36 protein-coding genes and 1 pseudogene are annotated in these 47,662 nt (G+C 42.0%); 17 read left to right on the top strand and 20 right to left on the bottom strand.

The window, feature by feature from the left end:
* The 3 genes and pseudogenes from A3775_RS19515 to purU form a co-directional block, all read left to right on the top strand.
* Nucleotides 1-354 (top strand): annotated as a pseudogene (locus A3775_RS19515) (ABC transporter); the annotation flags it as partial.
* An 83-nt stretch (nt 355-437) separates the two neighbouring features.
* A complete protein-coding gene (locus tag A3775_RS19510) occupies nt 438-1,076 on the top strand; it encodes a DUF4340 domain-containing protein (protein WP_066378605.1) in 639 nt (212 codons plus the stop codon).
* An 82-nt stretch (nt 1,077-1,158) separates the two neighbouring features.
* Nucleotides 1,159-2,013, top strand: a complete 855-nt coding sequence (purU, locus tag A3775_RS19505; protein ID WP_066426382.1) for a formyltetrahydrofolate deformylase — start codon at nt 1,159-1,161, stop codon at nt 2,011-2,013.
* 179 nt (nt 2,014-2,192) lie between these two features.
* Here the strand turns inward: purU and A3775_RS19500 are convergent, their stop codons facing one another.
* Nucleotides 2,193-3,398 carry a DUF4336 domain-containing protein gene (locus tag A3775_RS19500; RefSeq protein ID WP_066426380.1) on the bottom strand — a complete coding sequence of 402 codons (1,206 nt, stop codon included), beginning with the start codon at nt 3,396-3,398 and terminating at the stop codon, nt 2,193-2,195.
* Nucleotides 3,399-3,593: 195 nt separating this feature from the next.
* Here A3775_RS19500 and A3775_RS19495 point away from each other — a divergent pair, with 195 nt between their 5' ends.
* The gene (locus A3775_RS19495) at nt 3,594-4,286 is read left to right on the top strand and encodes an ATP-dependent Zn protease (protein WP_066378610.1); all 693 of its coding nucleotides are present in this window, start codon (nt 3,594-3,596) and stop codon (nt 4,284-4,286) included.
* A gap of 84 nt (nt 4,287-4,370) precedes the next feature.
* Here the strand turns inward: A3775_RS19495 and A3775_RS19490 are convergent, their stop codons facing one another.
* A complete protein-coding gene (locus A3775_RS19490) occupies nt 4,371-5,390 on the bottom strand; it encodes a GGDEF domain-containing protein (RefSeq protein ID WP_066426378.1) in 1,020 nt (339 codons plus the stop codon).
* 835 nt (nt 5,391-6,225) lie between these two features.
* Nucleotides 6,226-6,426 carry a heavy-metal-associated domain-containing protein gene (locus tag A3775_RS19485; RefSeq protein ID WP_066378616.1) on the bottom strand — a complete coding sequence of 67 codons (201 nt, stop codon included), beginning with the start codon at nt 6,424-6,426 and terminating at the stop codon, nt 6,226-6,228.
* A gap of 661 nt (nt 6,427-7,087) precedes the next feature.
* Here A3775_RS19485 and alaS point away from each other — a divergent pair.
* From alaS to A3775_RS19470, 3 genes are all read left to right on the top strand, one after another.
* Nucleotides 7,088-9,730, top strand: coding sequence for an alanine--tRNA ligase (alaS, locus tag A3775_RS19480; RefSeq protein ID WP_066426376.1), 2,643 nt, complete (start codon nt 7,088-7,090; stop codon nt 9,728-9,730).
* A gap of 236 nt (nt 9,731-9,966) precedes the next feature.
* Nucleotides 9,967-10,908 (top strand): DNA adenine methylase, encoded by a 942-nt coding sequence (locus A3775_RS19475; protein WP_066378619.1) that lies wholly within the window; start codon nt 9,967-9,969, stop codon nt 10,906-10,908.
* Between the two features lie 150 nt (nt 10,909-11,058).
* Nucleotides 11,059-11,985: a type II restriction endonuclease gene (locus A3775_RS19470; protein ID WP_066426374.1), complete on the top strand. Its 927-nt coding sequence runs from the start codon at nt 11,059-11,061 to the stop codon at nt 11,983-11,985.
* A 194-nt stretch (nt 11,986-12,179) separates the two neighbouring features.
* On the opposite strand, the gene leuS is transcribed toward A3775_RS19470, so the two are convergent.
* A complete protein-coding gene (gene leuS / locus A3775_RS19465) occupies nt 12,180-14,801 on the bottom strand; it encodes a leucine--tRNA ligase (protein ID WP_066426486.1) in 2,622 nt (873 codons plus the stop codon).
* Between the two features lie 88 nt (nt 14,802-14,889).
* Here leuS and A3775_RS19460 point away from each other — a divergent pair, with 88 nt between their 5' ends.
* On the top strand, nt 14,890-15,339 hold the full coding sequence (locus A3775_RS19460) for a gamma-glutamylcyclotransferase (protein WP_066426485.1): 450 nt from the start codon (nt 14,890-14,892) through the stop codon (nt 15,337-15,339).
* A 214-nt stretch (nt 15,340-15,553) separates the two neighbouring features.
* On the opposite strand, the gene A3775_RS19455 is transcribed toward A3775_RS19460, so the two are convergent.
* From A3775_RS19455 to A3775_RS24770, 3 genes are all read right to left on the bottom strand, one after another.
* On the bottom strand, nt 15,554-16,180 hold the full coding sequence (locus A3775_RS19455; RefSeq protein WP_066426368.1) for an anti-sigma factor: 627 nt from the start codon (nt 16,178-16,180) through the stop codon (nt 15,554-15,556).
* 161 nt (nt 16,181-16,341) lie between these two features.
* Nucleotides 16,342-16,998 (bottom strand): sigma-70 family RNA polymerase sigma factor, encoded by a 657-nt coding sequence (locus tag A3775_RS19450; protein ID WP_066378622.1) that lies wholly within the window; start codon nt 16,996-16,998, stop codon nt 16,342-16,344.
* A gap of 703 nt (nt 16,999-17,701) precedes the next feature.
* Complete coding sequence (locus A3775_RS24770) at nt 17,702-17,854, bottom strand: hypothetical protein (protein ID WP_197480196.1); 153 nt, start codon at nt 17,852-17,854, stop codon at nt 17,702-17,704.
* A gap of 272 nt (nt 17,855-18,126) precedes the next feature.
* Here A3775_RS24770 and A3775_RS19445 point away from each other — a divergent pair, with 272 nt between their 5' ends.
* Nucleotides 18,127-18,942, top strand: a complete 816-nt coding sequence (locus A3775_RS19445) for a L,D-transpeptidase (RefSeq protein WP_066378623.1) — start codon at nt 18,127-18,129, stop codon at nt 18,940-18,942.
* A gap of 64 nt (nt 18,943-19,006) precedes the next feature.
* Here the strand turns inward: A3775_RS19445 and A3775_RS19440 are convergent, their stop codons facing one another.
* From A3775_RS19440 to A3775_RS19410, 7 genes are all read right to left on the bottom strand, one after another.
* A complete protein-coding gene (locus tag A3775_RS19440; RefSeq protein WP_066378689.1) occupies nt 19,007-19,549 on the bottom strand; it encodes a late competence development ComFB family protein in 543 nt (180 codons plus the stop codon).
* A gap of 122 nt (nt 19,550-19,671) precedes the next feature.
* Nucleotides 19,672-20,610, bottom strand: coding sequence for a M23 family metallopeptidase (locus tag A3775_RS19435; protein ID WP_082803800.1), 939 nt, complete (start codon nt 20,608-20,610; stop codon nt 19,672-19,674).
* 387 nt (nt 20,611-20,997) lie between these two features.
* Nucleotides 20,998-21,294 carry a hypothetical protein gene (locus A3775_RS19430; RefSeq protein ID WP_066378626.1) on the bottom strand — a complete coding sequence of 99 codons (297 nt, stop codon included), beginning with the start codon at nt 21,292-21,294 and terminating at the stop codon, nt 20,998-21,000.
* 79 nt (nt 21,295-21,373) lie between these two features.
* Entirely contained in the window at nt 21,374-21,628 is a 255-nt protein-coding gene (locus A3775_RS19425) for a hypothetical protein (RefSeq protein ID WP_066378628.1), read from the bottom strand.
* A gap of 744 nt (nt 21,629-22,372) precedes the next feature.
* Complete coding sequence (gene petJ / locus A3775_RS19420; RefSeq protein ID WP_066378630.1) at nt 22,373-22,705, bottom strand: cytochrome c6 PetJ; 333 nt, start codon at nt 22,703-22,705, stop codon at nt 22,373-22,375.
* A 99-nt stretch (nt 22,706-22,804) separates the two neighbouring features.
* Complete coding sequence (locus A3775_RS19415; protein ID WP_066378632.1) at nt 22,805-23,302, bottom strand: GNAT family N-acetyltransferase; 498 nt, start codon at nt 23,300-23,302, stop codon at nt 22,805-22,807.
* A 108-nt stretch (nt 23,303-23,410) separates the two neighbouring features.
* The gene (locus A3775_RS19410; RefSeq protein WP_066378634.1) at nt 23,411-24,577 is read right to left on the bottom strand and encodes an RpoD/SigA family RNA polymerase sigma factor; all 1,167 of its coding nucleotides are present in this window, start codon (nt 24,575-24,577) and stop codon (nt 23,411-23,413) included.
* 982 nt (nt 24,578-25,559) lie between these two features.
* On the opposite strand from A3775_RS19410, the gene priA reads away from it, so the two are divergent.
* From priA to kdpC, 5 genes are all read left to right on the top strand, one after another.
* A complete protein-coding gene (gene priA, locus A3775_RS19405; RefSeq protein ID WP_066426366.1) occupies nt 25,560-28,133 on the top strand; it encodes a primosomal protein N' in 2,574 nt (857 codons plus the stop codon).
* Between the two features lie 351 nt (nt 28,134-28,484).
* Nucleotides 28,485-29,714: an RNA-guided endonuclease TnpB family protein gene (locus A3775_RS19400; protein WP_066426364.1), complete on the top strand. Its 1,230-nt coding sequence runs from the start codon at nt 28,485-28,487 to the stop codon at nt 29,712-29,714.
* Between the two features lie 189 nt (nt 29,715-29,903).
* On the top strand, nt 29,904-31,589 hold the full coding sequence (gene kdpA / locus A3775_RS19395; RefSeq protein ID WP_066378637.1) for a potassium-transporting ATPase subunit KdpA: 1,686 nt from the start codon (nt 29,904-29,906) through the stop codon (nt 31,587-31,589).
* A gap of 214 nt (nt 31,590-31,803) precedes the next feature.
* Nucleotides 31,804-33,909: a potassium-transporting ATPase subunit KdpB gene (gene kdpB / locus A3775_RS19390; protein WP_066378639.1), complete on the top strand. Its 2,106-nt coding sequence runs from the start codon at nt 31,804-31,806 to the stop codon at nt 33,907-33,909.
* A gap of 226 nt (nt 33,910-34,135) precedes the next feature.
* Nucleotides 34,136-34,735 carry a K(+)-transporting ATPase subunit C gene (gene kdpC, locus A3775_RS19385; RefSeq protein ID WP_066378640.1) on the top strand — a complete coding sequence of 200 codons (600 nt, stop codon included), beginning with the start codon at nt 34,136-34,138 and terminating at the stop codon, nt 34,733-34,735.
* 86 nt (nt 34,736-34,821) lie between these two features.
* Here the strand turns inward: kdpC and A3775_RS19380 are convergent, their stop codons facing one another.
* On the bottom strand, nt 34,822-35,535 hold the full coding sequence (locus tag A3775_RS19380) for an ROK family protein (protein WP_066378646.1): 714 nt from the start codon (nt 35,533-35,535) through the stop codon (nt 34,822-34,824).
* Between the two features lie 270 nt (nt 35,536-35,805).
* Between A3775_RS19380 and A3775_RS19375 the strand changes: the two genes are divergently transcribed.
* On the top strand, nt 35,806-36,603 hold the full coding sequence (locus A3775_RS19375) for a creatininase family protein (RefSeq protein ID WP_066378693.1): 798 nt from the start codon (nt 35,806-35,808) through the stop codon (nt 36,601-36,603).
* 126 nt (nt 36,604-36,729) lie between these two features.
* Here the strand turns inward: A3775_RS19375 and A3775_RS24765 are convergent, their stop codons facing one another.
* Complete coding sequence (locus A3775_RS24765; protein WP_066426362.1) at nt 36,730-39,831, bottom strand: hypothetical protein; 3,102 nt, start codon at nt 39,829-39,831, stop codon at nt 36,730-36,732.
* A gap of 593 nt (nt 39,832-40,424) precedes the next feature.
* Entirely contained in the window at nt 40,425-41,261 is an 837-nt protein-coding gene (locus tag A3775_RS19360; RefSeq protein ID WP_066376930.1) for a sulfotransferase, read from the bottom strand.
* Between the two features lie 1,047 nt (nt 41,262-42,308).
* Between A3775_RS19360 and A3775_RS19355 the strand changes: the two genes are divergently transcribed.
* Nucleotides 42,309-42,812 (top strand): 2TM domain-containing protein, encoded by a 504-nt coding sequence (locus A3775_RS19355; protein ID WP_066426360.1) that lies wholly within the window; start codon nt 42,309-42,311, stop codon nt 42,810-42,812.
* A 110-nt stretch (nt 42,813-42,922) separates the two neighbouring features.
* On the opposite strand, the gene A3775_RS19350 is transcribed toward A3775_RS19355, so the two are convergent.
* Entirely contained in the window at nt 42,923-44,113 is a 1,191-nt protein-coding gene (locus A3775_RS19350; protein WP_066376932.1) for an MFS transporter, read from the bottom strand.
* Nucleotides 44,114-44,289: 176 nt separating this feature from the next.
* A complete protein-coding gene (modB, locus tag A3775_RS19345; RefSeq protein WP_066426358.1) occupies nt 44,290-46,122 on the bottom strand; it encodes a molybdate ABC transporter permease subunit in 1,833 nt (610 codons plus the stop codon).
* A gap of 663 nt (nt 46,123-46,785) precedes the next feature.
* Between modB and A3775_RS19340 the strand changes: the two genes are divergently transcribed.
* Nucleotides 46,786-47,088, top strand: a complete 303-nt coding sequence (locus A3775_RS19340) for an RNA-binding protein (RefSeq protein ID WP_066376936.1) — start codon at nt 46,786-46,788, stop codon at nt 47,086-47,088.
* A gap of 67 nt (nt 47,089-47,155) precedes the next feature.
* On the opposite strand, the gene A3775_RS19335 is transcribed toward A3775_RS19340, so the two are convergent.
* The gene (locus A3775_RS19335) at nt 47,156-47,542 is read right to left on the bottom strand and encodes a DUF760 domain-containing protein (RefSeq protein WP_066376937.1); all 387 of its coding nucleotides are present in this window, start codon (nt 47,540-47,542) and stop codon (nt 47,156-47,158) included.
* Between the last annotated feature and the right edge of the window lie 120 nt (nt 47,543-47,662).

Here is a 47,662-nt window from a genome sequence, read left to right as displayed (position 1 = left end):
TCACCGACACCAACAACTCAGGCGACAGCGACACCCACACCAACAACATCACCGACACCAGAACAGAAATCTGAACAACCTGCAAAAGAGTCAAGGTTAGTAGTCATAGGAAATTCAGATTTTGCTACCAATAACATATTTCAACAGCAATTAAATGGTGATGTTTTCCTGAACTCAGTTACTTGGCTAAGTCAACAAGACGAACAACCCCTGTCAATTCGTCCCAAAGAACCAAAAAACCGACGGATAAACCTGTCAACAGCACAAGCTAACCTGTTAACAATATCCTCGCTGTTGGTTTTACCATTAATTGGATTTGTAATAGCTGTGTTGATTTGGTGGAAACGCAGATGAGGAGATGAGGGTATGAGGGGATGAGGGGATGAGGGGATGAGGGGGATAAGGAAGCTAATGACTAATGACTAATGACTAACATAATGAAACTACCAAGAACTACTTTAATTTTGGTTTTATTAGCGTTGGGGTTGGGTGGTTTCGTGTATTTCTATGAAATTCAAGGGGCGACTCAACGACAAGAAGCTAAGGAGAATAAACAGCAAATTTTCTCTTTTGCAGAAGATGATGTACAGTCTTTGAGTATCCAGACTGAAAAACTCACCTTGAATTTAGAACGGAACCCTCAGTCTAGTAACCCTAAGTGGCTACTCAAATCTCCTGTATCTGAACCAGCCCATGAGCCTATTGTCGCTTATCTCACGGATTTGTTGGTTAAAGGTAAGAGCGATCGCACTTTATCTGTTCCAGCTAACCAAGCGGCAGACTTTGGTTTAGATCAACCCCAAGCAACTATCAATATTAACCTGAAGAATCAGAAAACCCATCAGTTGATTTTGGGTAAGTCTGATTTTAACAATCGTTTTGTCTATGCTCAAGCTGACCCCAACACTCAACCAGATGGTAATATAAATGTACTGTTAGTTTCCACAGATTTTAACAACGCAGTCAATCGAGAACTAGCCGAGTGGAAACAACCCACAAATCAAGGTGAGAAAGACTCTACACCAACTCTTCCTACACCACCGACTTCTACACCAACACCAACAAATAGCCCATAATCACACAAGTTTGTAGTAAGGACTTTAGTCCTTATTAAATTATTTAATATAGTTAGATTTATTCACACCCTTTTGCTGTTTTATGACTCAACCCACCGCAACGTTACTAATATCTTGTCCTGATCAAAAGGGATTAGTTGCAAAAATTGCCAATTTTATTTATTCTAATGGTGGTAACATCATCCACGCCGACCAACATACAGATTTTGAAGCGGGCTTATTTCTCAGCCGGATTGAATGGCTGTTAAATGGGTTTAATTTACCACGCGATTTAATTGGCCCAGCATTTAATGCGATCGCCCAACCTTTAGGAGCTAAATGGGAGTTACACTTTTCTGATACAATTCCCCGTATTGCTATTTGGGTAAGTCGTCAAGACCATTGTTTATATGATTTAATTTGGCGACAACGTGCTAAAGAAATTGCTGCCGATATCCCCTTAATTATTAGTAATCATCCTAATTTAAAAACCGTAGCTGACCAATTTAACATCGAATTTCATCACATACCTATCAGCAAAGATAACAAAGCCGAACAAGAAATAAAACAACTAGAATTACTACAAAATTACAAAATTGATTTAGTTGTTTTGGCGAAATATATGCAAATCGTCAGCCCAGATTTTATTACTAAATTCCCCCAAATAATTAATATACATCACTCATTTTTACCAGCATTTGTAGGAGCAAATCCCTATCATCGCGCCTTTGAACGTGGGGTAAAAATTATTGGTGCTACAGCCCACTATGCTACTCCAGAATTAGATGCAGGGCCAATTATTGAGCAAGATGTAGTCAGAGTTAGCCACCGCGACGATATTGATGATTTAATTAGAAAAGGTAAAGATTTAGAACGAGTTGTTTTAGCTAGAGCAGTGCGATTACATTTACAAAATAGAGTCTTAGTTTATGGTAATCGCACCGTAGTTTTTGAGTAAGAATATTAAACCCTTTCTCTTCAGGGAGAGGTTTGGAAATATATCGAACGCAGATGAACGCAGATAAACGCAGATAAAAAACTTAATGATCCTCTTCCTCTCTGCGCGACGGACACTTTGCTCAAGTCGGCAAAGCCGCCCACGCAAGTGTCCTCCTCTGCGTCTCTGCGTGAGATAAATTAAACCTTCTCCTTCGCCGGGGTAGCAATACCTCGCTTGACTAAATTACTCTCTAACTCTTGAATAAATTTCATATCTTCATATAATAGAGATTGATAACTATTAACAGCCGAATTCTTCTCTAAAAAAGTGAAGGCTTGACGAAATTGCTCAGGTGTCGCTGCAAATGGCGCATCAAAGTGACAGGAAATAATCTGTTGAAAATCCCATTGCGCCACTTGTTCCGCCCAAATTATTACTTGTTGCGGTGCTTGGGGAAGTATCAGGGTTTGCAGTATTGGTGCTACAAATGGTCTACCATTTCCCCGTAAAGCAGTAAATGTCTGTTGCCAATTTTCTCGCCAACGAAAGGGAAATAAACCAAAGTAGGCTTTTGGTGCATGATTTGGGGCTTTGATGGCATCGCGCAACATTTCACCCCATCCTGTGATTTCCATTGCACTAGGACGAAAATATATGGCAAATAAACAAATTCTTTGCCATCCTTGGCGACGGTTGGCGGGATTATCTGCAATCGGTTGGTGTGCGTTTTCCCTGGCGTGAAACAGTAAGGGGTAAGGATCTAATTGTAAGATTTCTGGTGGTTCTTCTGGTATTGATAACACAGAATCAGTCACAAGTAAAGTATGCGATCGCCTGTGATACATCGCCACTTCTACAAATGAACCCCTCCCCAAATTAATGTCTAAAATTGCATAGTCTAACTCATCACCAAAGGGGGCTTGACTACTATCTTCTGGTAGTATATGGGTGCGTTTTTGCGGAAACCCTAGCCAACTCAATGGTAGATTAAAAGGAAAACTCCACTGATGCGGTGCAACAAATACCCGCGCTGCGGGAAACTGTCTTGCAAAAGGCCCGACAAAGATTTTATGTTCTAAACCAGAACTGGTAGGCAGAATAATATATTTAACTGCTCCGTGTTTGGCGACTAAATTATTCACTAGGCGAACACATTCAACAGTCGGAGCTATAGGTGCATATACCAGCAACCCACCTGCATCCAGCTTGATTACTGTCATCCGAATCGGCACTATAGTATATAGGATGCCGTGAAGCTGCTCGAATGTCCAGATGGTGTCTTTGACTATTTCTCGGCAAAGTGTGCGCCGTCTGCTGTAGGGATACACTGGTAAAGCCAGCCAGAACGGCCAAAACCAATCTCTGGGATTATCTTTTTGTGACTCTACCCGTGAGTTTATCATCTTTTCTTCATGGCATACTCCTTTTTTATTTCTAACATTCGGCATAGAGCTTGAGGAATCGAGTATCGGTTAAGATAATTAAGAAAGATTAAGTTAGTCATTGGTCATTAGTCATTAGTCATTAGTTATTGGTCATTAGTCAACAGTCAACAGTCAACAGTCAACCATCAACAGTCAACTATTTCCTCGATAAAAATGAGTCAAACTGCCCTAAATCTAGTTGCCATCTCTGTTTTTATCATGACTTTATCGGCTTTATTGGGGCCGTTAATTAATTTATCTCCTACAATTCCCGCCGTTGCTACTTTCACTATTTTGGGCATAGCAACTTTTGATAGTTTTAGTTTACAAGGCAAGGGTGGTACTATTTTTTTAGATTGGATTGCGAGTTTTTCACCACAACATCGCGATCGCATTATTCACCACGAAGCTGGACATTTTCTGGTAGCGCACCTTTTAGGTATCCCCGTTACAGGCTATACTCTCAGTGCTTGGGAAGCTTGGAAACAAGGACAACCAGGACAAGGTGGTGTTACTGTTAATGATGAAGAGTTAGCATCCCAGTTACAGCAGGGTAAAATCACTACCCAAATGTTAGAGCGTTACTCTACTGTGTGGATGGCTGGTATTGCTGCTGAGAGTTTAGTCTTTAATCAAGCTGAAGGTGGGTTTGATGATCAAAGCAAACTCGCTGCTGTTTTAAAAACTATCGGTTTTTCTGATGCTGTTTGTCAGCAAAAACAAAGGTTTCATGTCCTGCAAGCCAAAACTCTGTTACAAGAAAATTGGCCTAGTTATCAAGCTTTAGTTGCAGCTATGCGAGAACGAGCGACAATTACCACTTGTCAGCAAGCCATCGCTAACTGTAAAATAGAGGCTATGAGCTAAAGGTGAGCAATAGACAGAGGTTTAGCGGTGCAAAAGAGAAACATCCCTTGCCTCATGGCTAATCATTCATGAATAAAGACTTGTTTAAGAAACCGCTTTGAGTTCTGAGATGGCAGATAATTGCTCCCAATTAATCACTTGGTTACGTCCACCGGCTTTAGCTGCTAATAAACATTGATCAGCACGATCTAACAAACTCATACCATTGTCGTCGTCACTTGGTTCGAGACTGGCTACTCCTAAACTAATAGTGATATTGAGAGTTAATTTATTATTAATAGCAAATCCTTTCTTTCTGACTACGCGATTCAGGCGTTCAGCTACTTTTTGCGCTTCTTCACTGGTAGTCTGAGCCAAAACTACCACAAATTCCTCACCCCCATAACGGAAGGCGGTGTCTTGAGAGCGCAAATTGTGGCGCAGACGAGCGCATAATAATTGTAACAGGCGATCGCCTACTAAATGCCCATGCTGATCGTTAACTCTCTTGAAATAGTCTACATCCAGAATAATCAAGCTCAATGACAGATTTTGACTGCGGGCTTTGTTGATTTGTCTGGGTAAATCCCATTCTAAAGCCCGACGATTGTTTAAATCTGTTAAGGAATCAGCTAAGGCGATCGCTGACAGGAGATCATTCGTATTCATCAGTTCCCGATACTTTTGCGCTTTCCGCAACCCAACTGTTAATTGCCCCAATATTAGGCTTTTGGTTGCTGACGCAGTTGTTACGCGATCATCTGCTTCTTGAGTTAACAGCCAAATATAAGCATCTGCACCCTGGTTGAGTGCATTAGCCGTCATCTCAAATTCCCATTCCCAACCGTGTTGCTTTCTAGCTACGAGTTGCTCTTGACGATCTTCTACAAGAATGCAATGTATCCAGGATAGCTGGCTTTGCTGTTTTAACCAGCTACAAAGTTCGATGCTGCCCTTCAAACTTGCTTGCACAAATATGACATCGGGGGGCGCAATTTGAATATGCGACACTACCTGATTAAAATCAGTGATCACTTTTAAGTTAAAAGTGTTTGCATCATGAATCTGATCGGGAAGCGTAGCCAGAAATTTATGACTCCCAAAGACCAGAATGCTCATTTTCATTGCTGTGCTTTTTGCCTTTCTGATTACTATGATTCAAATTGAAATTTCCGTGTATTTATTGAGTTACTCTGTCTAGAGATATTTCTCTATATTTGTATAGTCTTACTCTTTATCAAACAAAAACCTGAAATTTTAATATCCTCTTAATATCTTTAATTACACAGATAAATTTTGGGTAAATCAGAACTTTCATAATAACGCTATGCTTTTGTTGTTTTTAAACAGTAAAATTACTGAATATTTTTTTGAGCATCATATAGTTAAGGTAATCTCTAAGTAATCACAGTTAAATTTAATTGCTATAACTAATAATTTGCCTTTTTCGGATTAAGAATACATAATAGTTTTACTTTGGCAAATTCTATTTATTGCTGTTTTCAGTATAAACACTTAAGCAAAATAAAGGTTTTCATGTTCATGACTGGTTTACCTAAGTAATTCCTCTGCACATACAAGTGTATGACTTCTACGGACGCGAGCAAATAGGTATACCGCTAAATCAAATCTTGATTCCTGGTTGATTAGCCCAAACTTATGGCAATAATTAATTATCAATATATAATTCTACAATAGAATAGTGATAATTAAGATAGAAAATTGAGAAAAAATTACACAGCAGATTTAAGGTAAATGAGGGACAAATTTTAGGAAGAAAGTCTTATGCTAAGAGACTTTCAAACCTGTTCCCTGGTGTATTTACTGAATTAGTCAAGATAAATCTGGGAAAACACTAATTATTGCCATATTTTTCTCCTCACCCGGCTGTAATTATCCAAAATGATTTGGGCAGATGTAGCTACATCCAGATTTAACTGATGAGGAGATTAATCAATGCTTAATAGCCTTCTATAGAATAACCACTGGCAACAATTACTTGCTTAATTGACTCTTCAGAAGCGTCTGATTTTACAGTCACAGTTTTATCTTGGACATTGACATCAACTAAAGCATCAGGCTCCATCACATGAATCGCATCGGTGATTTTTTCGGCACAAGCATCACAAGCAATATTTGGAACTTTTAATTTTAGAGCCATCACTTACCTCAATATTGATTCTAATTCCTCAAGGATGATGAGAGTGCGTCAGATGTGAAAAATCTGTTGATTGTGAGCAAATTCTTTTTCTGAAGCACCCTACAAGATTCTCAAGACTTAACTCTCAAGAAATATAGGGAATGGGGTGTAGGGGTGTAGGGGTGTAACAGCAGGTGTTTCTTTGATTTTTGGCTAGCGTATTGTGCGCTAGTTAGAGGTTGATATCTTGTAAGGTTGATTTTCAATGAGCGTAGTGTGGACAATGCCGATAGCGTAAAAATCAAGATTTGAGTGAATTTTCCAGATTGCCCAACGGCAGTTAATTGCAATAACGCAACTAATGCAAGATGTAAATTGAGGATATCAAATTAGCTAGCGATCGCTCATCTGACTAAAGATAGGTAATTGCAACATGACATACAGAAAAGCACATCATAATCACACAGCACTGTACAGAGGCATAAATTCGTGGCAGTAAAGGAAACAAAATGCAAAAATATAGAGAGCTACTTATGAAAAACACTTAGTAGATATACGTCCCCACAACATCTAAGTCATGGCCTAGATATGTTTTATTGGGGCATACTGTGTCTGTAGCAGAGACAAATGCTTCTGTGCAGACGTTCCCTAGTTGATTTACACTACTTTTTAAGTTCGACCCATGTCTTTAAACCCGCAGCAACTCAGTGGTAATGAAATTCGCGCCCAATTCCTTAATTTCTTTGCCCAAAGGGGACACCAAATTTTACCTAGTGCTTCCCTCGTGCCAGAAGACCCAACTGTGCTGCTGACAATCGCGGGGATGCTACCATTTAAACCGATATTCCTGGGGCAGCGCACACCAGAATTTAACCGGGCGACAACTTCCCAAAAGTGTATCCGTACCAACGACATCGAAAATGTCGGACGCACCAAACGGCATCATACATTTTTTGAGATGCTGGGTAACTTTAGCTTTGGTGACTATTTTAAAGAACAAGCGATCGCTTGGGGTTGGGAAATTTCCACAGAAGTATTTAAACTCCCAAAAGAACGCCTAGTAGTCAGCGTCTTTGAAGAAGATGATGAAGCCTTTGCAATTTGGCGAGATAAAATTGGCGTAACAGAAGCCAGAATTAAACGCATGGGCGCAGATGATAACTTCTGGGTATCTGGCCCCACAGGCCCCTGTGGCCCTTGTTCAGAAATTTATTACGACTTCCACCCAGAACGAGGCGATGATAACATTGATTTAGAAGATGACACCCGGTTTATCGAGTTTTATAACCTCGTGTTCATGCAATACAACCGGGACGCAGAAGGTAACTTCACACCCCTGCAAAATAAAAACATCGATACAGGTATGGGTTTGGAGAGAATGGCGCAAATTCTCCAACAAGTGCCGAATAACTATGAAACAGACTTGATTTTCCCGATTATTCAGACAGCCGCTAAAATCGCCGGAATTGACTACCATAACAGCGACGAAAACACCAAAGTTTCCCTAAAAGTTATCGGGGATCATGTCCGTTCCGTCGTCCACATGATAGCAGATGAAATCCGCGCCTCCAATGTAGGACGGGGTTACATCTTGCGGCGACTAATTCGGCGAGTAGTGCGTCATGGTCGATTAATTGGGATTACTGGCGAGTTTATCAATCAAGTTGCCGAAACTGCGATCGCTCTCTCGGAATCAGCATACCCGAATGTGCGGCAACGGGAAGCGGCAATTAAAGCCGAACTGCAACGAGAAGAAAGGAATTTCCTCAAAACTTTAGATAGAGGTGAGAAACTTCTAGAGGAAATTATCCAACAGGTGAAACAGCAAGGAAAAACCTCAATTAGTGGTGAAAGTGCTTTCACTTTATATGATACCTACGGTTTCCCCCTAGAACTCACCCAAGAAATCGCCGCAGAAAACAACCTCACCATTGATGAAGTTGGCTTTAATGTCGAGATGCAAAAGCAAGTCGAACGCGCCAAAGCTGCACATGAAACCATCGACTTAACAGTGCAAGGTTCACTCGACAAACTCGCGGAACACATCCACGCTACAGAGTTTTTAGGTTATACCCAACCTGCGACAACGGCGAAAGTTGAAGTTTTATTAGTCAGTGGTGTTTCCCAAGAGGAAGCCGAAGCCGGAACAGATGTGCAGATTGTCTTGAATCAAACCCCATTTTATGCTGAATCAGGGGGACAAATAGGCGATCGCGGTTATATTTCCGGTGATGGGGTAGTCGTACGTGTGGAAGATGTCAAAAAAGAATCAGATTTCTTTGTCCACTTCGGACGCATCGAACGGGGAACCCTGCGCGTAGGCGATAACGTCACCGCCCAAATTGATCGCGCTTGTCGTCGTCGCGCCCAAGCTAATCATACCGCAACCCACCTGTTACAAGCAGCCTTAAAGAAAATTGTGGATGAGGGGATATCTCAAGCCGGTTCTTTGGTATCCTTCGACAGACTGCGCTTTGACTTCAACTGTCCCCGTGCGTTGACAGCAGAGGAAATTCAACAAGTCGAAGAACAGATTAACACCTGGATAGCCGAAGCCCACTCAGCCAAAGTGGAAGTATTACCCTTAGCGGAAGCGAAAGCTAGAGGTGCTGTAGCGATGTTTGGGGAGAAATACGGCGATGAAGTCCGGGTGATTGATTTTCCTGGCGTGTCGATGGAATTGTGCGGCGGTACGCACGTCAGTAATACTGCGGAGATTGGTGTATTTAAGATAATCACTGAAGCTGGTGTAGCTTCTGGGGTGAGACGAATTGAAGCTGTATCTGGCCCGGCGGTGTTGGATTATTTGAATGTACGGGATAAAGTAGTTAAAGATTTAAGCGATCGCTTTAAAGTCAAACCCGAAGAACTACCAGAGAGAATCACCACCCTACAAACCGAACTGAGGAATACTGAGAAGCAACTAGAAACACTCAAAGGACAATTAGCGATCGCTAAATCAGACAGCTTACTACAAACAGCCACCACATTAGGCGATCATAAAATTATAGTCGCCGAATTAGAAGGCGTTGACCCCGAATCCTTAAAAACCGCAGCTGAACGCTTACTACAAAAAGTTGGCAACGGTGCAGTAGTATTAGGTTCAGTTCCCGAAGCAGGGAAAGTGAGCCTAGTTGCAGCCTTCAGTCCTGAAGTCAACAAAAAAGGCTTACAGGCGGGTAAATTTATCGGTGCTGTAGCCAAAATTTGCGGCGGTGGTGGTGGTGGTAGACCAAACCTAGCCCAAGCCGGCGGACGCGATGCCAGTAAATTACCAGCAGCCCTAGAACAAGCGCAGAAAGAGTTACAGTCAACCTTGGGTTAACAAACATCTTGCACCTGTTCCTTGATGAAAATGTTTGTAGGGTGGGCATTGCTTGAAAGTTGCTCAAAGCTTTAGTTTTACGTTGTTAGCAATGCCCACCTGACGCTTATTGAGAAAGGTGCAAGATATCTATCACTTAAGCCTTTGCTTAACCCATCCTTTATTGATTTTCGTGTATTATTTTAATTCAAATGTACTATATTAAGGTATCTAACATACCTGTCTCAATAACGTAAATGCTTTCAAAAGTACCGACCTTGCCAGTAAAATCAACACTTCCGAAACCTTTTTTGAAATGGGCTGGTGGAAAAAGTCAGCTAATTGAGCAAATGAGTAATTTTTTTCCCAAAGAATTGCAAGAAGGAGCAATAACCAGGTATATAGAGCCATTCATAGGAGGTGGCGCAGTTTTTTTCTACATAGCACATAAATATCAAATTTCAGAATTATTTATTTCTGATATCAACACAGAATTAATTATTGCTTATAAAACAATTAAAAATAACGTAGATGATTTAATTGAATTGTTATCAGATATTGAATCTATGTATTTATCTTTTGATGAAGTAGAAAGAAATAACTACTTTTATCAGATAAGAAACAGGTTTAATCAACAAAAAAAATATATAAACTTAGATGATTATAATTCTGCTTGGCTAGAAAGAACAGCCCACATAATTTTTCTCAACAAAACTTGTTACAATGGACTTTATCGTGTAAATTCCAATGGTCATTTTAATGTACCAATAGGTAAATATAAAAAGCCATTAATATGTGATAAAAGGAACTTAAAAGCCGTAGCTAAAATCTTAGCAAGAACACAGATTTTAAATGGTGACTTTAGTGATTGTGAAAAATTTGTAGACAATCAAACTTTTGTATATTTTGACCCACCTTATAGACCACTTAATGATACATCATCCTTTACTGCTTATTCACAACAAACCTTTGATGATACTCAACAATTAAGGCTAAGAGACTTTTTTCAAAGCCTAGATAAAAAAGGAGCATCACTACTATTAAGTAATTCTGACCCCAAAAATACAAATATCAACGACAATTTTTTTGAAACAGCCTATAAAGGTTATCGGATAGAAAAAGTCAGAGCTAAAAGAAATATAAACAGTAATCCATTAAAAAGACAAGCGATTAATGAATTATTAATCCTAAATTATTAATTGATTGTTGAGTTATGCCAATTCTCTATGAGGTTGCACAAAATCAATCATGTAGAGACGTTGCATGCAACGTCTCTACAGTGCAAAATAAAGTGCATCTATGGCTACGCCACGCAAGCTACATTAAGAAACGATATTAGTGAAGGAAATATGAAGTTTCATCCTATTTTTAAAACCTATTTGGATTGCTCTAATGAAAATGATGTGTTCCAATATTTTCAGAGGACATTGATAAACTCTATCACTATTTGGGATTACTTTGTTGATTGGCAAAAAATATTAAAAAAATTGCAGAATGTAGAAATTCATCTCAATACTTTAAATTACTTAGTGGGAAAAGAGGATATAGAAACAGAATTTCGTAACCTAATCAAACAGTATCCTCAAGTGATAAATACCATTCCCATACTTATCGCTTGCCGAAATAGCAACTTCCAAATATTAACAGATTACACACAAGGTAAATTAAGTTATCAATATTTGAATTTTGATAATCCAATTTTACTTACTGAATCAGACATTGATGATATTTTAGAGTTTACGAAGAATACAGGTGTTTTAGAACTTTTCCGCAATAAAACAATTAAAAGTATACCAGACTATGTTTTAGGAATAGAAGTTGGATTAGATACTAACGCAAGAAAGAATCGTGCTGGTACAACAATGGAGACAATACTAGCCAATTTAATTAGTGCAATATGCCAACAAAATAACTTTTTATTTATGCCACAGGCGACATCTGAAAAAATATTCTCACAGTGGAACATCAACGTTCAGGTAGATAAATCAAGCCGTCGTTTTGATTTTGCCATCAAACATCAGAATAGCCTTTACTTAATAGAAGTAAATTTCTATGGTGGAGGTGGTTCTAAACTCAAAGCTACAGCAGGAGAATATAAAACACTGTTTGATTTTTTATCACAACAGGGACACAAATTTATTTGGGTTACAGATGGCTTAGGTTGGAAAAAAACTTTACGACCTTTAGCAGAAACCTTTCAGTATATAGATTACACTTTAAATCTGAATATGGTAGTTAGTGGATTATTGGAAGACATCATCACACAAAATTTATAGTTTGAATCATAGTGCCGTACTCTCCACTAACACACCCCACATATACTTAAAATCCCTTGATTAACCTCACACAGACACAAGAAACCCTTTGCGTCTTTGCGCCTCTGCGTGAGCTTTTAAAAAATTTTTTCCGCAACACGAAAAAACAAAGACATGAGAGCCAAAAAATCTCTCAGCCCTCATGCCATTAACCCTTAAACAACCACAAAATTAACCAACTTTCCAGGCACAACAATCACCTTCTTAATCTCCTTACCCTCAATGTAACGCTGAGTCACCTCAGACTCCAAAGCAAACTTTTCTAAAGCCGCCTTATCAGCTTGCGCCGGAACTTGAATATCAGCCCGCTTCTTACCATTAATCTGAATCACCACAGTAATTTCATCAGCCACTAAAGCCTCCGGTGCAAAAGCAGGCCAGCCTTGAGTATGTACTGATGACTTATTCCCCAATAAATGCCACAATTCATCAGCAATGTGTGGCGCAAAAGGAGCCAACATCACCACCAAAGTCCGAATACCTTCGGCATAAATGGGCGAATTTTGGCAGTTAGCATCAGTCAAAGCATTACTCAACTTCATCAATTCCGAAACCGCAGTATTGAATTGATACTCATCTTCTAAATCTTCCGTCACCGCTTGGATAGCCGTATGAACTGCCCGGCGTAAATCCTTTTCTGGCTTACTTAAATCAGAAAGTTGTGCTTGCTTGCGACATACCCCAGCTTCCACATACTCCGTCACCAAACGCCAAACCCGATTTAAAAAGCGGAATTGCCCTTCAACATCAGCTTCATCCCATTCCAAGTCTTTTTCGGGTGGTGCTTTAAATAAGATGAACATCCGCGCCGTGTCTACACCATACTTAGCAATCACATCCTCTGGTGCGACACCATTACCCTTTGATTTAGACATCGTGGCATAAAGACGCTGCAAAGGTTCACCCGTTTGGGGGTCACGGGGGTTATTGGGGTCAACCAAATGGGAAGGAATCCATTTATCTTTACCACCCTTGTTAGGGTTCATGTAAGTTAAACCCTGTACCATCCCTTGCGTCAACAAACGTTCAAAGGGTTCATCAAAATTCAATAAACCTCTATCCCGCAAAACTTTGGTAAAAAAGCGCGAATACAACAAATGTAAAATCGCGTGTTCAATACCACCCACATATTGATCTACAGGCATCCAGTCATTAGTTTTGCCTGACTCAAAAATCTGCTGTACGTTTTGTGCGTCAGGATACCGCAAGAAATACCAGGAAGAATCAATAAAGGTATCCATTGTATCGGTTTCCCGCTTCGCTGGAGTGCCACAAGTTGGACAAGGCACATTTACCCAGCTTTCCAACTGTGCCAACGGTGAACCACCCCGGCCGGTAAACTCAACTTCCTCTGGTAACTGTACAGGTAAATCAGCGTCCGGTACTGGTACTATCCCACAATTGGGGCAGTGAATCACGGGAATCGGTGCGCCCCAATACCGTTGTCGGGAAATCAACCAATCTCGGAGGCGATATTGCACCCGTTCCTTACCGAAGCCGTGTTCTTGGGCGTGTTTTGTGATTGCTTGCTTGGCATCTGTGGAGTTCATGCCAGTAAAAGCACCGGAATTAATTAAAGTTCCCGGTTCAGTGTATGCCTCATTGTAGTCAACCTGTACCAGTTGTGTAACTTCCTCTGTCTCTGATGGGGGAGTTAAATCAAACCCGGCGACATCTTTGGGGTCAGCGATGACAAAATCAATGGGCAAATCATATCTTTGAGCAAATTTGAAATCCCGTGCATCATGGGCAGGTACACCCATCACCGCCCCAGTACCATACTCATACAGTACATAGTCAGCAATCCAGATGGGTACTTCTTCCCCGGTGAAGGGGTTAATTACTTTACCGCCAGTGGGAACGCCGCGTTTTGGTTTGTCTTCGGCGGTACGTTCCAACTCACTCTGATTTGTCACCTCATGAATAAAGGCTTCTACTTTTGCTTGTTGGTCTTTGGTGGTGACTTGCTTGGTCAGGGGATGTTCTGGTGCTAATACTACGTAGCTGACACCAAAAACCGTGTCGGGGCGGGTAGTATACACAGCAATTTTTTCATCGCTACCAACGATAGGAAATTCTAAATACGCGCCTGTAGATTTTCCGATCCAGTTAGCTTGCATTAACTTGACTCGTTCCGGCCAACCTGGCAATTTATCTAGGTCTTGGAGTAATTCTTCGGCGTAGTCGGTAATCTTTAAAAACCACTGGCGCAACAATTTGCGCTCAACTTTCGCACCACTGCGCCAAGAACGTCCTTCACTATCAACTTGTTCGTTGGCTAATACAGTGTGGTCGATGGGATCCCAATTAACGGCTGCTTCTTTTTGGTAAGCTAACCCCATTTGCAAAAATTGCAAGAAAATCCATTGTGTCCACTTGTAATAGTCTGGTGAACAGGTAGCGACTTCAGAATCCCAATCAATGGATAAACCAAGACGCTTTAATTGTTGCCGCATTTGGGCAATATTTTGATAAGTCCATTTAGCAGGAGGTACACCCCGGTCAATGGCGGCGTTTTCTGCTGGTAAACCAAAGGCATCCCATCCCATTGGATGCAGTACCCGATAGCCCTGCATTCGTTTGAGGCGGGCAATCACATCGGTAATTGTATAGTTACGGACGTGACCCATGTGTAGGCTACCGGATGGGTAGGGGAACATGGATAAAGCGTAGAATTTGGGCTTGCTGGTATCTGTAGGGGTTTTATCTAAGCCAAGTTCTGCCCATGTTTGTTGCCATTTTTCCTCAATTGCTGCTGGGTTGTATCGGGAATCCACCGAAAATTCTCCTACTGGATCTGTAATCTGGTCTGCCTCCATATTGTAGTTGATGGTAGGCAAATCAATCAGTGGGATTAAACAAGGGATGGCTGAATTAAAGGCAAAAATTTCTGATAGAGTGCAGGTTTTTGTTTATGGGACACTCAAGCCAGGGGAAGCGAATTACCAAGAATACTGTGCAGGTAAGGTAGTAGCAGCCCAAAGAGCAACGACTTTGGGTAAACTGTTTGCTTTGCCAATAGGCTATCCAGCGATGACAAATGGACAAGAGCTAATTCACGGTTACTTACTTTCTTTTGCTCACCCTGGAATTTTAGCAGCCCTAGATGAGTTGGAAGATTACGACCCCACGCGACCAATTTCAGAAAACCTTTATCATCGCCAGCAGATGGAAGTGTACAATCTGCTGGGTTTATCCCTTGATTGGGCTTGGGTGTATCTGATGCACCCACAACGGGTTAATCAGTTAGGAGGAATTCACCTACCTGATGGCTGGTGGAGTGGCTGCGGTTTAGCAGGGAGTGGGGACACATAAATTTAAAATTCAAAATTCGTCTTGAAAAGTTTCCTACGGCGGGAAACCCGCCTACAGAAATTTTCGCAAAATTCAAAATTAAAGAATGTTTCAGGAATGGGGGTGTAGGGGTGCAGAGTAAATTTTACCTCAATGCCCAATGCCCTGTGCATCGATGCCCTATGCCCAATCTCTAAATGTTCTTAATTTTGAATTTTTAATTTTGAATTTTGAATTAATTAAGGCCTGGGTCAATTTCTCCTTGCTGTAGTATCTTCAAGTTGACTGGTTGTTCAGAAGATGAAACTGCTGCCTTGGGAATTTCGATCACTGGATTATTTATAGCCACCATCAAAGGTGAGGACGTTACTGTTGGTTCTGTGGCAGTTTGGGTAGGTTGGCTAGGTTGTATTTGTGGTTGTTGTGCTAGTTGCGGTATGCCAGATTCTCTTGTTGGCAGCCAGCCTGATATTGCACCAATCACACAAGCAGCAATAGCCGCACCACCAAAAGTTAAATTTAGCCGAGAACGACGATTAACACGCGCAAATACTTCTTTGGCGGTTGTTTCTGGGGAATGCTGGGGTGTTGGTACAGGCATAGTCCGTAAAGCCTGTCTCAGCTTTAATAGTCTGGCATACAGACGCTGAACTGCGGCATCATTGGCTAACCATTCCTCTACTTGCTTGCGTTCGTCGGCTGTCACTTCGCCGTCTAGGTAAGCACTCAATAATTCAAAGCGATCGCGCTTCACCATATCCATAGCACCCGTTGCTTTCTTGGTATGCTTTGCCATCTCATTTGGTAGGTCTCTCGGACGTTGCCACCGACAAGATTCATGAAACTGAGAATCAGTAGTCATATTAACATTATTACCAATTCATCGACGGATCAAAGGAGTGGTCAATTCTGAGAGCATAGTTATTAAATTGTTCTCCTGATGGCAGAAGCACGATCCACTTTCCTCACAATTCTTAATCAATGCTTAAATTCTGCCATAGGGCAGAGTGAAGATACTGTAAATTAAATATCAAGATAGTTTTGCAATTGAGTTTGCAATCTTGATCTGGCTCTAGCGATTCTCGACTTGACTGTTCCGAGGGAAACTCCGGTGATTTCGGCTATTTCTTCATAGGCCATGCCTTCGATTTCTCTGAGAACAATTGTAGTCCGGAATACTTCTGGTAAATCGGCGATCGCCTCACGTAACTGCTCGTAAAACTCTCTGGTTGTCAGTTCTTCCTCTGGCCCTGGAGTGTCTCCAGCTATTTCCCAATCCATTTCACCGTCATCTACTGAACGGGGTGCATCCAGTGACAAAGGGCTAACTACTCGCTTGCGCTTACGCAACTCATCATAAAACAAGTTGGTGGCAATGCGGCTTAACCAGCCCCGAAATTTAGATGGTTCTTGTAATCGGCTAATATTCCGATACACTCGAATCCAAACTTCTTGAGCCAAATCAGCTCTATCTGGCCAATCTGGAGCTAGGTGGTACAAAACCTTATCAACTTGGCTTTGATAACGGCGCAAAAGTTCTGCAAACGCAGCACGATCTGGGCGCATTCCCATTTGACAGCGCAAAATCAAATCGTGGTTAGAGAGTTTGTCAACTTGCACCGATGCTTCTGAGTACCTCGCATCAACGGTTGACCAGGATACAGTAATCGATTGACTCATAGATCGTACTGGCTGTAAATCATCCCTATCTATTAGACCCGGTAATTGGCAGCTTGTTCCAGAATAAGTGACGGATTTGAGACTGGAACACTGAGTTATGGCACTTTGGGTGCATTTCTGTTTTTGCAAGATGTCACTGTTGCTAATGAGTAATTACCTAGTAACTTTGTTGGACTATTGCTAACTATCTATCTGTTAGGTTACAGCAATCATATACTTTGTGCAGATCATATCATCTGACTACTTGAACTTGACAAATAGTGTGTCGTATGCTGCAAAATGATAGCTACCCAGTATAACAAAAGTTCAGTTTTGAATGAGGCTAGTTTCCTGTGAATTGGCAGTTTCTTTTAAGAGTGATTTTCGAGACAGAGTTTTTAAATCTTTGATGATGTAATTTGAGTTACTAGATAATCAGATGAAAACCTGAATCATCTGGCAGCTAGTTAATTGATGAGCATTGATTTTTATTCACAGGGAACTCTTAACGGGCAACAGGCAAAAGTCTCATCCCCATACTTCAAAATCGGGGATTTGTATCAGTAAGTATTGAAACTTCGTGGCTGGCACTATCTCGTGTCAAATACAGAGAGGCAGATATAGCCAGCAAATGACTAGCTTTGCCCCTAGGAATAGAGTTTTACTGATGGTAAATGATATGTCCAATTATCCAGCGATTACCGGGATTTAACTCACAAAAATGTTATTTTTCCGGTCTCTTTACTAAAATTGTGGTTGATGGTTTTGTGTCGTTTTGGTAACTATCACCAGAATTGGCTTGCTGAGGAACACGAACTTGAACAAATAAATTGAGGGCAAATGTAATCGTGACTGCTAGCAATAGTTTTTCTAACATAGTCTTTCTCCCACCCACACCATTCAGAATTTATTCTTGCACTAGGAGATTGATACTGATAAATTTTAAGTTAAAAAATTTATCTTGGGAATACCAGATAAACACGTAGGCAATCCAGAAATTTTTTCACTGGAATGTTCTCATAACTTTAGTTTGCCCAAGGGTATTAGCTTCTTTATGAGGGAACAGATAAGAATTGATAAATTCTTGATAATTACATCATCAAGTCATTCAATGAATTAGCTAAATATGTCAGGGATAAACAATAAGCGATGGCAATGGTAAGAAATGAATCTCTAGTGCGTATGGTGATGTTTACCTGCTGTGGCACAGCCATCTTATCGCTAGCTGTCCATTGGCGCATTACGGCAACGCAAGGGCAGTTTAAACCACCAACCTCCACTACAGCTAGTATCAATGGGGTTGTTTACAGGGGAGGTTTAGGAGAAACCGCATTTGGCGCATCTACACCTCCAGAGCAAAAATCCCCCAGGGCTTCCCAACCAAAGTCCTCGGTGATTAAGCCTGATGATAATGGGGATATTATCAGCGAAAATGTAGCTTTAGCCACTAACTCACCGAAAAAATCACAGTTAGTAACGCCGGAACGAAAACAGAATTCACCTTCTGCGGCTCAACCCCAGTCAATCCTGGGGTATATTTTCCCTCAACAACGATCATCTGCGCCAAGCAAAAATTCCCACAGACAAGTGGTGGTAGATTTAAGCGATCGCCGCACTTACGTTTATGCGGGAGATATAGTTATAGCCAGCTACCCAGTAGCTATAGGTAAGGAAGGTTGGGAAACACCAACAGGTTCTTTTCAAATTCAACATATGCAACACGATCCAATTTGGCAACACCCGATAACCGGTAAAATTTTTCCGGCTGGTGCTGATAGTCCTTTAGGAGCAAGGTGGATCGGTTTTTGGTCAGATGGACGCAATGAAATCGGGTTTCATGGTACTCCAGACGTTCATCTATTAGGAACTGCGATTTCTCACGGCTGTTTAAGAATGCGTAACTCTGATGTGCGCTTGCTTTATGATCAGGTAGCTATAGGTACGACAGTCGTAGTGCGTGAATAATCGTCAACAGTCTCACAGTGAAAATAACAGTACAGACGTGACTCGTCGCGTCTGTACTATGAATTTAGGTTGAGGATTTTTCCTCAAAATTTGGTGCGTAGACTTGTAGTAAGCTACTCATTTGACGCAATAACTCGTTACCTGTAGTTTTGCCTACAACTGGTGTTCTTTGATCGTGACGATTGCCAAGGTTACGGCTGATAGCTTCATTAACTTGCTGAACAATTAATTCTTGCAGTTCAGCTTTAGCACGTTGACGTTGGTAGTTAGCACCTTCTTCTGTGGTGGCATATAAAGGTGGGAGACGGTTGAGAGTATAGGCGGCGATATCTCCTACATCTATGGTTCTCTCACTGGTAGCTTCAATTTCTGCAACGCGGGCGATCGCTTCCGTAAGTACCAATTCTTCCATGACGTTAATAAACTGTTTGCGAGGTACCGCCACTACCTCACCAGTTAATAATGCGCCCATCAATCGATCTAACGCCATGTACTCTTCAATTGAGAGTTCTGAAGCGTTGTCACAAATGTGTCCAACTTCTGCTTCCATTGCTGGTGTGAGATAACCATCCTGGAGAGCTTGTTCTACAATTTTTGCAATACTCATAACACTCATTTTTATTTCAGCTACCCAAGCAAGGTAAGGACGGTACCGAACAAAATTATTTTGCCTATATTATCGAAAAAAATATACCAGAATTCACAGCACAGCGATTAATCACACCGCTACTATTCCCATTTTTGTGTTTTCCAAGGTGTGGGATCAACAGATTCTCCATGCACGTACAAACCCCAATGCAAGTGGGGGCCTGTAGAAGCACCTGTTGAACCTACTGTACCAATTAATTGTCCAGCCTTGACAAAATCACCTTCTTTGACGTTAATCCGATTCAGGTGCAGAAAAATACTAATCACTCCTTGACCATGATCAATACCAACTGTGTTGCCATGTACTCGAAATCCTTGCGATACAGTACCTACTAAAGCAACTTTACCGGCGGCTGGAGCAATTACACGCGAACCAGAAGCACCAGCATAGTCAAGGCCACGATGGTAGTAATCATTGGCAAATTTACCGTTATAGTAGCGACGTACACCATAAATCGTACTGATACGCCCTTTATTTGGTCTGAGAAATTTGCCATTCCAATATTTTTGCGGTGTTAGTAAGGTTTTAAACTCTGCTACTCGATTGAGTTCGTATTCAGTCGCCCTACTACCAGACTTTCCTGGTGGTAAATTAATACGCTGTACCGGAAATTTACGATTACTTAATGTTACAGCTAAGTTTTTGGACTGACCTTCGGCAGCAACTTTAATCACTCTATTACCAGACTTTTCCAAGGGAGTTGTAGGTATCAACGCTCGGTATTTCTTGGGTGCAATTTTGTATGCTGGGTAATTTTTGTTTCCCACAGACACCTCTGGAGTCATACCATTGTTTGGATTGTCTAAATTGATCAATACAGATAATGTATCGCCCAATCGAGGTTTAGCAGGATTCACCTGTACTTGCAAAGCTGCTACAGGTAATGCCAAAGTCACTGGTAAAGCAGCACACAAGCCAATGAATAAATTTTTGGCCAGATGATTTGTCAGGTACTCTCGTTTGAGACTGCTACTCATTAACTGATTCTGGGAATTGAGCCTGTGCTTTTCCATTGTCATATAACTCAGTAAAAATCCTTAACTTCTGCTAAAAAACAGACTAACTAATAACTGCTAGTGTTTCCTCATGGCAGCAAAAATTTTTGGACAAAAAAACTTGTCTTAAATAATTCCCGGATGCCTAAACTATACTACCCGTAATATCTGAAATTGCAAATAATTCTGGTTCTAATTTGACATATAGTAATCCGGTTTGATTTTTGAATTTATTTGTGTGGGCAGGGAACAGGCAACAGGCAACAGGCAACAGGAAATCAGGGTTTCAGTGTGTACTGAGTCTTGTTCAAGAATCAAATAGGATTGCTATATTGAGTATGAAAAAGTTTTTGTCCCATTTTTTAGTGGGAAAATTGGGGTAGCTAAGGTAGCTAGACTACAAGTGTCATATCATTCCCAAGTGGAAACGTCTCGCAACACATCAGGAATTTCCCCTTGCGATAGGGGAAACTCTAAGATGGTTTCTCGATAACCCAAGTAACCAGACTCCGCAAACGATAACAGCATTCGCGCTAGTGCTAACCAAACCTCTGTTTCATATTCCCAATCACGATAACGCGAAGCTTTACCAGCAATAGAACGCAATGCCCAAAAGTAAGAGTTTCTGACGACTGAACCCCCCTTCTTAAACTCTGGTAAGTCTTCACGATGCAGCAACAATACTTGATTTTCAATTCTGGCTCTCATATCAGCCATATTATATGAAAATCGGAAAAGTCTTTAAATTTACTTTTCCGAATCAAAATTTAAATTATGGAGCTAAAATTTAACAGTAGTATCCTTTTTTGTAGCCATAGCCATAGCCATAGCCATATCCATAGGTTACTGGATAGGCTCTGGGGAAGGAATTATATGAGCCGTTGGAATAAAAAGTATAGCCACCAAATCCAAAAAAACCACTATAACCACCACCGGCAATCAAGTCTATGGTTTGATGAGTCAAGTCATTGAGAAAGGTTTCAAAATCTTGAAACAAATCATAACCTGTCAGATGTAGTTGATCAACTGTGATGTTAGCCATTGCTGTTCCTCCTTTTTTTGATAAATAAATACTGTTTAACAGCAAATTTAATTAGGCATTTCTAAATACATATAAGTTGATAGTTATTGGATTAAGCTGATTGAGATTTCTCAACTTACATCTTGCACCAGTTGCTTGATTGCGATTACAGGGTGGCGATGCACTCCTAAAAATTCGCTCAAACTCTGATGTTTACGTTGTGGGCAGTGCATCGCCCTACGTTTATTAAGAATGGTGCAAGTTATCATAAATCATCATAGTCGTCATAAATTATATCTATCAATTTTTGATATTTGTAGGCGATAATGTTGTCTAACATACCTCTGATGTTGACAAAATCTATCTATTTATTCAAGTTTTATCAATTAAACAATCAGACATAAACTTCTAATTTATGTCTCAATCTGGTTCAGATAAACACAAATCTATAACTTGAATTTCTTGAATCAAGTAAGGTTCTGTATACCTCAAATAACCTGAGATGAAGAGGATTATTTTATGTCTGAATATTTTGTTATTAAGCTAACTTAAATTATCATCTTTTTCAGGACAGGATTATAATAGTTTTTTAAATTAGACTGGATTAATTTCTATTTTTATATAGAAGAAATAATTGTAGATATAATTGCTTGATTTTTGTCTAAAAATAAAAGGTTTATATCCAGATACTTTTATCTAAAAATATTTGTGAATAGTGGGTGATGCCCCACTATTTTTGTCAGTTAAAATTTAACTGTTGAGCTACTACCAACCTTTATCGGCTTGTTCAAGTACGTAGGCAGCCACATCTTCAATTTGGCTAGAGTTTAAACGACCTTTGAAGGCAGGCATGGCATTTTTACCGTTTGTTACTTGAGCAATAATTGCCTCTGCTGAGTACATACCATACTGTTCTAAGGCTTCTTTCTTCAGGGTTTTGTTGGCTTGTACTAAGTTTTTACCGCCTGCGTGACAAGCAGCACAGTTAGCACTAAATAATTTAGCTCCATTGGCACTGTCAGCAGCCAAAGCGGGTTTACTGAAGGCAAAGGTGAAGATTGCTATGCCTAGCAGTAGTAATGAAAAAAGTTGCTTCATTTTGTGTTCTCTCTGCAAAAAAGCTCATTCAAACCGATATCTTCCTGAATAATTTTCAGGTGACTCCATTGCCTGCGTCAAATGACAGACTGTCAAACTTCATGATTCTTTAGCTGCTAACTGGCTGATTGCTTCTTCTGTAACGCGACAAATTCGCCAGTCGTCTAAAATGGATGCTCCCATGCGGCGATAAAAGGCTTGGGCTGACTCATTCCAATCCAGAACACTCCACTCTAACCTGCCGCAACCTTTGGCAACAGCAATTTGAGCAACTTTGCTCAGGAGTGCTTTGCCAATACCTTGTCGCCGATACTCTGGTAAAACAAACAAGTCTTCGAGATAAATACCTGGTTTGGTAAGGAAGGTTGAGTAATTATAAAAAAACAAGGCAAAACCTACGGCTTTACCTTTGTATTCTGCCAATAATGCCTCTATATATCTTGGAGAGCCAAATAAATGCTCCGCTAGTGCCGAAGCGTCACCAGTGACGGCATGAGATAGTCTTTCGTATTCTGCCAGCCCCTTAATTAAGTCAAAAAGCGTTGTGCTATCAGCAGGTTCAGCAAAACGCACGATGAGATCACTATTTATGGTCATGGGTCTATGGTCATTAGTCCATAGTCATTAGTCCATAGTCATCTGTCAACAGTCAATAGTCAACCGTCATTAGTCATGAGTTTTTCTCCTCTATTCCTGAGTTTTGGCTTAAATTAGCCAACCTTTGAGGCGTTTGGCGATGTGGGGACGGCGTAGTTTTCGCATGGCTTTACTTTGGATTTGTCTGACTCTTTCACGGGATAGGTTGAACATATTCCCGACTTCTTCTAGTGTGCAGGGTTCGCTGGTGGTTAAACCGTAGCGGAGAGAGATGACATCTTTTTCCCGTGGAGTGAGGACATCTCCTAAGACTTCCCAAATCTCCTGTCGCATCATGTTTTCGTTCATTTTTGCTTCGGGTGAGAGGTTATCTTCATCCTCCAGCAAATCCATGAGTTCTGTATCTTCTTCTTTTCCGACACGGTGGTTGAGTGATAGGGCTTGTCTTCTGAGTTGTTGCAGTTGCCGTAGTTGTTGAACGCTAATTTCTAAAAATTCTGCTATTTCTGGTTCGGAGGGGTTACGGCTGAGTTTCTGCTTGAGTTCCCGTTGGGCTTTTTTAAGTTTGTTAAGTTTTTCTACGATGTGAATCGGTAGCCGGATGGTTCTGGCATCGTTGGCGATCGCTCTGGTAATCGCTTGTCTAATCCACCAGTATGCGTAGGTGGAAAACTTATATCCTTTGTCGGGATCAAATTTTTCTGTGGCGCGGTTTAATCCCATTGCACCTTCTTGGATTAAGTCTAGAAAAGGTACTCCCCGATTGAGATATCGCTTGGCTATTGATACTACTAATCTCAGGTTTGAGCGGATCATTTTCCGCTTGGCTACTCTACCTTGATACAAGCGGTTTTCTAGTTGTTTTTCTGTAATCTCTAATTTTTCTGCTACCTGGGCTTTGGTAGGGTACTGTCCTAATTCTAATGCCAAAGTCTCTTGTAAATCTTTGACATCTTCTAAAAATCTGACTCGCCTGGCTAATTCTACCTCTTCATCCGGTTTCAGCAACGGATAGCGTGCCATTTCTTTAAAAAAGGCACCAACAGCATCATCATATTCGGTTTTGTTATAACCAGATGGTCTGGCAGCTGCCATTTCATCCCCGTCACGTTCATCTGTGTCCAGATTTTCTGCTACTGGGGCTTCTTCTATGACTATTTCTAGACTTTCAAAAGTTGTGTCTTCATTTTCGACATGAGTCTCTATTATTTCCATCGTTCCCAATTCAACAATATTCATAGTTTCCTTGAGGGATGCTTGCTTTGTTTGGTACATAATTTAATGACAGCTATTTACCACTGATATTTGGTAGTTTATCTAGGCGATAACACACCTGTTTAAGCGCATCATGCAGGGATATGTGAAGTAATCTATAGAAGTTCAAATTAATTTTTCGTTATTCGTTATTGGTGGCAGCTAACTTAAACTTCTCAACCAGGCTTTTTTGCACCCAAATTTGATTTTCCCAGGTTTTCACAGATATATTCTTTATTTTTTTATTAATCTCTAAATCTGTCAAACCCCCCAAACCATTCTCTAGCTCAACAATGAGAAAAATATAGTTAAATCTCCCTTAAATTTTACGAATTATATACTTTTTTAAAGTTTTTTGAGTTCTTGGCGGTGATTCATTACGTAATTGTCAGTTTTCTTAGCCTAGTGTAACTTGTTGTTGATAAAATTTGTTAATGGTAAAAATCAAGTAATTTACTTCTTGCAAAAAAAAATGTTTGTATAAAAGCATCTCATATACACAAAGGGTTGAATATCTATCAATAGACTGAAAAACGCTATTCCCTATTTAGTAGATAAGCTAACTATTTCCTAAATAGGTAGTGAGATAGTGGGAATGTCATAATTCCCAATTTGATAATTGTCGGTGATATTTTATCTTTGTTTAGTAGAATTAGCGAACTGATTATTTTCATTATCTCAGGATGATTTTTGCACTTTTTTTGCTTCTGTATTCTGTCTTTTTTAACTATTGAAGGATAGGATACCTTCCTGGTTAGATGCTGCGATGCAGAAAAACATCCTGTTGGGGATGGTGGACTTCAAATATTTATGGCACGAGGGGCTAGCATCAATTTGTCTGGTAGATTACATAAGAGGAAAGTTATCAAGTATTATGAGTGATAAAAGTATTGTCAATTACAATTTCACTCTGAAGATTAAAATTTATAGTTGAGGGAATTAAGTCTATTCTGTACTGACGGTTGAGGCCAATAAGAATATTTATCTAGAAAAATCACCAAATATGTATATTCATCAAGTAAATTTATACCAGTTAAAAGTTAATGAGACTAAAGAATTTTACCGCACCGCTACAAATGTGAATGGCTATGTCGAAGTGCTGGTAGATTGTCCAGGCAATTCTGGACTGTTTACGTACCGCTTGCCAAGGCAGTTAGAAATTAACCCTGGGGATATATTGAGTGTACCTTTCGGTACTCAACAAGTGGGAGGCGTAGCGATTCGGTTGATATCGCAACCGCCTGCCGATTTGCCACTAGAAAAAATTCGGGAAGTAGAAGATGTTGTCAGTTCTGGTTTTTTCGCTAGTGGTTATTGGGAATTGTTAAATAGAGTAGCATCCTACTATTATACCCCTGTGATGCAGGTGATTCGGGTGGCTTTACCACCGGGATTGTTAGGGCGATCGCAACGTCGTATCCGTTTAATCACGCAGCAAACAGACAAAATATCGTCGAATCAAAGATTAACTACCACGGCATTTTTAAGTCCGGCGGCACAGCAAATTGTGCAACTTTTACAAGCCCAACCAGCCGGAGATTATAGTTTTGCTTATTTACAAAAAAAAGTTAAATCTGCCTATCGAGGAGTGCGGGAATTATTAAGAATGGGTTTAGTAGAAAGCTACTTAGAACCACCGCGAACAACTCGACCAAAAAGCCAAAAAGCAGTCATATTAATTAATGCAATTGACAGAGATTTAACCACTCGCCAAAGAGAAATTTTAGAAGTATTGCGAAAGCGTGGCGGTGAGTTGTGGCAAAGTGAATTACTGCAAATTACCAACGCGAGTTCCTCTACCCTCAAGTCAATGGTACAAAAAGGCTATATTGCTATTGAAGAAAGGGAAGTATTACGCACAGAACAAGGACAAGCCTTAGCTTTAGATGAACCAAAATTATTAAATCCAGAGCAAGCCAATGCTTTAGCAAGTATTCAACAGCTTGAGGGATTTCATCAAGTATTGTTGCATGGGATCACAGGTTCCGGCAAAACAGAAGTATATTTACAAGCGATCACTCCCTTACTGACACAAGGAAAATCCGCCCTAGTCTTAGTCCCAGAAATTGGACTCACACCGCAACTCACAGATCGATTTCGCGCCCGCTTCGGTAATAAAATCAGTGTTTATCACAGCGCGCTTTCAGAAGGTGAACGTTATGACACCTGGAGACAAATGCTTACAGGCGAACCGCAAATCGTCATCGGCACACGTAGCGCGATTTTCGCACCTTTACCCAACCTAGGTTTAATTATCCTCGACGAAGAACACGACTCTAGTTTTAAACAAGACTCACCCATCCCCACCTACCACGCCCGCACCGTTGCCCAGTGGCGCGCCGAATTAGAAAACTGTCCCTTAATATTGGGTTCGGCGACACCTTCCTTGGAAAGTTGGGTAAATGTGGGGATGAGGGAGATGGGGGAGATGGGGGATATGAGGGAGATGGGGGAGATGGGGGATATGATATTTTCCCCATCCCCAATCAAGAGTCTCTACCTTTCCCTACCGCAACGCATCAACTCGCGCCCTTTACCACCGGTGGAAGTGGTGGATATGCGGCAAGAGTTACAGGAGGGGAATCGTTCTATATTTAGTAGAAAGCTACAACAAGCTTTAGAACAACTGCAACAGACAAAACAACAGGGAATTTTATTTATTCATCGCCGGGGACATAGCACTTTTGTTTCTTGTCGCAGTTGTGGTTATGTGTTGGAATGTCCGCATTGTGATGTGTCTTTAGCGTATCACCAAACGGAATTAGACGCGCCGCAATTGTTGCGCTGTCATTATTGTAATTATGTGCGATCGCATCCCCAAAATTGTCCCGAATGTATGTCCCCTTACCTGAAATTCTTTGGTAGTGGTACTCAGCGAGTCGCCCAGGAATTAAGCCGACAGTTCCCAAATTTAACTTACATCCGCTTTGATAGCGATACCACCCGCACCAAAGGCGCACATCGTACCCTACTGACTCGGTTTGCTAACGGGGAAGCGAATTTATTAGTGGGAACACAAATGCTTACCAAAGGCTTAGATTTACCGCAAGTAACACTGGTGGGGGTGGTGGCGGCTGATGGTTTGCTACATTTATCAGATTATCGCGCCAGTGAACGAGCATTTCAAACCCTGACGCAAGTAGCTGGCAGGGCTGGCAGAGGTGATGAACCTGGTAGGGTGATTGTGCAAACCTACACCCCAGAACATTCGGTAATTGCGGCGGTGAGACATCATGATTATCACTCGTTTGTACAAGCAGAATTAGAACAACGCCAAGACCTGAATTACCCACCTTACGGTAGATTAATTTTACTGCGGTTGAGTAGTCTTGATCCCATCCAAGTACAGAATACAGCCGAAATCATGGCTACACATTTAGATGCTTATGAGGGATTTGAAATATTAGGCCCGGCACCAGCTAGTGTGATGCGCGTGGCTAATCGTTATCGCTGGCAAATATTGCTGAAGTTTGATCCCGACACTTTACCGCAGTTACCTGATTGGGAGGAAGTGCGATCGCTCTGTTGTGATGGTGTTAGCTTGACAATCGATGTAGACCCTGTAAATATCATCTAATCTGCAATTTTGTGGCTAATTAGGGGAATTATCCAGGTTTACAGAGGCAATTAAGCCTCTAGTCCCTAATATCTTTTTTTCTCTATGGTAGATAAAACACTATTAACAACCAAGTAATATAACTAAGATTTAACGTAACGCGAAAGTCCCTACCTTCTCTGCGAGACGCTACGCGAACAGCGAAGCAAGGTAGGGATGAATAGCGGGCTGCGACGATTTTATCTTTGACAATCATCAACCGTAGGTTGGTAAGGAAAAAGATACATGAGGAGTAGCCAAATATTTTCCGGTTTTACTTTACTGCCAACTGTAGATAGTAGTAAGATATAAAAATCAAGGAGGTGATACTGAGTGCTACACAAAGCTGTTCAAGTTCGTTTATACCCATCAAAAGAGCAAGAAACACTATTGGCGCAGACATTTGGGTGTTCTCGCTGGTGGTGGAATTATGCTCTAAATAAGTCAATTGAAACTTACAAAGAAACAGGTAAGGGACTTGGACAAGTAGCACTCAATACACTGTTACCTAAGCTCAAAAAAGAGAAAGATACAGAATGGTTGGCTGATTGTTATAGTCAAGTTTTACAAGCTACAACACTCAATTTGACCACTGCGTACAAAAACTTTTTTGATAAGCGTGCTGGTTTTCCTAGATTCAAATCTAAGCATGGTAAACAGTCGATTCAATACCCTCAAAATGTCAAAATTGTCGATGGAAATGTAAAACTTCCCGGCAATATCGGAATAGTTAGAGCCAAAATACACAGACCAATTGAGGGAAAAATCAAGACTGTCACTGTTAGTAAAACGCCATCAGGTAAATACTTTGCATCTATCCTGACAGAAGTAGAAGGGGAAACCCCTACTATTGCAGAAGGAAAAATTTATGGTATCGATTTAGGACTAAAACACTTTGCTGTCGTTACCGATGGCGAAAAAGTGTCCAAGTACGACAATCCTAAACATTTTGCCAAACATGAAAAGAATCTCAAGCGGAAGCAAAAAAAATTAGCACGTAAAGTCAAAGGGAGTAATTCAAGAAATAAATATCGTAAAGTTGTCGCTAAAGTGTACGAACGAGTAAGCAATTCGCGGCAAGATTTCCTACATAAACTTAGTTACAAGTTGGCCAGCGATAGCCAAGCTGTCATAGTAGAGAATCTTCATGTCAAGGGCATGGTTCGTAATCACAATTTGGCGAAAGCAATATCTGATTGTGGATGGGGAATGTTTACCAATTTCTTAGCCTACAAACTAGAACGCAAAGGTGGGAAATTGGTTGAAATTGATAGATGGTTCCCCAGTTCCAAGCTTTGCTCTAATTGTTTCTATCAGATGGGTGAAATGCCCTTAGATATCCGTGAATGGACTTGTCCTCACTGCGGTACTCATCATGATAGGGATGGAAATGCAGCGATAAACATTAGAGCAGAAGGTATCAGAATGCTAAAGGCGGAAGGTTCAGCCGTCTCTGCTGTAGGAGGGGAGGTAAGACCAAAGATGGGGCGAAAGTCTCATCTGCGGCACTCCCCCGTGAGTACAGAAGCCCAACCTACAGGCGTTCGCGTAAGCGTTCCGTAAGGAAAGCCAAGGTTGGGTAGTTCACAGATTACGTAGAAAATTATCAAGACTGAAAACCATAATCATAGCTAAATGAATTGAGTAGTGTGAAATATTGCCAAATTGCTCACACTCCGATATATAAATAGGTTATTTTTTATTTCTCAGAATTAGCTAGACAGTATTGGCTGAAAATTGAGCGCGAAATCAATGGGACAAGGTTTGTTACAAATTGTTTTAACACTATGTATTGTGATAGCAATCACACCCATTCTGGGTAATTACATAGCGCGTGTGTTCCTCGGTGAACGGACATTATTAGATGCTGTCATGAATCCGATAGAACGCAGTTTCTATGTAATCGCGGGGATTCGCCCTAAAGATGAAATGACGGGTTGGCAGTATGTACAAGCAATACTATCCACTAACCTGTGCATGGGTTTGCTAGTGTATTTACTGATATTTTTGCAAAGAGTTTTACCTGGAAATCCCAATGGATTTGGTGCGCCCAGGTGGGATACTCTCCTCCATACTGTAGTTTCTTTTGTTACTAATACTGACCAACAACATTACATTCCTGAAACAACCCTGAGTTACTTTTCGCAAGTTGCAGCTTTAGGATTTTTGATGTTTACCTCGGCTGCTACTGGGTTAGCGGTGGGTATTGCCTTTATTCGGGGAATAACGGGGAGAAACTTAGGCAACTTTTACGTTGATCTCATCCGTGCCATTACCAGGATATTACTGCCTATCTCGGTACTGGGTGCGATCGCCTTAGTTGCTTTAGGTGTACCGCAAACATTACAAGCACCTTTGACTGTCACCACCCTAGAGGGAGGAACCCAATACATAGCTAGAGGCCCTGTCGCCTCCTTTGAGATGATCAAAATGTTGGGTGATAACGGCGGTGGCTTCTTCGCTACTAACTCAGCCCATCCTTTTGAAAATCCCAATGGTGTGACGAACTTGATCGAAATCATCGCCATGATTGCCATTCCCGCCGCCATGATTTACACCTATGGTGTGTTTGCCAAAAACATCAAACAAGCTTGGCTGTTGTTTTGGATGGTATTTGCAGTATTTATCATTCTCGTCTGGATAGCTGCCGGAGGAGAACTACAAGGTAATCCTCTCGTCAATGGCACTTTAGGAGTAGAACAGCCGAATTTAGAAGGTAAAGAAGTCCGATTTGGTTGGGCAGAAACAGCACTATGGGCAGTGATGACAACCGCTAGCGTCTGCGGTGCTGTCAACGGCATGCACGACTCCTTAATGCCATCAGGACTATTTGCGACTTTATTTAATTTATGCTGGCAAATGATTTGGGGTGGTCAAGGAATTGGCACAGCTTATCTGTTAGTTTACCTGATTCTGACTGTATTCTTCACAGGACTGATGGTCGGACGCACACCAGAATTTTTTGGGCGCAAAATCGAAAGGCGGGAAATTATCCTCGCCAGTATGGTATTGATGATTCATCCTATCTTGGTGTTAATTCCCAGTGCGATCGCCTTAGCTTATCCCTTTTCCCTTTCCGGCATTACTAACCCCGGCTTTCATGGCATTTCTCAAGTCGTTTATGAGTACGCCTCAGCTAGTGCTAACAATGGTTCTGGTTTAGAAGGATTGGCAGATAATAGCCTGTGGTGGAATTTAAGCGGCAGTTTCAGCATTTTGGCAGGGCGTTATATTCCCATGACTGCCATCCTGCTATTAGCTGATCGTATGTCTCGTAAACAAACAGTACCCCAAACCTCTGGCACCCTCAAAACTGATTCCTTGCTATTTACCACTGTCACGGCTGGTATTGTCTTGCTTTTGGGGGTGTTGACTTTCTTCCCAGTCTTGGCTTTAGGGCCAATTGCTGAAGGTTTTAAATTAGCATCTGGTAGTTAGAAGATATTTGAGTTTCGGGGAGAAGGTAGACAAGAGACTGCTGATATTCTTTGGTGTCGCTGAATAATACTTTTAAAAGCTCACATACAGGCGCACCAGACGCAAAGAGTAAAGCCAGAAACAATTGTAAATTGCATCAGAGCTATAAGGGAGAAATTCTTGATGTTAGTTCCCCATCTCCCCGTTCATATCAATCCAATATTACATAAATTCAATGAAGACAGTGGCAGCTACCTCTAAAATAAAAACACCTCTTTCTGGTACAGGCGATCGCCGTCGCGCCAGCAAAAAAGCGAAAATTAATCCTAGACAACTCTATCTCAGGGCGATTTGGGATGCTTTTATCAAGCTTAATCCCAAAGCTGCCATCAAAAACCCGGTAATATTTTTGGTGTGGTTGGGGACTCTCATCACCTTCGCCCTCGCCATCCAACCTGATTTATTCGGCCCTACACAACAGCCAAATCCCCAACTTTTCAACGGCATATTAACCGGGACTTTGTTCTTAACGGTTTGGTTTGCTAACTTCGCGGAAGCCGTCGCCGAAGGACGAGGTAAAGCCCAAGCCGATGCTTTGCGTGCCACCAAATCAAAAACACCCGCGAAGAAACTCTCACCCGATGGTATGATCACCGAAGTCCCGGCTACTAGCCTCAGACAAGGCGACACTATATATATAGTGGCTGGTGATATCATCCCCGCCGATGGGGAGGTAATTATGGGTGTGGCTTCAGTGGATGAATCAGCCATTACTGGAGAATCTGCACCAGTCCTAAAAGAATCAGGCTCAGATATTGCCAGTTCCGTCACCGGTGGTACTCGCATTCTCTCCGATGAATTGATTATACGTGTCACCGCCGACCCAGACAAAGGCTTTATTGACCGGATGATTGCCTTAGTCGAAGGCGCAGAACGCAGCAAAACCCCCAATGAAATTACACTGAGTATATTATTGACTTTTTTGACCTTGGTGTTTTTGTTTGTGGTGGCTACCTTACCCGCCTTTGCCTACTATGTCAACAGTCCCATTAACGTCTCAATTTTAATTGCCCTACTTGTAGCTTTGATACCAACCACTATAGCGAGTTTACTTAATGCTATTGGGATTGCTGGGATGGATAGAGTAGCCCAATTTAACGTCATCGCCACATCAGGACGAGCCGTAGAAGCTTGCGGTGATGTGAATACCTTAGTTCTCGATAAAACAGGTACAATTACATTAGGTAATCGTTTAGCTGAAGAATTGATCCCGATCAATGGTCACTCAATGGCAGAAATGGCTAGCGTGGCTTGGGTCACAAGCGTATTTGATGATACACCAGAAGGTAAATCAATTCTCCGCCTAGCCGAAAAGTTGGGTGCCAAATTTGATTTAGACTTCAGACAAGCTCAAGGAGTGGAATTTTCCCCTAAAACTCGGATGAGTGGCACTAATTTACCAGGGGGAAGGGAAGCCAGAAAAGGCGCAGTAGAAGCTATTAAAGGTTTTGTCCGTTCCCGTCATGGGCAAATTAGCCCAGAATTAGATGCTGCTTATGAGCGAGTTTCCCAACAGGGGGGTACACCTTTAGCCGTGTGCTTGGGTAATGAAATCTATGGCGTGATTTATCTGAAGGATATTGTTAAACCAGGTATTCGCGATCGCTTTGACCAATTGCGCCGCATGGGAGTACGTACTATCATGCTCACAGGCGATAACCGCATTACCGCAGCCGTCATAGCTGAAGAAGCTGGCGTTGATGAATTTATCGCTGAAGCCACACCAGAAGATAAAATCACCGTCATTCAACAGGAACAAGCCCAAGGTAGACTCGTAGCCATGACTGGAGACGGAACCAACGATGCACCCGCTTTAGCTCAAGCTAACGTTGGTTTAGCCATGAATACGGGAACTCAAGCCGCCAAAGAAGCCGCCAATATGGTAGATTTGGACTCTGATCCCACCAAGTTGATTGATATTGTCAGCATCGGTAAACAACTGCTAATTACCCGTGGTGCCTTAACAACATTTTCTCTGGCTAATGATATTGCTAAATACTTTGCCATTATCCCAGTCATCTTTGCAGGTGCTAATCTGCAAGGTTTGAATATTATGAATTTAACTAGCACTAATTCGGCTGTGCTGTCAGCTTTGATTTATAACGCCTTGATTATTCCCGCTTTAATGCCCCTAGCTTTAAACGGCGTGCAATTTCGACCATTAACAGCTAATCAGTTATTACAACGCAATATTCTAATATATGGTTTGGGTGGAGTAATTGCACCATTGATTGCAATTAAATTCATAGATATCCTGATTACTGCCGTAGGATTAGCGTAAAAAGTCAATAGTAGAAACGCGATTATATTCTGACGCAAGTGTTACATGACAAAGGTCTTGTAGGGTGCGTCAGACTGTTTAAATGCTATCAATAAACGTATTTTTGATACCTGACGCACCCTACTAATATGCTGTTCCCTATTAAGAGTTCCCTGTTCTCCGTTAATCTGAATGAATTCTAGAAAAAATTACCAGTTAAATTCTTAGAGTAACTAAAAAAATGTCTATGTCTTTTATTAGAGAAATCATCAAAGCCTTTCGTCTGACTCTGGTACTGTGGTTAGTCACCGCAATTATCTATCCTCTAGCTATTTTAGTGATTGGTCAAGGTTTATTTCCAGTTCAAGCTAACGGTAGCATCATGCAAAATATAGAGGCTCAACCAATTGGTTCAGCCTTAATTGGTCAAGTGTTTGTTTCCGAAAAATATTTTCATGGTCGTCCCAGTGCAGTCAGATATTCTCAGGGGAGAAGAGCCAGAACAACGGGTATATCTGGTGCTAGTAATCTTGCACCTAGTAATCCAGAACTGCTCACTCGTATTATTGAACAAGCAAATAAACTGCAAGAAGAAAATATCCCACCTTTAGCTGATTTAATTTATACTTCTGGCTCAGGTTTAGATCCACATATTTCCGTCCAAGCTGCTAGACAACAAATAGAGCGCGTTGCTCGCGCCCGTGATGTCCAAGCCGATGAACTATTAAGGCTAGTTAATAAATATACTGAAGGGAGATTTTTAGGAATTTTTGGCGAACCAGGAGTTAATATTTTGCGGTTAAATTATGCTCTTGACTTGCAAGATATTAACCGGGAGCAAAGTTAGAGACTCTTGAGTGAGTATGAGGAAAGAATTTCTGACTCCGCTTCCTTTGCTGCCTTTGCTGCCTTTGCTGCCTCTACTCCTCAAACTTACCTTTCATCTCGCCACAAAGCAATACCACCTAATAACCCAGTGATATTAGGAATGAGTCGCACATTTAAGGGTAGCTGAAAATTTACTTTTACAGCTTCACCGCCGCCAATATAAAGGTAATCATAATTGAATAAACTCTGCAAAGATGCGATCGCCTTCTTTAACCGACGATTCCATTTTTTCTCACCAATTTTGTCTAACGCCGCCCTTCCTAGCTGTTCCTCGAAAGTTTCATTTTTGCGAAACGGATGATGTCCCATTTCCATATTCGGAACTAATTTACCATCGACAAACAAAGCCGAACCGAAACCAGTACCTAACGTAATTACCAACTCTACACCTTTACCTTTAATCGCCCCCAATCCTTGCATATCTGCATCATTAATCACCCGTACAGGTTTATTTAATCGTTGCAAAAGTGCTGTTTCTAAATCAAACCCAATCCAATCTGGATGTAAATTTACTGCTGTTTCTGTGACACCATAGCGCACCACACCCGGAAAACCTACCGAGACACGATGAAACTCACCTTGAGCAGCTGCTAATACCATGATGGCATTGATCACCACTTCTGGTGTAGCGGGTTGGGGTGTATCAACACGCGCCCGTTCACTCACGGGGTTTCCTGTGATATCTAAGACTATCGCTTTGACACCACTACCACCAATATCAACCGATAAAGTGCGAATTGAGCCATTATCCTCGACCATTGATTGTCCTTCCTTTGATTGTTTCAGACTTGGTTATTATGCGCTGAATTGGAGGTTAGAAGCTAGAGGTTGGGCAGATGAGGGAGACAAATCAATTCACAATTGTTGACGGTTGACGGTTGACGGTTGACTGGGTAAAAGTTCTTCTCCCCTGTTCCCAGTACCCAGTCCCTTCTAATTCCCAGTTAATATAAAAATGATGCGATCGCAGCAGCCAAAAGCCGCTTCTTTCATTTTGAATTTTGAATTTTGAATTTTGAATTTTCCCAGATGCACAACTTTATTCCCCCAGAACGGTTTTTTCCCTATCTCACCTGGACTGAAATTCAGGCTATGCCGAATAAGGAAAATGTTGTTATCATTCAACCAGTGGGGGCAATTGAACAACACGGGCCTCATCTACCACTGATTGTTGATGCTGCTATTAGTGTAGGTGTTTTAGGTAAGGCTTTGTCAAAGTTGGATGCTAATATTCCGGCTTACGCTTTGCCTACTTTATATTATGGTAAATCTAACGAACATTGGCACTTTCCCGGTACAATTACCCTCAGCACCGAAACACTCACCGCTACAATCATCGAAGTTGCCGAAAGTATCTACCGTGCTGGCTTTAGAAAGCTAGTATTGATGAATTCCCACGGGGGACAACCCCAAGTGATGCAAATGGCAGCGCGGGATTTACACGTTAAGTATGGCGACTTTTGGGTATTTCCGCTTTTTACTTGGCGTGTACCTCACATTACTAAAGAATTGCTGACACCAAAGGAAGCAACCCAAGGAATGCACGCCGGAGACGCGGAAACTAGCATTATGCTGGCTATTTTACCAGAGCAGGTGAGGTTAGAGCAAGCAGTGGCGGAATATCCCCCAGAACAGCCGGCAGGTAGTTTGTTGAGTTGGGAGGGTAAGCTACCCGTGGCTTGGGTGACAAAGGATATTAGTAAAAGTGGTGTAATTGGTGATGCGACTACAGCGACTAAAGAAAAAGGCGATCGCATTTTAGAATCTGTCTCTGATGGTTGGGTAGACGTAATTACAGAAATTTACAACTTTCGCCAGCCTAGTTAAACATCAGTCTTGTAGTCTTGTAGGGTGCGTCAGACTGCTTAAATGCTGCCAATAAACAGATTTTTGATATCTGACGCACCCTACTAATATGCCAGTTGCGTAAGTCCTGACAGTGAGAGAATCAGTTTACCTGACCGCCTGACCACCGTCAACAACAAAACTGTCAGCAGTTAAAACCGCACGATTGGAGAACAAGCCTATTTGTACCGACGCACCAGCACCACTACCATCAGCATCAAAGAACAGTGCGCCTGTAGTTTGATTGTAAATCAAGCGGTGAGTGTCTGTAGTCGCACTCGTCCCCCTGATAAACCAGCTGTTATCAGCGATCATTTGTGGTGTGATACCCAACTCAGATGCAGACACTTGGATAATATCTTCACCAACGCGGAAATCGTTAATAGTATCAACACCACCGAGAACACCAATCAAGTCAAAGGTATCTGCACCACGACCACCAACTAGGGTATCATCACCAACACCACCAGTGAGTGTATCGTCCCCGACTCCCCCGGAGAGAAAATCATCACCGTCTAAACCACGCAATTCATTATTTTGATTGTTACCAAAGATGTGGTTATCGAGTTCATTACCTTCACCAAATTCAGCATTTCTCACCAATGTCAGGTTTTCTAAGTGGTCGCCTAATGTCCAATCTACAACAGAGATAACTGTATCAATACCTTCATCGGCGAGTTCAACAATCGTGTCGTCTCCACTATCGACTTCGTAGATATCATTACCAACACCACCAAATAGACTATCATCCCCAGCACCACCATCAAGTCGGTCATTATCAGCACCACCATACAGGGTGTCGTTACCGCCCTTACCCATTAACCAATCATCACCTTCTAAACCAGATAAGATATTATTGGCATTGTTACCGATAATATGGTTATTGAGGCTGTTACCAGTACCATTCTCGGCATTACCCAAGAGGGTGAGATTTTCCAAGTGATTTCCGAGTGTGTAGTCGATGAAAGAGTTAACTTTATCTCTGCCTTCGTCTGCCATCTCAACTACGGTGTCGCCGAGACTATCGACAGTATAGATATCGTTACCACGACCACCAATCAGGCTATCATTTCCTGTTCCACCGTCGAGGTTGTCGTCACCGTCGCCTCCATCAAGGGTATCTTCACCTTGGTTGCCGTAGAGTAGGTCAAAGCCAGCATCATCACCACCTTTGATGATATCATCACCTGCGCCACCGAATACGTAGTCATTACCAGCACCGCCATCGAGGTTGTCGTCACCGCCGCCTCCTAGCAGGTAGTCATTACCGTCTAAGCCTTCAATGACATCGGCGTTGTTTCCACCTCGGAGAATTTCTTTTTCGCCTGTGCCTTGGATGGGTGTGCCGTTGTAATCGGTGATGTTGACGGTAATATCAGCAATGCTGAGGTTGCTGTAGTTACTATCGTCGCTACTGATGGTATGGGTGATAGTACCTGTGTGATTGCCTTCTGTGATGGCATCATTCAAGGCTTTGACTGTGACTTCTTGGGCTATGTTCCAGTTGGCGGGGGTGAAGGTGAGGGTGTTGGGGCTGGTTGTTAGTTGTGTACCAGGGTTGAGAGTAATGGTGACATCATCTGTGGGTTGTCTGTCGAGGACGACTGTATAAGTATCTCCTTCCCCGCCTTCGGTGACATCTGTGCTGCCGTCAGTTGGGCTGATGGTGACACCTGCGGTATCGTTGTCGGTGATAGCAACGTTGATGGGATTAATCGTCAAATTAGAATAGTTAGGATCGTTGCTAGTGACTGTGTGGGTGATAGTATCTGAGTGATTACCCTCAATTACAGCATCATTCAGGGCTATGACTGTGACTTCTTGGGCTATGTTCCAGTTGGCGGGGGTGAAGGTGAGGGTGTTGGGGCTGGTTGTTAGTTGTGTGCCAGGGTTGAGAGTAATGGTGACATCATCTGTGGGTTGGCTGTTGAGGACGACTGTATAAGTATCTCCTTCTCCGCCTTCGGTGACATCTGTGCTGTCGTCGGTTTCGCTGATGGTGACACCTGCTTCTACGGCAGGAACAGCGAAAGCACCGTAAATATCATCGTTGTCGGTTTCTGTACCAGCATCGTCAGCAGCACTGTTGCCGTTGAAAGTATTTCCTGTAGCTGAGACTGTAGGTGGTGCTTCTTGGGGCATTGCTTGGTTGTTGCCGTTGGGGTTGCTGGTGGACTGCATGATAAATATCGCGCCACCTAAGCCCTTACCATTCTCAAAACCTGTGCCACCTGTAGCAGTGTTGTTATTGAAGGTGGTGTTGTTGAGTGTCAATGAACCACTGCGGATAAATATACCGCCACCCATACCAGCACCGCCGCCGCTGCCGTCGTAGCCACCGCCACCGCTACCGCCGCCGAAGCCACCATTGCCGCCGCTGCCGTAGTAGCCACCGCCACCACCACCACCGTAGCCACCACTGCCGCCATTGCCGTAGCCGTAGCCACCGCCACCACCGAAGCCGCCATTGCCGCCGTTGCCGTAGCCGTAGCCGTAGCCGTAGCCGTAGCCACCGCCACCGCCACCGCCGCCACCGAAGCCACCATTGCCGCCATTGCCGTAGCCACCGCCACCGCCACCGAAACCGCCGTTGCCGCCGTTGGTGCCACCTCTGCCGCCGTAATTGCCGTTGCCGCCATAGCCACCATTGCTACCATCGCTATTAGCAAACAGCCCACCGCCGCCGAAGCCAGTGGCGTTGCCAAACATCCCACCGCCACTACCGGACAAGATATCGCCGTTGTCCAGGTGAACACGCATACCACTGCCGCCTTGTGCCTTGTTATTGCTAAAGGTGACATCAGTTAATGACACAGTGCCATCATAGATGAACAAGCCGCCGCCCATACCAGCACCACCGCCACCGTAGTAACTATCTCCCCCTTTAGCCATGCTATTGGTGATGGTTAAATTCGAGATATTCACTGTGCCGGACTTGATAAACAAGGGGCGAACATCACCATCATCAGTAATACCATTGTTATTAGCATCACCGCTAATACTGTTACCATTCCCGACAATTGTGATGTTGCTGTTAATCAGGGTTTTCATCACTCCTGTAACGCGCACATCACTGTCGAGGGTGATGGTGTCATCTCCATCTTGTTGATTGGCTTGTAAAATCGCCCAACTCAGAGTACCTACGGTATCACCAAGACCATTATCAGTTGCTTGGGTGACTAGCAATGGTTCGTTGACTGAAGGTGCCATATTAATTCTCCTGTTGTTAATGAAAGTTTGTCTGAGTTCTACAAATCTCTAGAGATTTGTCCTCAATCGAGTGCTTTAACTTGTCGCAGCACTTGATTCAGGCTGAATGAAATTTCTGACTGTTGAAGGGTTCGGGAAAACCCCTCTCCCAACCTCTCCCCTATAAGGAGAGAGGCTTTAATTGTTCCCCCTTCCCTACTAGGGCTGGAAAACCCCTCTCCATAGCTTGCTTCTCTTTCAGAGACGCTACGCGAACCCGCAGGGTACCTCTCCCCTATAAGGAGAGAGGCTTTAATTGTTCCCCCTTCCCTACTAGGGAAGGGGGTTAGGGGGTGAGGTTTCTGACTGTTGACGGGTTCGGGAAAACCCCTCTCCAAACCTCCGAACAGCATGAGTAGAGACGTTGCATGCAACGTCTCTACAACCCGCCCTTCCCTAGTAGGGAAGGGGGTGAGGGGGTGAGGTTTGACGTTAGCTTTTCCACATAAGGTGAAAAGTCAAATAACTTGAAGTTGGCAATGGGGAAAACTTGCTTCTACCCTGGTTTTTGCCGTTGTGGACAGTGCATCGCCCTACGGTGTTTGACCATCTGTTTAGAGTGTGTCTAAAGGCTGGGCAACAATGACGTTTGCTTGACTGTTTCTCAGTTCTGTCCAAAAACTCAAGTCGTAATATTTGATAAATAAATCTGGTGGTAAAATGGTTTGTCGTGGTTTAAACTCTACTTTTTCTCTGACTTTATGTAAGCCTTGAGTCTGGAGTCTTTGATCAAATTCCGGTTCATCATACTGCACATTATCAAAATCATGGGGAAAGGGTTCTGTCTCTAAAAATTGATAAATTAGTGATATGGTCTTCTCTGGATTTTGAGTTAATAAATCATATTCAACTAAGAGTAAAGATTGGCTATGTTCACCATAAAAAGCTTCTTTGAGGGCATTATAAGCAAACCCTACTAATCGACTTCCTTGACTCAATGCTTCAGTCCGGCTGTAAACGTTGGCGCGTTCCTGAGAATTATTAAATAATTTGGAAACATCAAAGGCATTACGCCGCACTAGCCGCTCAACACTATCCATAATCCAGGCTATATTACGGACGCAGCAAATTACTTTGGCATCTGGAAATAGTTGATTAATTAATGATAGTTTACTACACCAACCCCGATGAGTATCAAAGATAATATCTTTATCTGCTTGGTCTTGATAATATGCGTTAAAAATATTTAAGACTAAAGAGCGTTTTTGTTCTGGTGAGATAAAAACAGAAAATTCGTTATCTTCACTCATTGCTTCTAGCATCCGATCCACCAGTGAGCTTACAGGGCTGGACATACTAGCGTGAAATCGGGGATTTTGTCTGAGTATAGCACCCAGCAATGTCGAACCAGAGCGTGGTAGCCCTGAGATAAAGTTTAACTTTGCATTCATTGAAAATTTAGGGTTTTTGCTTGTGCATACCGCTATTTGCACCATAAATATTATCTAAATTAGCTATATTTACTCATCCGTAATTCTACTGGTATTTTAGCTAATGATTAGGGGGAATAGGTAAGAGGAAAAACTACTAGGGGTTGTTTAACTGAATTCATCAATTCTTCAAAATTACCTTAGAGATTATTGATCAAGTAAAACTTAAATTGTAGTCGTGTCAGTCCATTAGGGTGCGTTGGCTGAGAGTACGGCATCGTATTTATTGGTGCGTTACGGCTAATTTCTACTCTCTCAAATGCTCAAATTCTTTCATGGCCGTAACACACACTACTCAATATTTACTTGATAAATAGCCTCTTTGTAAAAATTAAATTTGAATATTTCATAATGTATTTTTTTGTTTATTTTTATGATGGTTAATAATATATTGATGAATAAGAGTAAACCAGCAATTTTTGAAAAAAATCATGAGATTTACTAATGCGTAGGATAGAATAATGTTTATATAGAAATCCGGTTTGATTTTTGCATAAAATCAGGTATTTGTATTGGACTGACACGACTAAAATGATGCAAAAAAATTGTAGGTTGGGGAGCCATCGCCGTGGAAGGGTTTCCCGGATTGGGGCGAATGGCGTTTGACTTCAAGAAACCCAATACCAATATCTTAGTTGGGTTGCGCTGCGCTTAACCCAACCTACATCTAATGCACTATTTTAGCCCGGTCACGCTACTACTGGCGTGGCAAGCCTTAAATGTTGCATTAAAACTCTCTTGTGGGATAAGCTCCCTATCCCCTCCGGTGCAGGCTAGAAGCCCGCACCACAAGAACTATATTTGTGCATCATTTTAGCCTTGCCACGCTACTACATCTACATCTGATGCACAAAATTAGCTGTGTCAGTCGAGTACAATGGCTGTGATTGAGGTAGTTTTGGAAATATTTGCTAGTGTAGAGATAGGACAATATCTGAGATGATGCAATCTAGCTGATGGCTAGCGGGCGATGAATCTTAAGCGAGAAAATACCTACAGATAGCAACTATGACGGACTTTGATTCTCAAAACAACCGTTTTTATAGCCAAGATGATGTACAAAGAATTCTACAACTTGCGATCGCCCGCCAAGCTGACGACCAAGAAAAAGAGTTTAGCTATGAGCAAATTGTAGAAATTGCTCAGGAGTTAGACATCTCGCCGGAGAGTTTAAAGTTAGCAGAGAAAGACTGGCGATCGCAACACCAAGAAATCCAGCAGCGTCAAGCTTTTAATACTTACCGTCTGACAAGATTTAAGAAGCGTTTGGGCAATTATACTATTGTCAATGGTTTTCTGATTTTGGCTGATTTTGTCGGTGGTGGGACTATTTCTTGGTCGCTTTACCTGTTAGTATTCAGTGGGTTAGCAGTCGGGTTGGATGTTTGGAACACTTTTCTGATGAAGGGTGAAGAATATGAAAGGGCTTTTCAAAGATGGTATCGCAGACATCAAGTTAAACAAACTATTAACACTTTTGTAAATAGGTGGTTTAAAGTTTTGCAGATTTAGTTATTAGTCATTAGTCGTTGGTCATTAGTTATTAGTTATTTGTAGGGACGTTGCATACAACGTCTCTACAAGTCAATATTTATTATTCAACCCTGCACTTATGCACCGTTTTACACTTGTTTTGTTAGTGCGGTATTAGTCTTGTCAGCTTGCAATTTTACCCAGGTGAAAAATACTATTGCTAATAGTTGAGTGGCGGAAGAAAAAACTATTAACGTAGTAATTGAATGGTCATATAACACACCCATTAAGGTACTACCTAAAAACCACGCTAGACCATAGCCAGTGCTGAAAATACCGTAGGCTGTGGCGCGTTTGTGCTTGGGAACCATACCAGCGATCGCAGCTTTTAAAACTGATTCTTGCGCTCCCATGCCAATCCCCCAAAATGCTATCCCTAACAGTGCTAGTTGGGTATTGCCTAAAAATACCAATGGCGCAAATAAAGATGAGAGCAAAGCCGCAGTAATTAACACAAAAATCCCAATGCGGTCAAACAGATAGCCAAAGATTAACGCTGCTACCGCATCTACACCCATCGCTAAAGCATAAAACAAAGGTATGGTTTGCCCCGTAGCGATACCTTGTTTTTGAAAATGAAACGCAATCAAAGGGAAGTCTGCATAACCGGCGGCGATAATGGCCACAGCACCCAAATAAATCCAAAATATCTGCGGTAATTCTTCCTCTTTGGGACTATCCTCTGTTTCTTCCTCAAAATCTCTAGGGTTAGGATAAATAAATTGTAAAACTCCCAACACTACTAAACCCAAAACCGCAGGGACAATCAATACTGTAAAGCCATTGCGATATTCTCCCTGAAAATAAACCATCGCCGCTACAGCCAAAGGCCCCATAACAGCACCAGTTTGATCCATTGCTTCATGTAAACCAAAGCCAAAGCCTCGGCCAATTTGACTGACACCGTGGGAAAGCAGCGCATCTCGTGGAGGAGTACGAATAGCTTTACCTGTGCGTTCTGCCATCATTAAACCTGCGGCTACTTCCCACCTGCCAGCTAATGCTAACAATGGCACAACGGCAGTATTTAAAAAGTAACCTAATGTTGTGATTCCCCAATATTTACCTGTTTGGTCGCTGAGATATCCAATCACTAGACGAAAGCCATAGCCAATTAATTCGCCAAAACCAGCTACTAGACCGACTACTGTGCCGCTAGCTCCCAAAACCTCTAAATAAGCCCCTGTGATGCTACGCGCGCCTTCATAGGTAGCATCAGCACAGAGACTAACAAAACCCAACAAAATGACAAACCGTAAAGCGGCTGTTTTCTGCGGCATACTCCATCAAATCCATAATAGCTTTCATATTGAAGCACAGGATTTGGGGATTGGGGACTGGGGACTGGGGACTGGGGATTGGGGATTGGGGATTGGGGACTAATGACTAATGACTAATGACTAATGACTAATGACTAATGACTAATGACTAATGACTAATGACCAATGACTAATGACTAATGACTATTCATTAAAATTAGCCGCAGGGGGTCTAAACGCACATACCAGGGGAAAGGTTGATCTTTGAGAGTTGCCCATTTCTCTTTGTAGACTTCGGCTTGTATGTGGTAATCGTGTAAGTCGTTGGCTGGAGAATTGAGTTTTAAAAACAATGTCATGCGGTGGGGTGTTTCGCTGGTTCGGGCTAACCAGCACGGAAAAGAGTTTGTTTGGCTGGGTTCTTTGGTGAATGTGAGATGATGGGCGCGGATGCCAATATGCGTTACTTCTGGGGGTATTGCTTCCATAACTCGCAATTGACAACCCCAATCAAGGGCTTCTATCTGTTGCGATGTGTGAACAATAGCACTGGAGAAGTTTTTGCAGCCGGTGATTTGAGCAACACTCACTGTTGCCGGATGCTCAAAAATATCGTATTTAGAACCATGATGTACGGTTCTACCTTTTTCCATGACTAGCAAGTTAGGACAAACTCGGTAAGCTTCTTCCATGTTATGGGTGACAAATAGTGTCACACCTCGATATTCGGCTAGAGTTTCTATCATTTGCTGTTCTAGTTGACTACGCAGATATGTGTCGAGGGCGGAAAAAGGTTCATCTAATAGTAAGGCTTGTGGTTGACTGGCTAAGGCTCTAGCTAAGGCTACTCGTTGTTGTTGTCCGCCAGAAAGTTGGTGCGGGTAGCGATCGCCTAATCCTGTTAACTGCATGGCTGTTAATAATTCTGCGATTTGCGATCGCATTTTCTGGGCTGAGATTCCTTGAGGTAGTCCAAACGCGATGTTTTGCGCTACTGTCATATTTGGGAATAGGGCATAGTTCTGGAATAAAAAACCAATCTGGCGATCGCGGCTAGGTAGATTAATTCTCTTTTCGGAATCAAATAACACTCTACCATTTAAAACTATCCGTCCTTTCGTCGGTGTCTCAATTCCGGCAATACACCGCAAAATCATACTTTTACCCGCACCCGAACCGCCCAACAATCCCAACGGTTGCTCATCACTATTAAAAGACACTTTCAGGTGAAAACTCGGTAATCGCTTCTCAATATCCACCAACAGCTTCACCTCACCAGATGCAGCCGATAACCCAAAAATCTCACTTCCTTGCACCCCTGCACCCCCGCACCCCTGCACCCCTGCACCCGTGTTTCCTTGTCTCCCCCTACTTCCCCTCTGTTCTTGCCAAAAGTTAACAGTAATAATAGCTGATAGGGAAACAATCAGAATCGCCCACGACCAAAACCAAGCCTCATCATTCGCCCCAGCTTCCACAGCAAAATAAATAGCCATGGGGATGGTCTGTGTTTGTCCGGGGATGTTACCAGCTAACATTAATGTGGCACCGAATTCACCCAAGGCGCGGGCAAAGGCCAGAGATGTCGCTGCTAAAATGCCTGGGAATGCTAGGGGTAAACTGATACACCAAAAGATTGTCCACTCATTTGCTCCCAAGGTTCTGGCTACTTGGAGGAGATTGCTATCAATTTGTTTAAACGCCCCCAATGCAGTTTTATACATTAAAGGGAAAGAGACTACTGTAGCTGCGATCGCTGCCCCGTACCAAGTAAATACTACACTGATATCGAAAGGTTGCAAAAATTGCCCCATTGGGCCATTTTTGCCGAAAAACAGCAGTAACAAAAAGCCCACAACCGTAGGAGGTAAAATCAAGGGAGCTACAAAAATCCCCTCAATCAACGATTTGCCCTTACCACGATATCCCAACATCCAGTATGCAGCCGCAATACCCAAAAAGAAGGTAATAAATGTAGCCAATAACGAAGTTTTCAGTGATATCCAGAGGGGTGACAAATCCATTGGCATAGTTGTATTCACCAGAACTAAGGAGCAACAAACTTTCTCGTCAAATTTCTCTTACCTTCCTAATTTACCAACTTTATGATGATTTAGTTGGTATATCACAACAATTTACTGGATTCTTTCTGAATTATCTAGTTGCTAGTTCACATCCCAGACTGTTTTTTCTGGCTCTTTGCCAAGCATCGCCACCTCTTGAGTTATGGAACAGTCTATGTTTAAAATATTGCCAACTTAGCTAAAATTCCGTATTATTGATTACACATTGCCCAAAGTAATGTTAATTAGATATCGCCTCATCTCACCTGAATCAATAGCAGCTTCTGAAGCTGCCAAGACAAATAGTAAAATTTATCAGGACTTACGCAACTGGCATATTAGTAGGGTGCGTCAGATATCAACAATATGTTTGTTGACAGCATTTAGGCAGTCTGACGCACCCTACAAGACATATTTAATGTGACACTTGCGTCAGTCCGATATTTATGTTTTTTTGTAAATTTTTTTAAATTTTTTCATGACTATCAGAATTTATGTGTAATGATGAGGTGTGAGACTTAATTCGGCGATGGCGTTTGTTTTTAGTATTGACAGGCTTTTTCCTTTTGGTATTTACAGACTCTCTCCGAAATCTAACTCTCTGCATACTCATGATTTTGGAGAAGATTGATGTCGATTTACGTAGGTAACCTTTCCTATGAAGTTACCCAAGATGCGCTTACTGCTGTGTTTGCAGAATATGGCACTGTAAAGCGTGTTCAGCTACCAACAGATCGTGAAACAGGTCGCTTACGTGGCTTTGGTTTTGTCGAAATGGAAACAGAAGCAGAAGAAGCAGCAGCCATTGATGCGCTTGATGGTGCTGAGTGGATGGGTCGTGATATGAAAGTCAACAAAGCCAGACCCAAAGAAGATAGAGGCTCATTTGGTGGAAATCGTGGTGGTGGTGGCTACAACCGTAACCGCTATTAATTTTAATTGATTAACTTGAATTGAGCAAAGGCTCAAGTTCCAATGCTTGAGCCTTTTTTTGGTATTTTTAATCGGCTAATTCTTCTGCTTGAGAATTTTCTAACCACGGATAAATATTGGCGTTAAGTTGATCATTGCTAGGCAAAAATCTTTTCTCTAACTCTAGACGCTGTTCTGCGTTACGCAAGAAATACCCATCTACCATTGCAGAACCTAAAAGCTTTCCTAACTCCTCGCGGCTAGTTGTGATAGTTGTGTTAAACTTGTTACCCAGTAAATTACCCAAAGTTGCCATCACAGAACGTTGAATTAAATGAAGCACTTCTACTGAACCGGGTTTAGATAATTCCTTAACAGTTTCAGGATTCAGAGATTGCAGATATTCCCACAGCCGGTTATCATTTATGAATTCAGTCAAAGCATTTTCGGGATTGCGATGGGAATCATTACTCATAGCAATTATCTCAATGGTTGCTCAACTATCAATTAATTTAACAATTTAATTTTTATAGCTAGTTCGCATAACCGAACTCTTCTAGAGGGTAGTAACACTACAGATAGTCATTAGTCATTG

Origin of the sequence: Anabaena sp. 4-3, from assembly GCF_001597745.1 — a bacterium.
In the GTDB taxonomy this organism is placed as follows: domain Bacteria; phylum Cyanobacteriota; class Cyanobacteriia; order Cyanobacteriales; family Nostocaceae; genus Trichormus.
This window is presented reverse-complemented; position numbering and strand designations above follow the sequence as displayed.

Excerpts from the sequence above, each read along its gene's own strand:
- A3775_RS24765 (WP_066426362.1), bottom strand. The coding sequence starts at position 39,831 with ATGGCACCTTCAGTCAACGAACCATTGCTAGTCACCCAAGCAACTGAT.
- purU (WP_066426382.1), top strand. The coding sequence starts at position 1,159 with ATGACTCAACCCACCGCAACGTTACTAATATCTTGTCCTGATCAAAAG.
- A3775_RS19500 (WP_066426380.1), bottom strand. The coding sequence starts at position 3,398 with ATGATAAACTCACGGGTAGAGTCACAAAAAGATAATCCCAGAGATTGG.
- A3775_RS19445 (WP_066378623.1), top strand. The coding sequence starts at position 18,127 with ATGGCAATGGTAAGAAATGAATCTCTAGTGCGTATGGTGATGTTTACC.
- kdpB (WP_066378639.1), top strand. The coding sequence starts at position 31,804 with ATGAAGACAGTGGCAGCTACCTCTAAAATAAAAACACCTCTTTCTGGT.
- A3775_RS19450 (WP_066378622.1), bottom strand. The coding sequence starts at position 16,998 with ATGAGTCAATCGATTACTGTATCCTGGTCAACCGTTGATGCGAGGTAC.
- A3775_RS19415 (WP_066378632.1), bottom strand. The coding sequence starts at position 23,302 with ATGACCATAAATAGTGATCTCATCGTGCGTTTTGCTGAACCTGCTGAT.
- A3775_RS19355 (WP_066426360.1), top strand. The coding sequence starts at position 42,309 with ATGACGGACTTTGATTCTCAAAACAACCGTTTTTATAGCCAAGATGAT.
- A3775_RS19460 (WP_066426485.1), top strand. The coding sequence starts at position 14,890 with ATGGCTGAATTAAAGGCAAAAATTTCTGATAGAGTGCAGGTTTTTGTT.
- kdpC (WP_066378640.1), top strand. The coding sequence starts at position 34,136 with ATGTCTTTTATTAGAGAAATCATCAAAGCCTTTCGTCTGACTCTGGTA.
- A3775_RS19410 (WP_066378634.1), bottom strand. The coding sequence starts at position 24,577 with ATGTACCAAACAAAGCAAGCATCCCTCAAGGAAACTATGAATATTGTT.
- A3775_RS19425 (WP_066378628.1), bottom strand. The coding sequence starts at position 21,628 with ATGGCTAACATCACAGTTGATCAACTACATCTGACAGGTTATGATTTG.
- A3775_RS19350 (WP_066376932.1), bottom strand. The coding sequence starts at position 44,113 with ATGCCGCAGAAAACAGCCGCTTTACGGTTTGTCATTTTGTTGGGTTTT.
- A3775_RS19470 (WP_066426374.1), top strand. The coding sequence starts at position 11,059 with ATGAAGTTTCATCCTATTTTTAAAACCTATTTGGATTGCTCTAATGAA.
- A3775_RS24770 (WP_197480196.1), bottom strand. The coding sequence starts at position 17,854 with ATGTTAGAAAAACTATTGCTAGCAGTCACGATTACATTTGCCCTCAAT.
- A3775_RS19360 (WP_066376930.1), bottom strand. The coding sequence starts at position 41,261 with ATGAATGCAAAGTTAAACTTTATCTCAGGGCTACCACGCTCTGGTTCG.
- A3775_RS19340 (WP_066376936.1), top strand. The coding sequence starts at position 46,786 with ATGTCGATTTACGTAGGTAACCTTTCCTATGAAGTTACCCAAGATGCG.
- A3775_RS19455 (WP_066426368.1), bottom strand. The coding sequence starts at position 16,180 with ATGACTACTGATTCTCAGTTTCATGAATCTTGTCGGTGGCAACGTCCG.
- kdpA (WP_066378637.1), top strand. The coding sequence starts at position 29,904 with ATGGGACAAGGTTTGTTACAAATTGTTTTAACACTATGTATTGTGATA.
- modB (WP_066426358.1), bottom strand. The coding sequence starts at position 46,122 with ATGCCAATGGATTTGTCACCCCTCTGGATATCACTGAAAACTTCGTTA.
- A3775_RS19380 (WP_066378646.1), bottom strand. The coding sequence starts at position 35,535 with ATGGTCGAGGATAATGGCTCAATTCGCACTTTATCGGTTGATATTGGT.
- alaS (WP_066426376.1), top strand. The coding sequence starts at position 7,088 with ATGTCTTTAAACCCGCAGCAACTCAGTGGTAATGAAATTCGCGCCCAA.
- A3775_RS19490 (WP_066426378.1), bottom strand. The coding sequence starts at position 5,390 with ATGAAAATGAGCATTCTGGTCTTTGGGAGTCATAAATTTCTGGCTACG.
- A3775_RS19375 (WP_066378693.1), top strand. The coding sequence starts at position 35,806 with ATGCACAACTTTATTCCCCCAGAACGGTTTTTTCCCTATCTCACCTGG.
- A3775_RS19435 (WP_082803800.1), bottom strand. The coding sequence starts at position 20,610 with ATGACAATGGAAAAGCACAGGCTCAATTCCCAGAATCAGTTAATGAGT.
- A3775_RS19495 (WP_066378610.1), top strand. The coding sequence starts at position 3,594 with ATGAGTCAAACTGCCCTAAATCTAGTTGCCATCTCTGTTTTTATCATG.
- A3775_RS19430 (WP_066378626.1), bottom strand. The coding sequence starts at position 21,294 with ATGAGAGCCAGAATTGAAAATCAAGTATTGTTGCTGCATCGTGAAGAC.
- A3775_RS19335 (WP_066376937.1), bottom strand. The coding sequence starts at position 47,542 with ATGAGTAATGATTCCCATCGCAATCCCGAAAATGCTTTGACTGAATTC.
- priA (WP_066426366.1), top strand. The coding sequence starts at position 25,560 with ATGTATATTCATCAAGTAAATTTATACCAGTTAAAAGTTAATGAGACT.
- A3775_RS19440 (WP_066378689.1), bottom strand. The coding sequence starts at position 19,549 with ATGAGTATTGCAAAAATTGTAGAACAAGCTCTCCAGGATGGTTATCTC.
- A3775_RS19475 (WP_066378619.1), top strand. The coding sequence starts at position 9,967 with ATGCTTTCAAAAGTACCGACCTTGCCAGTAAAATCAACACTTCCGAAA.
- A3775_RS19510 (WP_066378605.1), top strand. The coding sequence starts at position 438 with ATGAAACTACCAAGAACTACTTTAATTTTGGTTTTATTAGCGTTGGGG.
- A3775_RS19485 (WP_066378616.1), bottom strand. The coding sequence starts at position 6,426 with ATGGCTCTAAAATTAAAAGTTCCAAATATTGCTTGTGATGCTTGTGCC.
- petJ (WP_066378630.1), bottom strand. The coding sequence starts at position 22,705 with ATGAAGCAACTTTTTTCATTACTACTGCTAGGCATAGCAATCTTCACC.